55 protein-coding genes, 1 riboswitch and 1 other annotated feature (1 of these 57 running past the window's edge) are annotated in these 57,671 nt (G+C 37.4%); of the genes, 8 read left to right on the plus strand and 47 right to left on the minus strand.

Annotated features, from left to right (window positions below; all coding sequences use genetic code 11):
* The first annotated feature begins 71 nt into the window (after positions 1-71).
* A complete protein-coding gene (locus SFC32_RS02655) occupies positions 72-1,304 on the plus strand; it encodes a transporter (RefSeq protein WP_411049891.1) in 1,233 nt (410 codons plus the stop codon).
* Between the two features lie 56 nt (positions 1,305-1,360).
* On the opposite strand, the gene pcrA is transcribed toward SFC32_RS02655, so the two are convergent.
* From pcrA to pdxS, 3 genes are all read right to left on the minus strand, one after another.
* On the minus strand, positions 1,361-3,676 hold the full coding sequence (gene pcrA / locus SFC32_RS02660; protein ID WP_411049890.1) for a DNA helicase PcrA: 2,316 nt from the start codon (positions 3,674-3,676) through the stop codon (positions 1,361-1,363).
* A gap of 145 nt (positions 3,677-3,821) precedes the next feature.
* On the minus strand, positions 3,822-4,394 hold the full coding sequence (pdxT, locus tag SFC32_RS02665) for a pyridoxal 5'-phosphate synthase glutaminase subunit PdxT (protein ID WP_411049889.1): 573 nt from the start codon (positions 4,392-4,394) through the stop codon (positions 3,822-3,824).
* A 9-nt stretch (positions 4,395-4,403) separates the two neighbouring features.
* Positions 4,404-5,279, minus strand: coding sequence for a pyridoxal 5'-phosphate synthase lyase subunit PdxS (pdxS, locus tag SFC32_RS02670; protein WP_411049888.1), 876 nt, complete (start codon positions 5,277-5,279; stop codon positions 4,404-4,406).
* Between the two features lie 105 nt (positions 5,280-5,384).
* Between pdxS and SFC32_RS02675 the strand changes: the two genes are divergently transcribed.
* Positions 5,385-6,785, plus strand: coding sequence for a PLP-dependent aminotransferase family protein (locus tag SFC32_RS02675; protein WP_411049887.1), 1,401 nt, complete (start codon positions 5,385-5,387; stop codon positions 6,783-6,785).
* 180 nt (positions 6,786-6,965) lie between these two features.
* A riboswitch (glycine riboswitch) is annotated at positions 6,966-7,143 on the plus strand.
* Between the two features lie 134 nt (positions 7,144-7,277).
* Positions 7,278-8,609: an alanine/glycine:cation symporter family protein gene (locus tag SFC32_RS02680; protein ID WP_411049886.1), complete on the plus strand. Its 1,332-nt coding sequence runs from the start codon at positions 7,278-7,280 to the stop codon at positions 8,607-8,609.
* 34 nt (positions 8,610-8,643) lie between these two features.
* Here the strand turns inward: SFC32_RS02680 and SFC32_RS02685 are convergent, their stop codons facing one another.
* From SFC32_RS02685 to SFC32_RS02785, 21 genes are all read right to left on the minus strand, one after another.
* Positions 8,644-9,465, minus strand: coding sequence for a Cof-type HAD-IIB family hydrolase (locus SFC32_RS02685; protein WP_411216627.1), 822 nt, complete (start codon positions 9,463-9,465; stop codon positions 8,644-8,646).
* Between the two features lie 104 nt (positions 9,466-9,569).
* Positions 9,570-12,941 carry a GBS Bsp-like repeat-containing protein gene (locus SFC32_RS02690; protein WP_411049884.1) on the minus strand — a complete coding sequence of 1,124 codons (3,372 nt, stop codon included), beginning with the start codon at positions 12,939-12,941 and terminating at the stop codon, positions 9,570-9,572.
* A 126-nt stretch (positions 12,942-13,067) separates the two neighbouring features.
* Positions 13,068-14,570, minus strand: a complete 1,503-nt coding sequence (locus SFC32_RS02695; RefSeq protein WP_411049883.1) for a glycoside hydrolase family 1 protein — start codon at positions 14,568-14,570, stop codon at positions 13,068-13,070.
* A 95-nt stretch (positions 14,571-14,665) separates the two neighbouring features.
* Positions 14,666-15,319: an SGNH/GDSL hydrolase family protein gene (locus tag SFC32_RS02700; protein ID WP_039696820.1), complete on the minus strand. Its 654-nt coding sequence runs from the start codon at positions 15,317-15,319 to the stop codon at positions 14,666-14,668.
* A 24-nt stretch (positions 15,320-15,343) separates the two neighbouring features.
* Positions 15,344-16,162 carry a Cof-type HAD-IIB family hydrolase gene (locus SFC32_RS02705; protein WP_039696819.1) on the minus strand — a complete coding sequence of 273 codons (819 nt, stop codon included), beginning with the start codon at positions 16,160-16,162 and terminating at the stop codon, positions 15,344-15,346.
* 125 nt (positions 16,163-16,287) lie between these two features.
* Positions 16,288-17,124, minus strand: a complete 837-nt coding sequence (locus SFC32_RS02710) for an aldo/keto reductase (RefSeq protein ID WP_074563801.1) — start codon at positions 17,122-17,124, stop codon at positions 16,288-16,290.
* Between the two features lie 44 nt (positions 17,125-17,168).
* Positions 17,169-17,873 carry an SDR family oxidoreductase gene (locus SFC32_RS02715; RefSeq protein ID WP_074602066.1) on the minus strand — a complete coding sequence of 235 codons (705 nt, stop codon included), beginning with the start codon at positions 17,871-17,873 and terminating at the stop codon, positions 17,169-17,171.
* A gap of 1 nt (position 17,874) precedes the next feature.
* Positions 17,875-18,444 carry a sugar O-acetyltransferase gene (locus SFC32_RS02720; protein ID WP_074563804.1) on the minus strand — a complete coding sequence of 190 codons (570 nt, stop codon included), beginning with the start codon at positions 18,442-18,444 and terminating at the stop codon, positions 17,875-17,877.
* Complete coding sequence (locus tag SFC32_RS02725) at positions 18,431-19,204, minus strand: helix-turn-helix domain-containing protein (RefSeq protein ID WP_039696816.1); 774 nt, start codon at positions 19,202-19,204, stop codon at positions 18,431-18,433. The genes SFC32_RS02720 and SFC32_RS02725 overlap by 14 nt, the downstream gene beginning before the upstream one ends.
* A gap of 259 nt (positions 19,205-19,463) precedes the next feature.
* A complete protein-coding gene (celB, locus tag SFC32_RS02730; protein ID WP_411049882.1) occupies positions 19,464-20,789 on the minus strand; it encodes a PTS cellobiose transporter subunit IIC in 1,326 nt (441 codons plus the stop codon).
* A 40-nt stretch (positions 20,790-20,829) separates the two neighbouring features.
* On the minus strand, positions 20,830-21,342 hold the full coding sequence (locus tag SFC32_RS02735; protein WP_411049881.1) for a hypothetical protein: 513 nt from the start codon (positions 21,340-21,342) through the stop codon (positions 20,830-20,832).
* A 22-nt stretch (positions 21,343-21,364) separates the two neighbouring features.
* On the minus strand, positions 21,365-21,679 hold the full coding sequence (locus SFC32_RS02740) for a PTS cellobiose transporter subunit IIA (RefSeq protein WP_020916861.1): 315 nt from the start codon (positions 21,677-21,679) through the stop codon (positions 21,365-21,367).
* 18 nt (positions 21,680-21,697) lie between these two features.
* Complete coding sequence (locus SFC32_RS02745) at positions 21,698-23,671, minus strand: BglG family transcription antiterminator (RefSeq protein ID WP_074563808.1); 1,974 nt, start codon at positions 23,669-23,671, stop codon at positions 21,698-21,700.
* A gap of 50 nt (positions 23,672-23,721) precedes the next feature.
* Positions 23,722-24,039: a PTS cellobiose transporter subunit IIB gene (locus tag SFC32_RS02750; protein WP_020916863.1), complete on the minus strand. Its 318-nt coding sequence runs from the start codon at positions 24,037-24,039 to the stop codon at positions 23,722-23,724.
* Between the two features lie 251 nt (positions 24,040-24,290).
* The gene (locus SFC32_RS02755; RefSeq protein WP_234791855.1) at positions 24,291-24,629 is read right to left on the minus strand and encodes a hypothetical protein; all 339 of its coding nucleotides are present in this window, start codon (positions 24,627-24,629) and stop codon (positions 24,291-24,293) included.
* Positions 24,630-24,646: 17 nt separating this feature from the next.
* Positions 24,647-24,973: a hypothetical protein gene (locus SFC32_RS02760; RefSeq protein ID WP_039696811.1), complete on the minus strand. Its 327-nt coding sequence runs from the start codon at positions 24,971-24,973 to the stop codon at positions 24,647-24,649.
* A 180-nt stretch (positions 24,974-25,153) separates the two neighbouring features.
* Positions 25,154-25,456, minus strand: a complete 303-nt coding sequence (locus SFC32_RS02765; protein ID WP_278007791.1) for a hypothetical protein — start codon at positions 25,454-25,456, stop codon at positions 25,154-25,156.
* Between the two features lie 191 nt (positions 25,457-25,647).
* Positions 25,648-25,887 carry a SemiSWEET transporter gene (locus SFC32_RS02770; protein ID WP_014334819.1) on the minus strand — a complete coding sequence of 80 codons (240 nt, stop codon included), beginning with the start codon at positions 25,885-25,887 and terminating at the stop codon, positions 25,648-25,650.
* A 97-nt stretch (positions 25,888-25,984) separates the two neighbouring features.
* Positions 25,985-27,418 (minus strand): 6-phospho-beta-glucosidase, encoded by a 1,434-nt coding sequence (locus tag SFC32_RS02775; RefSeq protein ID WP_278007790.1) that lies wholly within the window; start codon positions 27,416-27,418, stop codon positions 25,985-25,987.
* A 109-nt stretch (positions 27,419-27,527) separates the two neighbouring features.
* Positions 27,528-29,096 (minus strand): ABC1 kinase family protein, encoded by a 1,569-nt coding sequence (locus SFC32_RS02780; RefSeq protein ID WP_074602078.1) that lies wholly within the window; start codon positions 29,094-29,096, stop codon positions 27,528-27,530.
* Between the two features lie 16 nt (positions 29,097-29,112).
* Positions 29,113-29,400 carry a phasin family protein gene (locus SFC32_RS02785; RefSeq protein WP_039696806.1) on the minus strand — a complete coding sequence of 96 codons (288 nt, stop codon included), beginning with the start codon at positions 29,398-29,400 and terminating at the stop codon, positions 29,113-29,115.
* Between the two features lie 449 nt (positions 29,401-29,849).
* Here SFC32_RS02785 and SFC32_RS02790 point away from each other — a divergent pair, with 449 nt between their 5' ends.
* On the plus strand, positions 29,850-30,776 hold the full coding sequence (locus tag SFC32_RS02790) for an AraC family transcriptional regulator (RefSeq protein WP_074563816.1): 927 nt from the start codon (positions 29,850-29,852) through the stop codon (positions 30,774-30,776).
* Positions 30,777-30,845: 69 nt separating this feature from the next.
* Here the strand turns inward: SFC32_RS02790 and SFC32_RS02795 are convergent, their stop codons facing one another.
* From SFC32_RS02795 to SFC32_RS02875, 17 genes are all read right to left on the minus strand, one after another.
* Positions 30,846-32,759: a beta-glucoside-specific PTS transporter subunit IIABC gene (locus tag SFC32_RS02795; protein WP_411049760.1), complete on the minus strand. Its 1,914-nt coding sequence runs from the start codon at positions 32,757-32,759 to the stop codon at positions 30,846-30,848.
* Between the two features lie 356 nt (positions 32,760-33,115).
* A complete protein-coding gene (gene licT / locus SFC32_RS02800) occupies positions 33,116-33,955 on the minus strand; it encodes a BglG family transcription antiterminator LicT (RefSeq protein WP_411049759.1) in 840 nt (279 codons plus the stop codon).
* Positions 33,956-34,155: 200 nt separating this feature from the next.
* A complete protein-coding gene (locus tag SFC32_RS02805) occupies positions 34,156-35,688 on the minus strand; it encodes a ClC family H(+)/Cl(-) exchange transporter (RefSeq protein ID WP_411049758.1) in 1,533 nt (510 codons plus the stop codon).
* A gap of 148 nt (positions 35,689-35,836) precedes the next feature.
* Positions 35,837-36,910: an ABC transporter substrate-binding protein gene (locus SFC32_RS02810; RefSeq protein ID WP_411049757.1), complete on the minus strand. Its 1,074-nt coding sequence runs from the start codon at positions 36,908-36,910 to the stop codon at positions 35,837-35,839.
* Positions 36,903-37,694, minus strand: coding sequence for an ABC transporter permease (locus SFC32_RS02815; RefSeq protein WP_411049756.1), 792 nt, complete (start codon positions 37,692-37,694; stop codon positions 36,903-36,905). Before SFC32_RS02815 ends, SFC32_RS02810 begins: the two co-directional genes overlap by 8 nt.
* Positions 37,691-38,482 (minus strand): ABC transporter permease, encoded by a 792-nt coding sequence (locus SFC32_RS02820; protein WP_006531059.1) that lies wholly within the window; start codon positions 38,480-38,482, stop codon positions 37,691-37,693. The genes SFC32_RS02815 and SFC32_RS02820 overlap by 4 nt, the downstream gene beginning before the upstream one ends.
* A complete protein-coding gene (locus SFC32_RS02825) occupies positions 38,469-39,620 on the minus strand; it encodes an ABC transporter ATP-binding protein (RefSeq protein WP_039696797.1) in 1,152 nt (383 codons plus the stop codon). Before SFC32_RS02825 ends, SFC32_RS02820 begins: the two co-directional genes overlap by 14 nt.
* A 27-nt stretch (positions 39,621-39,647) precedes the next feature.
* Positions 39,648-40,550: a UDP-N-acetylmuramate dehydrogenase gene (gene murB / locus SFC32_RS02830; protein WP_039696796.1), complete on the minus strand. Its 903-nt coding sequence runs from the start codon at positions 40,548-40,550 to the stop codon at positions 39,648-39,650.
* 173 nt (positions 40,551-40,723) lie between these two features.
* Positions 40,724-41,203, minus strand: coding sequence for a 2-amino-4-hydroxy-6-hydroxymethyldihydropteridine diphosphokinase (gene folK, locus SFC32_RS02835; protein ID WP_039696795.1), 480 nt, complete (start codon positions 41,201-41,203; stop codon positions 40,724-40,726).
* Positions 41,200-41,562 (minus strand): dihydroneopterin aldolase, encoded by a 363-nt coding sequence (gene folB, locus SFC32_RS02840; RefSeq protein ID WP_411049761.1) that lies wholly within the window; start codon positions 41,560-41,562, stop codon positions 41,200-41,202. Before folB ends, folK begins: the two co-directional genes overlap by 4 nt.
* 67 nt (positions 41,563-41,629) lie before the next feature.
* A complete protein-coding gene (gene folP, locus SFC32_RS02845) occupies positions 41,630-42,430 on the minus strand; it encodes a dihydropteroate synthase (protein ID WP_074602094.1) in 801 nt (266 codons plus the stop codon).
* A gap of 34 nt (positions 42,431-42,464) precedes the next feature.
* Entirely contained in the window at positions 42,465-43,028 is a 564-nt protein-coding gene (gene folE / locus SFC32_RS02850; protein ID WP_039696794.1) for a GTP cyclohydrolase I FolE, read from the minus strand.
* A gap of 36 nt (positions 43,029-43,064) precedes the next feature.
* On the minus strand, positions 43,065-44,318 hold the full coding sequence (locus SFC32_RS02855; protein ID WP_411049755.1) for a bifunctional folylpolyglutamate synthase/dihydrofolate synthase: 1,254 nt from the start codon (positions 44,316-44,318) through the stop codon (positions 43,065-43,067).
* Positions 44,319-44,498: 180 nt separating this feature from the next.
* On the minus strand, positions 44,499-46,217 hold the full coding sequence (pabB, locus tag SFC32_RS02860; RefSeq protein ID WP_411049754.1) for an aminodeoxychorismate synthase component I: 1,719 nt from the start codon (positions 46,215-46,217) through the stop codon (positions 44,499-44,501).
* 12 nt (positions 46,218-46,229) lie between these two features.
* A complete protein-coding gene (rarD, locus tag SFC32_RS02865; RefSeq protein ID WP_411049753.1) occupies positions 46,230-47,114 on the minus strand; it encodes an EamA family transporter RarD in 885 nt (294 codons plus the stop codon).
* Positions 47,101-47,967, minus strand: coding sequence for a homoserine kinase (gene thrB / locus SFC32_RS02870; RefSeq protein ID WP_133018213.1), 867 nt, complete (start codon positions 47,965-47,967; stop codon positions 47,101-47,103). The genes rarD and thrB overlap by 14 nt, the downstream gene beginning before the upstream one ends.
* A gap of 55 nt (positions 47,968-48,022) precedes the next feature.
* Positions 48,023-49,309: a homoserine dehydrogenase gene (locus tag SFC32_RS02875; protein WP_074563836.1), complete on the minus strand. Its 1,287-nt coding sequence runs from the start codon at positions 49,307-49,309 to the stop codon at positions 48,023-48,025.
* 220 nt (positions 49,310-49,529) lie between these two features.
* Here SFC32_RS02875 and SFC32_RS02880 point away from each other — a divergent pair, with 220 nt between their 5' ends.
* Positions 49,530-50,468, plus strand: coding sequence for a polysaccharide deacetylase family protein (locus SFC32_RS02880; protein ID WP_411049752.1), 939 nt, complete (start codon positions 49,530-49,532; stop codon positions 50,466-50,468).
* A 40-nt stretch (positions 50,469-50,508) separates the two neighbouring features.
* Here SFC32_RS02880 and SFC32_RS02885 read toward each other — a convergent pair whose 3' ends face one another.
* The gene (locus tag SFC32_RS02885; protein WP_006531287.1) at positions 50,509-50,694 is read right to left on the minus strand and encodes a hypothetical protein; all 186 of its coding nucleotides are present in this window, start codon (positions 50,692-50,694) and stop codon (positions 50,509-50,511) included.
* 318 nt (positions 50,695-51,012) lie between these two features.
* Between SFC32_RS02885 and SFC32_RS02890 the strand changes: the two genes are divergently transcribed.
* Entirely contained in the window at positions 51,013-51,558 is a 546-nt protein-coding gene (locus SFC32_RS02890) for a TetR/AcrR family transcriptional regulator (RefSeq protein WP_258250141.1), read from the plus strand.
* Between the two features lie 31 nt (positions 51,559-51,589).
* Here the strand turns inward: SFC32_RS02890 and SFC32_RS02895 are convergent, their stop codons facing one another.
* The 3 genes from SFC32_RS02895 to rplJ all read right to left on the minus strand — a co-directional run bounded on the left by SFC32_RS02895 (position 51,590) and on the right by rplJ (position 52,983).
* Positions 51,590-51,916, minus strand: coding sequence for a DUF1648 domain-containing protein (locus tag SFC32_RS02895; RefSeq protein ID WP_411049751.1), 327 nt, complete (start codon positions 51,914-51,916; stop codon positions 51,590-51,592).
* A gap of 126 nt (positions 51,917-52,042) precedes the next feature.
* Entirely contained in the window at positions 52,043-52,411 is a 369-nt protein-coding gene (gene rplL / locus SFC32_RS02900; protein WP_004232036.1) for a 50S ribosomal protein L7/L12, read from the minus strand.
* Positions 52,412-52,479: 68 nt separating this feature from the next.
* Complete coding sequence (gene rplJ / locus SFC32_RS02905; RefSeq protein ID WP_039696786.1) at positions 52,480-52,983, minus strand: 50S ribosomal protein L10; 504 nt, start codon at positions 52,981-52,983, stop codon at positions 52,480-52,482.
* Positions 52,984-53,011: 28 nt separating this feature from the next.
* Positions 53,012-53,147: a sequence feature (ribosomal protein L10 leader region), on the minus strand.
* Between the two features lie 400 nt (positions 53,148-53,547).
* Here rplJ and SFC32_RS02910 point away from each other — a divergent pair.
* Together SFC32_RS02910 and SFC32_RS02915 are read left to right on the plus strand one after the other, a co-directional pair.
* Positions 53,548-55,656, plus strand: a complete 2,109-nt coding sequence (locus SFC32_RS02910; RefSeq protein WP_411049750.1) for an ATP-dependent Clp protease ATP-binding subunit — start codon at positions 53,548-53,550, stop codon at positions 55,654-55,656.
* A gap of 203 nt (positions 55,657-55,859) precedes the next feature.
* Positions 55,860-56,528, plus strand: a complete 669-nt coding sequence (locus SFC32_RS02915; RefSeq protein WP_074561098.1) for a YoaK family protein — start codon at positions 55,860-55,862, stop codon at positions 56,526-56,528.
* A gap of 31 nt (positions 56,529-56,559) precedes the next feature.
* Here SFC32_RS02915 and mmuM read toward each other — a convergent pair whose 3' ends face one another.
* Together mmuM and SFC32_RS02925 are read right to left on the minus strand one after the other, a co-directional pair.
* The gene (mmuM, locus tag SFC32_RS02920; protein WP_411049749.1) at positions 56,560-57,504 is read right to left on the minus strand and encodes a homocysteine S-methyltransferase; all 945 of its coding nucleotides are present in this window, start codon (positions 57,502-57,504) and stop codon (positions 56,560-56,562) included.
* Between the two features lie 10 nt (positions 57,505-57,514).
* Positions 57,515-57,671, minus strand: partial view of an amino acid permease gene (locus SFC32_RS02925; RefSeq protein WP_411049748.1) — the final stretch only. It continues 1,220 nt past the right edge of the window; only the last 157 of its 1,377 coding nucleotides appear in the window; its start codon lies off the right edge, out of view; its stop codon occupies positions 57,515-57,517.

A 57,671-nucleotide genomic window follows, 5' to 3' on the forward strand; every position in this document is an offset into this window, starting at 1 on the left:
ATATTCAACGTTTTTACTCCTTGATTAAAAAAATACTATAATGATACAAAATCAGTTAAGGAGTCAAAAATATGAAATTGTTTTTTACAAATAAGGTATATCACTTCCTAACAGTTTCTCGATTTTTAAACACTATTGGTTCATCACTATATAATATTGTTTTCGTCATCTATGCTGCCACTGTTTTTCATTCAAAAATTATGGTAGGAGTAGCTAATGTAACAATGGTTATACCAACATTCTTTACTATTTTAGTTGGCATAAAGGCTGATCAAACTCAATTCAAAAAGAAATGGATTGTTATCACAGGTTTTACTCAAGCAGCTATTTTTACAAGCTTGGCTTTTATAATTTCCAAGCATTGTTTACTTGCCTTTTCTTTTATTTGCCTTTTTAATATCCTTAGCGATATGTTAAGCGATTTTTCAAATGGTCTTCGAATGCCTATTATTCAAAAGTACGTTAACAAGAAAGATTTAATCGAAGCCTATTCTTTCACGCAATTCATTTCTTATATTTGCAACTTTTCTGGACAAGCTTTAGGAATTTGGTTATTAACGATTTCTCAACACAACTTTGCGCTTGTCGCAATAATTAATGCACTCTCTTTTATGCTGTCAGCTCTGGTGATATTAATCATCAAAGACGACGCTGATTACGATGTTTTATCAAGCGATAATGAACTATCATTCAAAGAACAATTTTCAAACTTATACCATAATGTTATGTTGATTTTTAACGAAACTAATAGCGCTGATTTTATTCACTTACTCCTAGCAATTCTCTGCTTAAATATGCTCAGTGGCTCACTTAATGCTATTTATAATATTTGGCTACTGTCTGCAAAAATTGGTCACCTATCCTACAGCCAAGCACTACTTCTTATTGAGTTTATCTTAGTTGGCGGTATTTTGATTGGAAGCTTGACACCACACGATTATTTTTCTCAAAAATCAATTAGACAATTGCTAAAATTTAGTGCAGTAATTTTCTTTCTTGTCGGTCTTTCAAATCTTATCCACTTCCCCTTAATTATCGGTATTTTACTACTAGCATTTGCCAGTTATTTAGTCGGAAAAGTTAATCCTAAAATTAATTCTCAATTATTGAGCAATCTTCCAGCCAATACCTTAGCACAAACAAATAGTTTTCTAACTTTTTTGTTCACCTTGTCCCTCCCTGTCGGAACAGTATTATTTAGTAGTTTATCTTCGTGGAATATCACATCTACTTGGATTACATTTCTAACTTTAGCTGTTGCTGTCTTTAAATTGTCAGCTTCTACTAAAACTGTTGCTGATTGAGAATTTTAAAAAAAGAAATCCAAGTTTTCCTTGGATTTCTTTTGGTATTACTTCTCCTATTGTTTCTTCTCAATTGGTGCGACACTGGCTAGTAGTTTTTTAAGTCCAACTTCTGGGAAATTGATTTTTAGTTCTTGAGTTTTGCCTGAGCCTGTAACTGCAAGGACAGTTCCGTCACCCCATTTTCTGTGGTGAGCGATATCTCCAATTTGCCAGTCGACAGCTTCTTTTGAAGCACTAGCTGATTGACCAAAAGGTACTCCTTTGACGGCTTTTGAATATGGCTGCGCTCCACGTGATGTCGGTTGAACTTTCGCTTTGCGAGCTTGAAGAGCTTGTTGGAGGCTCATGCCTTTACCAAAGCTCATTGATTGATCGCTGCTATTGCTATAACGAACACCAAATGAAGAATTAGCAGGTCGAACCAAGCCTTGGTATTGCAATAACTCGTCATCAATTTCACGGATGAAGCGAGATGGACGGTTATAACTTGTCTTACCAAACAAGGTACGTGTATTGGCATTTGTCACAAAGAGCAACTGCTCAGCACGCGTAATACCAACATATGCCAAACGGCGTTCTTCTTCTAATTCATCTTGATCTTCAGCAGCACGTGAAAGTGGGAAGACCCCTTCTTCCATACCAATCAAGAAGACAATTGGAAATTCCAAACCTTTGGCAGCGTGCAAGGTCATCAAAGTCACTTCTGCTGTTTCAGCATCACCATCATCAGTATCTGCAATCAAAGCCAAATCATTCAAGAAACGACTTAGTTTGTCAATACCAGATTCATCTTCTGGGGCATCGTCTTGATTTTCATCAAAGTTTTTCGTAACAGTCAAGAATTCTTCGATATTTTCGATACGTGCTTGACTTTCAAGCGTATTTTGCACACGAAGGGCATCAAGGTAACCAGTCTTATCAAGAACAGCTTCTACCAATTCAGTAACACTGTATTTGTCCAAATCAGCACGAAGATTCATAAGAAGATTAGCCAAATCCCAAACGGCTTGTGCTGCTTTTCCTTTGACACCTGAAAGCATGATGTTAGCTGATGCATCAAGCAAACTCATATTTTGAAGATTAGCAAAGTCACGGATTTTCTCAAGCGTACCAGGACCAACACCGCGTTTTGGTTCGTTGACGATACGTTCATAACTAATGTTATCGGCAGTATTGGCAATAACATTCAAGTATGAAATGACATCACGAATTTCCTTACGGCTGTAGAATTTCGTTCCACCAACCATTGTATATGGAATATTTGATTTCAGCAAAGCTTCTTCAATAGTACGTGATTGGGCGTTAGTACGGTAAAGAACTGCAAAATCTTTAAAGTTTTTCCCTTGTTCACGGACAATATTGTCAATCGTTGAAGCAACGAAAACAGCCTCTTCACGTTCATCACGCGCACGATAGTAAACGATTTGTTCCCCGTCAGCATTTTGTGTCCAAAGTTTTTTCGGACGACGATTGCGGTTGTTATTGATAACGGCATTAGCTGCTTGCAAAATTTTCTTAGTGGAACGATAGTTTTCTTCCAACATAACAACCTTGGCTTCAGGATAATCTTTCTCAAAATCAAGGATATTTTGCATATCAGCACCACGCCAACCATAGATAGATTGGTCGGCATCACCGACGACACAGATATTTTTAAAACGAGATGCCAAGAGTTTAACCAACTGATACTGAGCATGGTTAGTATCTTGATACTCATCTACGTGAATATATTGGTAGCGTTGTTGGTAATAAGCCAAAACATCTGGATTTTGGTCAAACAAACGAAGGGTTAACATGATGAGGTCATCAAAGTCCATGGCTTCGCTTTGACGTAATTCTTCTTGATAAGCCTTATAACATTTAGCAACGATTTGTGTGTACATGTCACCAGCTTGGTTCTCATATGCAACCTCATCAAGCAAATCATTCTTGGCATTTGAAATGGTTCCAAGGATGGCACGTTCATTCCATTTTTTAGGATCAAGGTTGAGGTTCTTTAAAATACGTTTCATGAGCGTACGTTGTTCACCAGGATCCACGATAGTGAAATTGCGGTTATATCCGATGTGATCAGCGTCACGACGCAAAATGCGCACACACATGCTGTGGAAGGTAGCAATCAACGTATCAGCCGTTGCTGGATTCAAGGCCATAGCACGTTCACGCATTTCACGCGCAGCTTTATTGGTGAAGGTAATCGCTAAGATATTCCACGGGTTTACAAATTTTTCATCAATCAAATAGGCAATGCGGTGTGTTAACACGCGAGTCTTCCCAGAGCCCGCACCTGCCATAATCAAAAGCGGACCTTCTGTCGTTTTAACAGCTTCAGCCTGCTTATCATTCATACCATTTAATAAAGGATTCATCGTATAAAAGACCACGGAGGTTCTGCCATCAGCTCCTATCAGCCATGAAAACCATCCGAGATTTATTCCTCTCTATATTAATTATTTCATTAAAATCAATGCTTTTCTATTGTACCATTTTTTAAAGAAATAATGTTGGCTGGTTTCACTTTGTTTGACAAATCTTCAAGAAATAAGAATGAATGCTGTCACTCTCATCAACTTCAGGATGAAAAGAAAGTCCGATTTGATTGCGATAACGAGCAGCGACGATTTTGCCCTGATGTTTTGACAAAATCTCAACTTCATCTTCTACCTCACTAATGTATGGTGCTCTGATAAAAGTCGCTGGAACTTGACCTAAATCCGCAAAATTAAGCAAAGACGTAAAGCTTCCTAACTGTCTGCCGTAGGCATTGCGCTTAACGGTGACTGGCAAAGTTCCTAAATAACGCTTTGCTTGATTTTCTACATTTTCAGCTAGTAATATCAAGCCAGCGCAGGTCGCAAGAACTGGCAAACCCTGCTGAATCCTTTCTTGCAAAGGTTCTAAAAGCTCTAAATCAGCCAACAATTTTCCTTGAACCGTTGATTCACCACCTGGAAGCACCAAACCGTCTAGTGGATTTTCCAAATCTTTTAGCTGCCGAATCTCCATTGTCTGTGCACCTAATGAGGCTAACTTTGCTTTATGCTCTGCAAAATCCCCTTGCAGGGCAAGCACTCCAATTAAAACCATATCAACCTCCTAAATCCCACGTTCAGCCATAAGCAATTGAATTTCTTCTTCGTTAATGCCGACCATGGCTTCGCCGAGATTTTCTGATAACTTGGCAAGTAATTTCTTATCTTGATAATTTGTCACAGCTTGAACAATAGCACGCGCACGTTTTTCAGGGTCACCTGATTTGAAAATTCCAGAGCCAACAAAAACACCTTCTGCACCAAGTTGCATCATCAACGCAGCATCTGCTGGCGTAGCCACACCACCCGCCGCAAACAAAACAACTGGTAATTTTCCAGTCTCATGAACTTCTTTGACTAAATCATAAGGAACTTGCAATTCTTTTGCTGCTTGATAGAGTTCATCCTCGCGAAGAGAAGTTAAACGAGCAATTTCACGGTTCATTTGGCGTAAATGACGCACAGCTTGGATAACATCGCCTGTACCAGGTTCCCCTTTTGAACGAATCATGCTAGCTCCTTCAGCAATACGGCGTAGAGCTTCTCCAAGATTCTTAGCTCCACAGACAAAAGGAACATCAAAGCTTGTCTTATCAATATGATAAAGATCATCTGCAGGTGATAGCACTTCACTTTCATCGATGTAGTCAATTTCAATGGCTTCAAGAATTTGGGCTTCTACAAAATGACCAATACGAACTTTTGCCATAACTGGAATAGAAACAGCCTCTTGAATTTCTTGAATCATCTTAGGATCACTCATGCGCGAAACACCACCAGCTGCTCGAATATCTGCTGGAATTCTTTCAAGTGCCATGACGGCACAGGCACCTGCTGCCTCAGCGATTCTCGCTTGTTCTGGTGTTGTGACATCCATGATAACACCACCTTTAAGCATTTGGGCCAATTGTTTGTTGAGTTGATAACGTTGATTTGTCATTAGAAATACCTCATTTACTTTTTTGTTGCTTTTCATTATAATAAAAACTGACATGGTATCAAGCGTCACTTAAAAACTTTTTTATAGGGTCAGATTGGAGATGTTATGCTTACATATTCATTGGATAAAAAAGGTGCTATTCCCCTTTACGAACAACTTTATCGTGCAATCAAAAAAGATATTACCATTGGGATTTTAAAAGCTGGAGAAAAATTACCATCAAAACGTAACCTTGCCAAACACCTTGGTATATCTATCGTTACGGTTGAAACCAGCTATCAACAATTAAAAGCTGAAGGCTACATTTACAGTCAAGCTAAAAAAGGATTCTTCGTTTCAGAAATCAATCCACACCATCCGCCCGTTGAAAAAACCATAAGGTTACTTTCAAATCCAGAAAGCAGGCCAGATGAAGCCAAAACTTATCTACGACTTAGTAATAACCAGACCAATTCCGAAACCTTTCCATTTGCTACGTGGTCAAAAATTGTTCGTCAAGTTCTGAATAACTGCCAAGATGAACTTGTTCACCCCTCACCAAGTAAAGGTGTACTACTACTAAGACAAGCTATTGCTAAACACCTAAACGATTACCGTGGAATGGCTGTCGACCCTCGCCAAATTATCATCGGTGCAGGAACCGAGTATTTGTATACTATTCTCATTCAATTACTTGGGCTTGATAAGACAGTTGCTTTAGAAGAGCCAAGTTATTCAAAAATCCGTAAAATTTATCAGCAATTTCAGGTCAAACAAACCTTCATTGATATGGAAAATGACGGACTTAGTATGTCACAACTAAAAGAAACAGATGCCGATATTGTCCACCTTTCTCCTTCGCACCAATTTCCTACAGGAGCTATTTTATCTATCAGCAAACGTTATGAACTTTTAAGTTGGGCAAATCAAGGCAATCGTTATATCATTGAGGATGATTATGATAGTGAATTTCGTTTTCAAGGGCTACCGATTCCTAGCCTTCAAGAGATTGATAGCCTCGGAAAAGTCATTTATATCAATACTTTTAGCAAAAGCTTGGCTTCAACTTTACGTATTAGTTATATGATTTTGCCACCGCAATTATTGGAACGCTTTGAAAAGCAACTTAGCTTTTACAATAACACTGTCTCAAACTTACAACAATACACCCTTGCTTACTTTATCAACGACGGTTATTTTGAAAAGCATTTAAATCGTATGCGACTTTTTTATCAGAAAAAACGTGACAGTCTGATTCAAAGATTATTAGACAGTCCTCTCAAAAATCACATCAGCATTCACGATGAAGAATCTGGTTTGCATTTTATCATGACCATTAAAAGTGACCTAGCAGAAGATGACATTTGTAGGCAAGCTCTAGCAAATGGCTTACAAATGACAGCTATTTCTCACTATTATCAAGGGGAAAACAAGCACTTTGACAAGTCTTTCATCGTTAATTATGCTAATATTTCTAATCAAGATATCGAAAAGATCATTAATATTTTATCGCAAATCATTCTTTGATTTTTTTGTAATTTATATTTTTTCCAAACAATTCAAAAAATACTATTGACAAAGTTCGGTTTTTGCTTTAATATAGTATTCAAATCAAATAGCAAACCGAATGATGTCATTCAGGAGAAGAAAGCTTGCCTTTCGCCGAAGGAGTTACGCTCTCAGGTGTCATAGACAGGACTGGGTGATGGACGGACTTCTGGAGAGACCTAGTCATTTTTTAAATGACACTAGTGACCTTTCGTTAGTATGTTTTTAAGGACTGAGTATTGTAATACTAACATGAAAGAACTAGATAGGCGCCGAAGGGGCAAGGCTAGACACACATCTAGCTCAAACTCTCAGGCAAAAGGACAGAAGATAAGAATCGATTAACAGGTAAGGTGTATTATCTTTGTCAGTCTTCTTATCACTTTTCAGGAGTTATCACTACGATAACTCCTTTTTTCTATTCTAACTGGCATCATAGGACGCTATGTTTTATAGGAGACTTATTCGTATATGCTAAACTTTTTTACAATGCTAGATGATATTGTCTGGGGTGCCCCACTGCTTATTCTCTTGGTGGGAACAGGGATTTATTTAACTGTTCGTCTTGGCTTACTCCAGGTTTTAAAATTACCTAAAGCCTTTAAATTAATTTTCGCTGACGATAAAGGTCAAGGGGATATTTCTAGTTTTGCTGCTCTTGCTACTGCTCTTGCAGCAACAGTAGGTACTGGTAACATCGTTGGTGTGGCAACAGCTATCAAAGCTGGTGGTCCTGGAGCCCTCTTTTGGATGTGGATTGCTGCTTTCTTTGGAATGGCAACAAAATACTCTGAAGGACTTCTTGCCATCAAATACCGCACACGCGATGATAACAGCGAAGTTTCTGGTGGACCAATGTACTATATCCTAAATGGTATGGGCAAACGCTGGAAACCACTTGCAATCTTCTTTGCTGTCGCTGGTATCCTTGTTGCTTACTTTGGTATTGGTACTTTCTCACAAGTTAACTCAATTACTTCATCACTTGAAAATTCATTTGGCTTAGCGCCACAGATTGTAAGTATTGTTGTTGCTGTAATTGTTGCCATCATTATCTTCGGTGGAATCAAATCAATTTCAAAAGTTGCTGAGAAAGTTGTTCCTTTCATGGCGATTATCTACATCCTTGCAACTTTAGCTGTCATCTTTACAAACTTTGATCAAATTCTTCCAGCATTTGGTCAAATCTTCACTGGTGCATTTACTGGTACAGCTGCTGTCGGTGGTTTTGCTGGTGCCGTTGTTAAAGAAGCCATCCAAAAAGGTATCGCGCGTGGGGTCTTCTCAAATGAATCTGGTCTAGGTTCAGCTCCAATAGCTGCTGCCGCTGCAAAAACAGAAGAACCTGTTGAACAAGGGCTTATCTCAATGACTGGTACTTTCATTGATACGATTATCATTTGTACTTTGACTGGTCTTTCAATCATCGTTACTGAGAAATGGACTGTAGCTGGTCTAGAAGGTGCCCCTCTGACTCAAGCAGCATTCTCATCTCTCTTTGGAACTCCTGGTGCTCTTGCTCTGACTTTCTGTCTTGTTCTCTTTGCCTTTACGACAATTCTTGGTTGGTCATACTACGGTGAAAGATGTTTCGAATTCCTTTTCGGAACAAAACATATCAAACTTTACCGCGTTATTTTTGTCATCATGGTTGCTCTTGGTGGATTCTTAAAACTTGAGCTTATCTGGATTATTGCTGATATCGTTAATGGCCTCATGGCTCTACCAAACCTTATTGCTCTGCTTGCTCTGTCACCAGTTATTATCCGTGAAACAAAAAACTATTTTGCTCGCATGAAATAAAGCAAACACTCCTGAACGATTTCAGGAGTGTTTTTTAATGTGATTCTAGGTATTGTTCAATCACTTGAAAAACACCTGATTTAGCATTCGATGGTGCTATAAAGTTTGCAGCTGCTTTCACTGTCTTGCTAGCATTTTCCATGGCATAAGAATATTTCGCTAAGCGTAACATAGAGATATCGTTATCACCGTCTCCAAATGTCATGACCTGATCAGTTGAAATGCCTTTTAAGGCCATCAGCTCTTTTATCCCTAGTGCCTTATCAACACCAGGCAAAACCACATCAATAGCCCCAAATCCACTTGCCACTGGTACTAAATCAGGAAATTCTTTTCTAAAATCCTGACTAACACTTTCAAACAAAGCCATTGGGAGCTGCATGGTGATTTTATTAATCTTTTCATGTGGCAAGTCAAGCATATTATCAAGTAAAATCACATTTGGAAAGCTGGCATTGTAATACTTCAGACGTTCTGCATTACCAAGATTCTGGCAGGTGTAAGCTCCTTTGGTCATATAAGAATGCTCAGGTGAAGAAATCACGATATGATAGTCATCAAAATGATTCTCATAGTATTGTAAAAAGTGCTGCAATTGCTGCGCGCTTAGATTTTTCAGGTAAATCGTCTCGTCCTTAACAAGCAAATGACTACCATTACCAACAACATAGGCTAGCCGATTTGCCAAATTTCCAAAAACAATCTTCATTCGTGAGATTTGATTACCAGTCGCCACGACAAATAGAATTCCTCTTTTATCCAGCTCATCCAATAGCTGCTCAAAACGCTTGGCATCAAATTGACCTTTTTCATCTAAGAATGTTCCATCCATATCCACTGCTATGAGTTTTATCATCTTTTTCACCATTTTAATTTTTTCTAATACCATGATAGCAGTTTCAAAAAACTTTAGCAAAAGTACGACGTAAAAAAAGGAAGTATAAATACTTCCTTTTCATTTTAAATATCTGTCACTTTAACAAATGAATTGCCTAAACCATTGATATCACCTGATTGGGTACTTTGTTCTCTCCAAAGCCATTCGATAGGATACCAACCGTTGTTTGCTGCATTATATGGGTCATAAACGTAAGTATTTCCATTTGAATACCCTTTAAGAACAATTTCGTGACTTGTTCCAAAGCCCCAAGGTGAGAACTTATCTTGTTGAACAGCAGCCAGAACGTGGTGTCCTTCTTTTAATGTCTCTGACAATTGTGATGAGCTATGAATTACCGTTGCTGTCATTCCCCAATGTTGCGCTGCAATCACGACACCTCGTCCAGTTGTTCCAGCATCACCACGATTGAATTCGACTGTATTGTTGTAAAGATAAGCACAGACAGTTGTCGGCAAAATTTCCGTTCCTGTTAGTGAAGAAACAACCATAGCTACACTAGTTGGGGCACAAGCTGTTGAAGCCATTCTATAGCCTCCAAAAGTAATATTTGCCCAGCGTCCATCACGCTGATTGTAATAAGGTGTATTGAAGTTCGTACGTTTGACTGTAAATTCTGTTGATGTCAAGAAATACATTTGTCCGTTATCAGATTGGTAAACATGAATGTGATAAGTTCCTGTCCCAGAGTGATTAGCTACATTAATTAGTCCTGTGGCATTTGACCCTGATGTTGTCGCATCATACCATCTGATGTCATCTTGATCATTCACATCAGACCAAACGGCATATTTTACAGTACCATTTGAGTAAACACCAGAAATATTAACACCGTAAACACCAGTTCCTTTATAAGTCGTTGAAACACTAGTGGTTATTTCCTTGTTATTAAAAGCATATTGACCAAGGTTATAACCAACAGTTTCACCATCTTTGGTCTTAACATAAACATGGACCGTATAGTCTGCAGAAATGTTATGATGATATTTTTCGTCAACCGTAATAATGACTTTTCCGTTTGAAACGTTTGAACTTGTATACCAATGAAGATTTTTCTGTGCAGAATCAGACCAAGCAGCCACTGTAACACTAGAAATGTCTTTTGAAGACTCTGTTTCCGCAATCACAACTCCTAAGCTACCTTTTGAAGCATCGTAATTTTGAACAACTACTGTTGGTTTTGTTAGTGACTCATTAAAAATTAAATCAACACCGTCTGAGCCTGAAAGGCATGTAAAGGAATGAGTGACTTCATTTGTACCATAAACATGAACATTGTAATGTCCAGACTCAAACTTATGATTTTTAGCGTAGAAAGTGTAGACATAAGAGCCATCTTCTTGCTTAGTAGCATGATACCATTTCATATCATCTTGACCATTTTTACTTGTCCAAGTTGGTAATTGAATATCATGAACATAAACTGGAACATCTGTCACCGTTACTTTTGCAGAATAGTCTGTTAACTTTTCAATTTGAACCCTTACTTCTGGTTTTGTCACGTTAATACTTGTTGCACTGATACATACCATTTTTCCCTTAACAACAGCATAGGTGTGAATAAGATATGTCCCATAATCGCCAGTATACTTAGCCGTTAGTTGACCGTTGGTTGGAACTTTGTACCAAATTAAGTCATCTTGATCATTGTTGGCTGACCAAACGGCATGGTAAACGGTCAAATCTGAGCTAACATCGCTTGGCATGCTGATTTGAATACCGTTAGTCGTTAAAGTTGGCTGAACATGAACATCACTGAAATGGTAATCAGCTTCTATGCTTGTTCCTGTTAGACAAGTTAGAGAATTCGTAACTGCATTCGTTCCATAGACATGAACATTGTATTTACCACCTTCTAGATTGTGTTCAGCAATACTGAAGATTCTTGTAAAGGTGCCATCGGCGTTCTTAGTAGTGCTATACCACTGGATGTCATCCTGACCGCCTTTTTCTGTCCAAGTTGGTAGTTGAATACTAGTGATGTATATTGGGGTATCACTAACTGTCACTTTGTAACTTGTCTCATTAATTTTAGTGATTGTCACTTTAGCACTTGGTTTTGGAACATCAATACTTGTCGCACTGATACATACCATTTTTCCCTTAACAACAGCATAGGTGTGAATAAGATATGTCCCATAATCGCCAGTATACTTAGCTGTCAGTTGACCATTAGCCGGAACTTTGTACCAAATCAAATCGTCTTGATCATTTTTGGCTGACCAAACCGCATGGTAAACGGTCATATCTGAGCTAACATCACTTGGCATGCTAATTTGAATACCATTTGCTGTCAAAATTGGTTGAACATGAACATCACTGAAATGGTAATCAGATTGGAAACTTGTGCCTGTTAAACAAGTCAATGAATTCGTAACTGCATTCGTTCCATAGACATGAACATTGTATTTACCACCTTCTAGATTGTGTTCAGCAATACTGAAGATTCTTGTAAAGGTGCCATCGGCGTTCTTAGTAGTGCTATACCACTGAATATCATCTTGTCCACCTTTTTCTGTCCATGTTGGTAGTTGAATACTAGTGATGTAAGCTGGGATATCACTGATAGTCACTTTGTAAGTTGTGCCATCAACCTTTGTGATTGTGACCTTAGCACTTGGTTTTGGCACATCAATGGTACGACCATTTAAACCAATCATTTGACCATTGATATTTTGATAAGTATGGATATTGTATTTTCCGTATGAACCAGTGTATTTGGCTACGACGTGTCCATTATTATCAGCTGTGTACCAAATAAGGTCATCTTGACCATTGACCTCAGACCAAACCGCAAACATGATTTTAGCACCTGCTGGAATGGTCTGGTTGTACTGAATATCAAAACCTTTGTTCGTTAAGGTAGCACTGGTTACTTCGTCTGTAGCGTTTCCTGTTGCTCTGCGTTCAGCAACAAGTTTTTGATTGTCATTAGCAGTAATTTCAGGCTTAACGTTTTGTGATTCATCCGTAAGCTGACTGTTAGCATTAGCATCACTGTTAGCATTAGCATCAACGATTGACTCAGTTTGATTTTCAGAAAGATTGTCAACCTGCTCAGACTCAGCACCAGTGGAATTACTGTCATCAGTAACTGCTGCTTCTTTGTCGTCATTTACTTCAGTTTGCTCAGTAGTTGTCGTACTTTGTTCATCACTAATTGAACTAGATGCTGGCTCAGAATTAAGATTGTTAGCCCTATCATTTTCTGGCAAATCACTAGTTTCTTCAGACAAAACAGCATCAGCCTGATAATTTTCACTATTGACATCAGCTAACACGCTATTAACAGTGGCGCTCGTACTTGCTTGCACTTCATCAGCGCAAACACCACCAGCTCCAATAGCCGTCAGCAAGACACCTGATAACAAAAGTGTTCCAATAACACCGTAGGCTTTTGATTTTTTTATTGTTCCGTGACCTTTAACTCTCATAATAATCTCCAATAAACTTTTTAATCTTTAAGTTTATTCTATCACTTTTTATGAAAAAGCGCTTTCTTATTTTCCGTTTATTTCAAAAAATCCCCGCTAAAAGAGCGAGGAATTTATTTATCAGTTTTAATCTTCACTTGCTTCATCAATGGCTTTTTGGCCATTTGTTGAAAGAACTTCTTTATACCAGTAGAAACTGTCTTTTGGTGTGCGATTTAGGGTTCCATTGCCTTCATCATCCATATCAACGTAGATGAAACCATAACGTTTACGCATTTCACCTGTACCTGCTGAGACGATATCGATACAACCCCACGTAGTGTAACCAATAAGGTCGACACCGTTGTCAATAGCATTTGCCATGGCATTAATGTGCGCACGGTGGTAATCAATGCGATAATCATCGTGAATTGAGCCATCTTCTTCAACAGTATCAAAGGCTCCAAGACCATTTTCAACAACCATCAATGGGATTTCATAACGGTCATAGATTTTTTCAAGATAATATTGAAGTCCCATTGGATCATGCGCCCAACCCCAATCAGAATAAGTCAAGTATGGATTTTTAGCACCTGCTGAGAAGTTACCTGAAACTTGCTCACCACCAGTATGAGTAGTCACATTATTTGACATATAATATGAGAAAGTATGCATATCAACCGTACCACGTTTCAAATCTTCAAGATCTTCTTCAGTGATATCAAGTTCAACATTATGCTCTTTCCAAAGACGTTTGGCATAAGTACCGTATTTTCCTTTTGCTTGCACATCACCACAGTAGTAAATGCCTGATTGCCATTTGTGTTCATTAGCAAGGATATCTGCTGGATCACATGTGCCAGGATAAAATGTAATACCACAAATCATATTTCCAATCATGAAATCAGGATTGATAGCATGCCCAATTTGAACAGCTTTAGCTGATGCTACAAATTGATGGTGAAGAATTTGATAACCTTCTTGATAGTCAGCATCACTGGCTTTTGAGCCAAACATATCAAGGAACATGGTTGTATTATTGATTTCATTGAAAGTCAACCAGTATTTAACCAAGTCTTTGTATTCGTTAAAAATAACCTCACAATAACGGACATAAAAATCAATCAGCTTACGATTTTTCCAACCGCCATAATTTTCTTCAAGTGCTAATGGCGTATCAAAATGCCAAATTGAAACCAAAGGTTCAATATTGTATTTACGGCATTCTTCAAAGACTGAACGGTAGAAATCAAGCCCTGCTTGGTTAGGTTCTTTGTCATCACCATTTGGGAAAATACGAGCCCAAGAAATTGACAAACGAAAAACAGAGTAACCCATTTCAGCAAACAACTTGATGTCTTCTTTGTAACGGTGATAAAAATCAACAGCCACATGGTTTGGATAATGCTCTGTATCGAGCACGGCGTATTTAGCGCCTTCAGGAATCTTACCATTATGCCCCATAGCTGGCGCTTTACCAGGGTTACCATCTTTGTCGATATAAGTCATGTAACGTGGCGCATTTACTGACCCACCAGTTGTCACATCAGTTGCAACAAGTCCTCGACCATCTTCGTTATAAGCACCTTCGGCTTGGTTAGCAGCAATTGCTCCGCCCCAAAGGAAGTTTTTTGGAAATGCTTTTGTCATATATCTTTTCCCTCTTTCAATTAAGTACAATAATAGTATACCGTTATTTGAAAGCGCAATCTTGCATTATTATCTTGGAAAATGATACTATCCCACTACAAATACGCTGACAAAATCTCAGACACCACACGATAACCATCGACATTAAGGTGAAGGCCATCAACTGTACGATTTAGTGGCAACTCACCACTTTCATCGCACAAAGCACCATGAAGATTAAGGTATGTCACACCATCTCCTGACAAGTCAGACAACAAAGCATTTAATCGATTGATACTATCATTATTACGATGACTTGGTGTGCGAACGAATCTTGGTGACTCATTCATTGGAAAAACAGAAAGCAAAATAATCTGAGTTTCAGGCAACTTTTGTTGAATAGTAGCTATGATAGTCTCAATCGTTTCACGCACTTCTTCTGGCTGTCTGGTCTTTAAATCATTAACCCCAATCAAGAGAACAACTTTACTTGGTTTCAAATCTAAAACTTGTGTATTCAGATGTTCTAAAAGCTGCAAACTGTTGATGCCATGAACACCGCGGTTATAAAGCGGTAAATCCGACGTCAGCATTTCATGAATGGGAAAATACTCAGTGATAGAATCTCCAGCAAAGACAACATTTGGCTGTTTTACCAGTTGATTCAAAGCGTCGTATTTTTCCCACAACTGTGCTTGTTGGTCAGCTAAGATTTGCTTACGAAATTCTGTCACATCAGCTTTGTGATATAGTTCTTGAAAATCAGTCATTTTTTCTCCTTTTTGACTATTCTATCACAAATCTGACTCATTCAAGAAATGACGAGCAAGAACTTGCAAAACACCATTTTCTTGATTTGACGGAGCTTGATAGTTGGCTACGTTTTTAATTTCCTGCGGAGCATTTGCCATCGCAAAAGAATATTTAGCCAGTTTTAACATCTCAATATCATTGCCACCGTCACCAAAAACCATCAGATTTTCAGGACCATAACCCCAGTGATTGAGCAAGAAATCAAGGCCAGTTCCTTTATGCACATGCGATGGAATGACATCAATACAACCAAAACCACTAGAGGTTGCCGTTAGTTGATAATCCGCAAATAAAGTGTTAATTTCATCTCTCACTTGGAAGGTCAATTCATCACGAACCAGTAAAGTGACTTTAAAATAATCATCCTCAGGAATTGGATGTAGATTATCAACGTATTTTAAAACAGGCAAATAATAGCTAAGCAAATCCTTGATTTTTTTCGGTGTCGACATTGGCAAGTATGACGATGCCTTTCCTGCCAAGTTAATCACCGTATCTGGATAATGTTTTTCGATATAATTAACCAAAGCAGAGATGGCTTCTACTGTTTCAAATTCTTCCTGCAAAGTTCGACCATTTTCAATGATGTGACCGCCATTTTCAGCCACAAAAGACATTAAATGTTTGTGTTTAGGAAATTGTTGGATAATCTGACGATACTGGTTACCGCTTGCCACCACAAATTTGATGCCTTCTGCCATAAAACGATCAAACAAACGATCAAATAAAACCTTGTCATAAGTCTTTTTATCTGTTAAAAAGGTTCCGTCCATATCAGTTGCAATTACTTTTACTGTCATAACACCCTCCTTGTCCCCCATTATACGCTAGCTTTCTGAAAAAAGCTTTGAGTATATTCAGAAAAAATGATACTATGACACGAAAAAAGATGATTTAGTTTAAAAATCATCTTTCCATAAATATTTTAAAAATCCACTTGATCAGGATTAGGTGCACTAGACTCAACTTTTAAATTCGTTAATTTATCCATATCTTCATCTGAAATAGTCACACCAAAAGCATCAAAATTACTCTCAATTCTTTTAGGAGTTACCGATTTTGGTAATGGAAGAAATCCTTGTTGAAGACTCCAAGTTAAAACCAACTTAGCAACTGATGTCTGATATTTTTCAGCCAATTCTTTTAAGAATGGGTGATTAAAAACATCCCCTTGACCAAATGGACTCCAAGCTTCAATTAAAATGTCATTTTGATTGCAAAAATCAACTACTTCTTTTTGATAAATTCCCGGTGAAAGTCTAATTTGATTAACGCTTGGTTTAATCCTTGCTGTTTTCAAAAGGGCTTCTAAGTGATGTGGTAAGAAATTGCTGACACCTATGCTGCGAATTTTTCCTGCTGCTACTGCCTCTTCCATTGCTTTCCAAATCGAACGATTTCTTTCTTCCCAGTTTTCCCTGAAAGCAAGCGGATTTGGCCAATGAATTAAGTACAAATCAACAAAGTCAAGGCCTAACTTTTCTAATGAAGTATCAATAGCTTCCCTAGCTTCTTGATAGTTCCTAACATTATTCCAAAGTTTTGTGGTTACAAAAATCTCTTTTCTATCAATGCCACTATCTCTTATAGCCTGACCAACGCTTTCCTCGTTTCCGTAAATTGCTGCTGTATCAATATGACGGTAACCAACTTTCAACGCAGTCTTTACAGCTTGATAGGCCTCTTCTCCATTTTTAGATTGCCAAGTTCCAAAACCAAGTTTTGGAATAAGGTTTCCATCATTTAAAAGATAATTTTCCATTATGTACTCTCCCATATTCTTTTTCAATAGTTAAACTTTAATTATTACCTCATACGAATTTCCCAGACTGTATTCTCAGCCTTACAAGCATACAGAATTCCTTGAGCGACATCATCTGCTGTCTCCCAATGTGCTGCTTCTACACTTTCTTTCGTTCTTCCATAACCAACTTCAAATTCAGTCTTTGTAGCACTTGGACAAACAACACAAGTTTTAATTCCTTGTGAGCGTAATTCTTTATCAATCGCTTGTGATAATCCGCGCTGAGCAAATTTTGTCATCGTATAAATTGTTTCATCTTCATGACCAACATGACCAGTTACAGAAGATACGAAAATAATTTTACCTTGACGTTTTTTCAGCATTTCGATAGCTGCATATTTTGAAAAAATAAATGATGAAAAAACGTTAGTATCCATTATTTCGTAATAGTCATCACTAGTTGATTCAACCAAAGGAATTAATTTACCAATACCGGCATTGTTAACTAAAATATCAATCCTTCCAAAGGTTTCAATTGCTAATGAAACTGTTTGAATAGCTGTCTTTTCTTGGCAAACATCACCAACGTAATAGACAACCTTACTTCCCATTGCTTCACATTTTTCTTTCACTTCTTTTAGCCGTTCTTCACGTCTAGCTGTCAATACTAAGTGACAACCTTCAGATGCTAATGCGTAAGCTGTTGCGCGGCCAATTCCTGAACTTGCGCCAGTAATAATAGCAACTTGTCCTTTTAATTTAGTCATATCAATTCTCCACATCATTTTCAATTGTTTTTAAAAGCTTCGCTGGGACCCCTGCAACTACATAATTATCTGGAACATTTTTTGTAACCACAGCACCTGCTGCCACTACAACATTATTTCCAATAGTTACACCTGGCAAAATCGTAACATTTCCACCAATCCAAACATCATTACCAATAATTACTGGCTTGGCAATACCAAGATTGTCACGTCTACCTTGTGGGGTTAGTGGATGATTGACCGTAGTAATCATAGTATTTGGACCAATCATAACGTGATGACCAATACGAACTTCTGCCACATCTAAAATAATGCCATTATAATTCATCAAAAAATGCTCACCAACATGGATATTTTTTCCATTATCACAATTAAAATTTGGAAAAACCGAAACATCCTCACCAACTGATCCAAATAAATCTTTTATTGCAGCTGTTCTTTTTTCTACGTCTAAAATATCGATAGCATTTAAAACTTGACATTTTCGTAAAGCTTCTTTTTTGATTTTTTCAATATCTGGATCCGTAAAACAATAAGGTAAACCAGCCTCTAATTTTTCAAGTTCTGTCATCTATGACTCCTTTCGAATGAATAGCATCAGTGAGGTGATTTGCACGGTAATCAAGTGGTTTTTCACCAGTCACTTTTTTAAATATTTTTGTGAAATAGCTCTGCGAACTGAAAGCAAGTGTTTCTGATATTTCCAGTAATGAATAATCAGATTCTAACAACATGTTCTTTGCAACTGAAATTTTTTGAGTTTGAATATAAGACTTAACAGACTGATTCATTCGTTCTTTAAACAATTTTGAAATATAATTACTTGAATAACCAGTATGCTTAGCCAAATCAGATAAATGAATCACCTCATGTAAGTGCAACTCTATGTATTCTATGCAGCGTAAAATAGGTAAAGCTTTAGCTTGATCAAGCTTACTTTGCCTGACAAGTTTTGTGAAAGTCGTAAACATTTCAACTTGTAATTCAAAAATATCTGGCACATTATCAATCTTATCAACTTTTTGAATGTAAAGGTCACTGGTATTAAAAGCAACTTCTTCATCCAGTCCACCTTGGATAGCAAAGCGCGTGGCGAGCGTAACAGAAGCAACAAAAAGATATTGGTAATTTCTAACGGGATTTTCTGATAACTGACCTGTCAAATTTGACTGGAACATTTGTTTAGTAGCCGTTAAAGCATTTTCTAAATCACCATTTTTAAGATAAATATATTGTCTCAATTCTTCATCATAACGATGATGACGTTTCTGGCTCTCACGGTTTAAAAAAGCCTGATAATCTATCTCTTTTCGAGTAATCGCGTTTGACACTTCGTCACCTCCTCTTTATTCATTTCTCAATTGAATTGTACTAAAAAATTATTTTTTTTGTACACTAATCATGCTCTATTTCGTAGATTAGATTGAATTATTACCAAATTCTAGTGAAAACTACCAAAAAGAACCAGTAAGATTTCTTATAATATACACATAAAATCTAATTATTCTATCCAACCTAAATAGTATTAAAAAATCTTGATTATTTTACCCAAGACAAAAAAAGAACGGGTAAACCCGCTCTTAATTTTTATTAAGCTTCAACGCCTTCTTCTTTGAGAAGTTTCAAATCGTACATTTTAAGGAATGGGAACCAAACAAAGAATGCTGCTAGGGCACAGACAAGAGCTGTGATAACGGCACCGATGTTACCACCAGTTCCGATGTAAGCACCAAGACCGATTGGAGTTGGCCATGGAGTTTGGATGATTGATACTGCGGCAAAGCCAAGTTTGATTGACCAGTATGCGATTGAAGCACATACGATTGGTGCGATAATGAATGGAAGGGCAAGGATTGGGTTGTAAACAACAGGAAGACCAAAGATCAATGGTTCGTTGATGTTGAAGATTGCAGGACCCATAGCTGCACGACCAAGCATTTTAAGTTGTGATGATTTAGCTGCTACTGCAAGCCATACACAAGCAAGAAGCATTGCACCAGAACCACCCATGATAACGTATGAGTTAGAGAATTCACCGGCAAAGGCAATGTGAGCTCCGTCAACGTTTTCTGCCATGTTTGACAAAAGGATTGGGTTAACAAGACCCATGACGATGTTAGCACCGTGGATACCAACAATCCACAAAGCGTGAACAAGAAGGTAAATAACCACAATACCAAGCCAAGAGTTTGCGATGTGACGAACGAAACCAAATGGAATAGCAACGACGTTGTAGATATCAGTACCAAGTGCGATAAGCACACCATCGATAACAAGGACAACAAGAGCTACGAAAGCACATGGAATCAAAGCTGAGAATGAGCGAGAAACACCTGATGGTACAGCTTCTGGCATTTTAACAACCCAGTTGCGTTTGATACATACACGGTAAAGTTGAACAGCAAGGATAGACATTAAGATTGCTGTAAACATACCAGATGTTGACAAACGAGCCAAGCTGTTTCCACCAACAGTCCAACCATTGATTGTAGCACCTTTGACATTCAAGTAGTCAAATGCACCATTTTTAACAAGCAATTCTGGAATTGTCAAGAAGAATGCAAATACTGAAAGTAGAGCACCATATACTGGGTCAACGTTCAAATCTTCTTCGTCAGCAAAGATTTTTGTATACTCATAACCAATAACAATGGCAAAGTAGAGAGACAAGATACCCATTGTACAGTTGTAAGCTTGCAAGTAAAGAGGTGCAATTTTATCAACTGAGTTTGCCCAAATTGATGTTAAGGCAGGAATTGGAAAGGCTTGTGGGATAATGCTCAAGACAAGGAACATAGATCCGACGATAGTAAACGGAATACTTGCCATACCAGCGGCAACAATTGCACGAACAGGACGCCAAGCAGATACCTTAGCCATCGGCCCCATCAAGTACTTTTCTAAAAATTCAAACATTTTCTTCTCCTCCTAAAAACTGTTGAATGTTTGTTGTTAACTAATTGATTGATGCCAAATATTTTTGAATGCGATAGTATTGTTTATCTGAATTACGATTGATACGAGCGATTTTTACTAACATCCATGATGAAATCATAATCCCAAGTAAAAGCATCACGATGAGAAAAACTTGAGTCGTACCATTTTCAGATAAGAATGGATAAAAACTGTGATATTGTTTAAATACAGTGGCAATAATTAAAATGATATTTAAAGCAATAATCGTTTGGAAATAAAATTGCGTCTTAACCGCAGGTTTTTGTTCCCTTGAATACATTCGCGATTGTTCCCACATACAAATGGCACCAAAGGCAGCCATAAGAACTGGAATGATAACTAGACCGAAATTACTAGCAGATAAGAACATCAAAATCCAGTAGAGATTGATGAAAAAGAAGAAGGCAACAACATAGCGAATGAGGAAGTAACGTGTGTAATACATGTTTTTAATCCCATTTTCACGTCTTGTAGCATCTAATTCTCTTTTTTCCTTTTCTGTTAAAGCAGCCATAGCTATCTCCTTTCTTGCCTAACTAACCAATTTTTTTGTATAATTCTAACATTTCAAGTCCAACTTCACGAAGTGTCATTGTAGTCATCAAGTGGTCTTGAGCATGAACCATGATGATTTCAACATTAACTTCTTTACCACCTGCATATTCTTGGAGCAAGTGTGTTTGTGATTGATGGGCTTTTAATAATTCGTCATTTGATTCTTTTAACTTTTCTTCTGCTAACGCATAATTTCCTTCGCGCATCGCATCAAATGCTTCATGGACGATTGAACGTGCGTTACCAGAATTTAAGATAATCTCAAATGCTGCAACTTGCAATTCTTCTGAATTCATATAACTCCTACTTCCTCTTTAAATCGTTAAAAATATTTTTTTAAATTCATCAAATGATTGACAAGCTAACATTTGTTCTTGAAGTTTTGGATTATCAACCAAATCAACAATGGCAGATGTCAACTCTGGTAGTCCATCATTATCATGAATTGACATTGACATTAAAAAGATAATTTTGATTGATGGATATTGTTCATCCCATTTCACACCATTTTTAACAATCGCTACTGCAAAATGATGTTTGCTACCGACGGCTTTCAAAGGATGAGGTACGGCAATGTTTTTCCCGAATACGATGGAACTCATAGATTCCCGCTGTTTCATCATATTAAGAAGTCGTTCCTCAAATTGCTCATTTTCATTTTGTGAAATGCTCTGAGCTAGTTTTTGCAATACCTCTTCTTTTGAAGCGTCCGATAGTAGAAAGAAATAGTCTTCTGAGAAGTAATCATCAAACACATCGCTTACACTGAGTTCTGATTGACGATCTTCTACATTTGCTAAAGACCTATTCAAATGAGAGATTCCCTGTTTAATATCCTTTAACTCTTCATCATTTAAGAAAACTGAAACCGTAAAGACTGGAATATTGAAAATCAAGTTTGACAAGTCAATAGAAGAAACGATAAAATCAATTCCCTTTAACTTTTCATCGTTGATTTCATAATAACCAATCACATCCGTAATCGAAACCAAGTTCCCGAGCTCGTTTTCAATACGGCTCTTAAGCATTTGAGCACTGCCGTATCCCGTAGCACAGATGACAAGAACATTGTATTTACGTTGTTCTTTGTATCTTTCTTTGGCAGCCATAAAATGCAGAGCAATGTAGGCGATTTCATTTGGTGATAAAGTGTAAGCACTGAAAGTTGGCATATTAGCTACAACACGTTCAGCTAGTTGATACATATCGCGATAATTGGCTTGAATTTCCGCTGTTAAAGGGTTTTCCATAACAACCCTACTTTGCAAGCGAATGAACATTGTTGATAGATGGGCAAGTAACCCCTCAATCAATTGAAAGTCATTCTTAACAGTTGGATTAATTTGGTCAATACTGTCAATCAATTCCTGACGCATTTGCTCTTGCAAAACTTCAGAAATGTGACAAGCACTCCCGTGACCTTTTGAAACCAAGTGGAGAGTAATGTAATCAACTTCTTCTGCTGGAAAATCAATGTGCGTAGATACTGAAACACGTTTTAAGATATTTTCAGCAATTTGACGTTCTGCCAAACCTCTCAGTACCAGTTCATCTTCTGACACCTTGCTAATGCGAAACCCTTCGGTAATGCGACGGATTGCTAAAGCAATGTGGATGACTAGATTTTGAATCACAAAGTCTGATAATTTAAGGCCACCTTCCCGACATTCATCCAGAACAATGATGGTTAACTCCTCAAAAGAAATTTTTTGATTAAGCAACTCATTATCAACGTATGAATGCATGGTGTTAATAAAACCAGAATCAATAAAGTAATCCATGATGAAACGACGTTTATCACGTTCTTGTCCTAAGACGTAAACCCCTTTATTGGCTTTGCTTTCAATTTTCAAATGATAAGGTTTAAATTTTTGTCTTATCTTTTTAAAATCACTAGATAATGTTGATCGACTAACAAACAACTCATCTGCTAAATCATCAAAATAAATTTCATTTTGTTCAAACAAAAGTTTGTTTAACAGATAATTGTAACGATCATTGATATCAGTAATGTTTTGGTAATTATTATGATGGTCATTGATATGATTTTCCTCTAAGAAATCAGCATAAGCATCATCATCTACGATGTCTAACTTGTAGCCGTAACCTTGCTTGGAAATCAAATCAATGCCTGAGTAAAAATCTAATTTTTCAACAAGTGTTTTATAGTAAGTTCTAATTGTTCTATCCGAACATCCTAATTGCGCTGCTAGTTCTTTACTAGTAACGAATTTATCCTTATCTTTAATAAGATATTGAATAATCTGCTTTTCTTTTTTATTTAACACAGAAGAGGACACCTCCAAGTACCATTAGAACTATTATATCACAACGGGCATTAGATGTTTTCTTTTACCAAAGCTGCCATTTTTTCAATACCCATTGGGATTGGAATGTAAGCTTGTGGTGGAATTTGAACGATTGGTTTGTTTGTTTTAGCAGCTGCATCTGCCAATTGTTTAAAGTTCATTTTAGTTTGTGGGCTGACAAGGTACAAATCATATTTATCAGCTTCGATACGTTTTTGTCCTTCTGGAACCCCAACAGCATCCATTTCAATGTCTTCACCTTTTTCTTGAAGATATGTCATTGTTTTTTTAGCAATCATTGATGATGACATACCACCAGCACAGATAATTAAAGCTTGTTTAGCCATAACGTTTAATCTCCTTTGTTTTTTGTTTACACTGATATTATATGAAAACGCCATCATTATGTAAACGCATTCTTTTTCCTATGTGATGCGGAAAAAAATAAGACCACTACGGAAATTTTCCATTTAGATACAACTTTTTCCGTAATCAAACTGCAATCACTACGGAAATTTGCTGTAAATCTTCAGTTTTTTTAGAAAAAAAGAGCCAAACTAGTGAAAACTAGCTTAACTCCTTTTCATTTTTTATTTCCCTAGAAAAAAGCGGGAATAAATAATTTTGTATAATTCACAGAAACTTGATTTTCTTGTAAGCCTAACTCATCAGTAATTAGCTTTTTCAATTTTTCATCATTCATTATAGAATAAACACGATAACTTTTTGAATCTTTATGAAGCACTTGAATCATATCAGAAATCTTTTGATTAGCTAAAATATCAGGAAACTCATTAAGATTTGAAAAGGTGATAATATATGGACCACTCATCCGTTCACCTTGACTATCATAAACTTTTCGATATTTACTAGTCAAAAAGTAAACAAGAGCAATCAGAACTAAAAATGCGATAATAATAACCCATTTGATGCTCATATTCGTCATCTCCTAAACTACATCATACCAACGGCACCTGATAGTTGTGCTGGGCGGATATAAACTTGTTCGTCTGACAAGTGATAATCTGCCATCAAAATCTTTTTCAATTCCACATCGTTGAGATGTGATTGAACACTACAAGTATCATCTGAAGAACCTACAACTCTAACTTTTCCCTTAAGGTTAGCATTGCTTGCTAAATCAGGTAGTTTTGCACCATCTTTCATGACGACTACATAATCATAACCAAATGTCTTTGACACCCATAGTTGATTTCTAACATTGTAGATACCAGCCACAACAAAAGCAACAACTAAAACAATTAATAGCATTTTTAACATCATTAATCTCCTTTAACCTAATTGTCTGAAGTATTTTTAACACTTCACCGACATTATAAGACATTCATTCAAAAGAAAACATCATTTCTTAAAACAAAATGTCTAAATTATTGACAAAATAATTATTGTAGACGATTTGTGATTTCTAATGTCCTATTCCTAAAAACGACTCATTCATGCTTACTGAGTATTCTCGACAGACACTTGAGTTGAATCCAGTCCATAATCTTTCATCAAGGTTGTTTTCAGCTCAGTATCATTAATCTGTGATTGTACCTTGCAAGTGTTGTCTGTTGCCGAAATAATCTTAATCTTTCCTCTAAGATTATCATTTTTTATCAAATCTGGTAACTTCAGTCCATGATGCATGGTAATGGTGTAATGGTAACCAAAGCGTTTGGTCACGCCCATTTTGATTTGGACAACACGAACAATCGCAAAGATTAACAAAAACCCAAAAATAATTGCTAAAATCGTCACCATAATAACCTTCACCTCCTTGTTCCTAACGGAACACTCAAATTATACGATTACTATAATCCTTTTTGAAAGCCCTGTCAATTATTTTCTGTAAGGCTTCTTTTCAGAAATTAAATAGGAAGAATCCGCTGAAAATCTTTTGCAAAAAAGCCTTCAAAACATTGATATAACAACATTTCAAAGACTTTTAAAAATTATTTATAAATTATTTTACAAATAAGGATAATTCCTGCTAAGGCAACTGAGATGGTATTGGCAACAATTAAAGCTGGATCTGAAACAGAAATTCCATGCGCCAACCACAATGCCATCCCAGTGACTGACATGGTATACATGCCAAGTGAAATGGATTCAACGTCTTTGGTTTTTAAAACCTTGATCATTTGTGGCAAAAAACCAAACGTTGTCAAACAAGCCGCAATATACCCAATCATAAAGACCTACTCTCTTCTTATAACCATGTAAAAACCTTCGTAGGGTAAGAGATTACACCCCCACAAAGGTTTCAAAATAATAACTTAATGAATAACTTTAGACTTCTTCACCGTTTGAAGCAATGACTTTCTTATACCAGTCAAATGACAATTTTGGTGTACGTTTGTAAGTACCGTTACCTTCGTCATCTTTATCAACATAGATGAAGCCATAACGTTTGCGCATTTCACCTGTACTTGCTGAGACAAGGTCAATACAACCCCATGGAGTGTATCCCATCAAATCAACACCGTCTTCGTCGACAGCTTTAATCATTTCTTTGATGTGAGCACCAAGGTAATCAATGCGGTAATCATCGTGAACCATGCCGTCTTCTTCTACTTTGTCAATAGCACCGAAACCATTTTCCACGATGAAAAGTGGCAAGTGGTACATATCAGTAAACCAGTTCAAGCTGTAACGAAGACCTTCTGGGTCAATTTGCCAACCCCATTCAGACGCTTTGACGTATTTATTTTTAATCAAATCTTCTGTTTCAAGGTAGTCAAAGTGTGGGTTATTTTCACGGTGAGAATCGATTGCAAATGACATGTAGTAAGAGAATCCGATGTAATCAACAGTTCCCTCTTTCAAATCTGCCAAGTCTTCTTCTGTCACATCGACATTAATGCCTTTGCGTTCCCAGTATTTAAGAATATGATTTGGGTAGAAACCATGAACGTGTACATCAGTGAAGTAATAACGTTTTTCCATGGCTTTTTGTGCCATTAGGATATCTTTTGGATTACATGTTGCGGGGTAAATTGGACACATGGCAATCATACAACCAATTTGGAAATCAGGGTTGATTTCACGACCAATTTTAACCGCACGCGCAGATGCTACCAATTCATAGTGAGCGGCTTGATACATAATCGCTTCGCGATCATCGCCTTCTTTGTAGACAATACCAGAGTTTGTAAATGGTGCAAAATCTTCTTGATAGTTTGCTTGGTTATTGATTTCGTTAAATGTCATCCAATATTTTACTTTGTCTTTGTAACGACGGAAACATGTTTCTGCAAAACGAACAAAGAAATCAACCAATTTACGGTTTGTGAAACCACCATATTCTTTAACCAAATGATATGGCAATTCAAAGTGAGACAAAGTAACAACAGGTTCGATACCGTGTTTCAAGCATTCGTCAAACAAATCATCATAGAATTGCAAACCTGCTTCATTTGGTTCTAATTCATCCCCATTTGGGAAAATACGTGTCCAAGCAATTGATGTACGGAAACATTTGAAGCCCATTTCAGCAAACAAAGCAATATCTTCTTTATAGTGGTGATAGAAATCAATCGCTTCGTGGTTTGGATAATATTTACCTTCAACCACACCGTCAGTAATTTCACGAGGAACACCATGACGACCAGCTGTCATCACGTCAGCAACACTGAGTCCTTTTCCTCCTTCTTTCCATCCACCTTCAAGTTGGTGAGCAGCAACTGCACCACCCCACAAAAAATTATCTGGTAACTTAGCCATTACATATCCTCCTTGTTTAATACACTGTCATTATAGCAAGCGGTTACAAAAATAAAAATAGAAAAAATTTCCTAAGTCATTAGGAAATTCCTTCTATCTAGTTAGTTTTTCATTTTTTGAGAATGAGGACTAGATCCCACAAAAAGAGCAACAAAGCTAAGCCAAAAAGGCCATTTGATAGGATTTCTAAGTTTTGATTAAAACTCAAAATTACAGCACTTATCAATACGGCAAAAAAGAGCAAACTCAAAACAAAGCGGTTAACCACACGATTAAAAAACTTAATACGGTTGGTGTAATCGTATAAATCATGGTTAACTAAAATACGTCCATTTAAGACTTGTTCCAAGAGTTGATTGAGACGACGCGGGATATTCTTACCATTTTTAAGCTGATAAAAGAGCTCAATAAGCAAGGTTTCTTTGTTCAAAGCTTGCTTAAGCATGTCAGGTCCCATATTTTCTAGGAAATAATTCTTAGCAAGGGTCATGAGGTCAACTTCTGGAGCTAGCTCACGAAAAATGCCTTCAATTTGCAGAGCAGCTTTTTCTAAAATGGTAATCTGCGGTGACGCTTTGAGTCCATTTTTGACAAAGACATTTAACAAATCCTCAATCAAATCTGTGATAGATAAGACACCGATATCTAGGCTAGAATACTTAGCAAGCATGCGTTCCACGTCTTGTGCAAGCGCTGACTTGTTCATGGACGTGTCAAAGCTTGTGACAGACAAAATGCCTTTCATCATACCTTCGACGTCTTGTGCTGTAAAGCTATAAAGAATATCATTTAAGGCCACGCGCATGCCATTATCAAGTTTTCCCATAATCCCAAAATCAATAAAATAAATCTTACCGTCTGAGATAAAAAGATTACCTGGGTGAGGGTCGCCATGGAAAAAGCCATCTTTAAAGACTTGCTTAATGAAGCTAAGCATGAGTTTTCGACCGATATCTTCAAGGTCATAACCTGCCTTAATTAACTCATCATAGTGATTAATCGGAATACCTGAAACGTAGTCTTCAACGATTAAACGAGGCGTTGTAAACTCATCATAGACTTCTGGACTAGCAATACATTTACTTGATTGATTCAATTCAGCAAAAGTAATCATAGCTTGAGCTTCATTGCGAAAATCAATTTCACGCGTCAAGCTTTCTTTGATTTGCTGCAAAACCTCTGGTAAGTCCACCATTGGAAGAAATGCCTTTGGGATACGTCTTGAAAGACGAATCAAAAGTGTCAAGTCTTCCTCGATAATTTCTGGCAAATTTGGGCGTTGAATTTTGATGATAACGTCTTTACCATTTAGCAAACGAGCACGGTGTGTCTGAGCAACTGAGCCACTCGCTAGTGGCTCAGGTCTAATTTCAGAAAAATAAGCGGAAACAGGACCAGTAAGCTCAGCCTCAATGGCTTCCATGACTGATTCCGTTGGAAGAGGAAGTACATTACTCTGTAACTTGCTCAATTCTCTAACATAAACTTCTGGGAAAATATCACTTCTTGTCGAAAGGATCTGACCAATTTTAACAAAACTTGGTCCTAATTTTTCAAACGCTAAGCGAAGCTTGCGAGGCGTTGATTTATCTTCTGCTGCTTTTCCTTTTTCGATTAAAGAGGTTAACCCAACTGAACTAAAGGCACCAATGATTTCTCTTAAGCGTCTACCTGACATAACCCACCAATAATTTCTAATTTAAGATATTTGACTTCTTCAAAAGCGCGTCAATTTTGTCTTCAAGACGAGAAACATCTTCTTTGGTAGCATATTGAACAGGTTTTGTTTTAGCATTTAATTGATCTAAAAAAGCTTGTGCTTCGTCTTCACTTCGACGTTTTAGTTCAGAGTGCAATTCTTTTCCTTCGTCAACAGTGAGGCGTCCTTTTTCGACTAACTCTTTTACAAAAGCATCAGCTTTTTCCAAAGTCATAGACGTCAAACCAATACCGGCTAAGAGAACTTTTTTCAATTCTTCCATGATTAATTCCTCCTTGAATGACTAAATTAACATTATGTTTACCCTTTCATTCTACTACTTTTGAGATAAAATATCTAAAAGAAACAGTCGTTTCATGAAAGTTTCTTATACTAGAAAACTGATAAATTAAAAAGCTCCGCAGCTAACAAAGGAGATTAATTTGTCATGCGGAGCTCTTTCAAAAAATGTAAACAATTGTGTCTCATAGACTCTAAAACCACTTGCTAGCACGATCAAAAAAGAGGTCTCGCTAAGTGATTTTATATTCCTATTATAGTCAGCTAGCAAAAATGATTCTAACACTATCCTTCTCATTTATAATACTTTTATCTGATATGGTCTTGAAAATTTTTATGAAAACCTTTTCTAGAATACGCTTCCATTTTTCGGATTATTCTGCTATAATAAAAGAGTAGTTAATACTATGTTATGATTAGAAGGGGTATTATATGAAACAAGCAGATCCAGCTCACGAAATAAAAATAGATGAAAGCAAGCACCTTCTACCTTATGATTATTACAGTACAGTGGTTGAAAACGGCCGTCCTGACGTCCTTTTCCACTGGCATCCAGAAGTTGAAATCAATTATATTTATGAAGGTTCCGCTCGTTTTCACATTGATTACGATTACTTTAATAGTCAAGCGGGTGATATTATCCTCATACGACCAAATGGTATGCACTCTATTCACCCGTTAGAAAACCAGAAACATGTCACTGATACTTTTCGCTTTCACTTAGACATGATTGGATATTCCATCGTTGATCAAGTTAGTCTTCGCTACTTGCAACCTTTGCAAACTAGCCTTTATAAATTTGTTCCACGTATTCAACCAGGAATGGAAGGTTATGAAGAAATCAAAGAGTGCCTCTTCACGATTTTTGAGCTTTCAAAAAACGAAGGACGTCATTTTGAACTGCTACTCAAATCAAAACTCAATGAATTTCTCTATTTGCTCTTTTACTATCGTTACGTTCTTCGCAAGAACACCGATGATACTTATCGTAAAAATGAACAGATTCGTGAATTGATTGACTTCATCAATAACAACTATCAAAAGAATCTCTCTATTGATTACCTTTCTCAATTCATGGGATATAGTAAAACACACTTTATGGCGGTCTTTAAACAGCATACTGGAAGTTCTTGTACGGAATTCATCATTCAAGTTCGCCTGAACAAGGCTTGCGATATGTTGATTAACACCTCAAATCCTGTTCTTGAAATTGCTACGGCTGTTGGTTTTAATAACTTGTCAAATTTCAACCGACAATTTAAACGTTACTATGAATTAACACCAAGTCAATACCGCAAACAATTCAGTAAACGAAAAGAAAGTCGTGTCTTAATCAACCCTGCTAGAAAATCTCATTAAAAGCTGACTAACCTCAGCTTTTTCTTATGCTTGAACACAAAAAAAGAACGCTTAAAGCGTTCTTTTTTATTAAGCTAATGTTGTGAGAAGATAGTCACCAATGTTAACACGTGCATCTTGTGTTGTAAGGACATCTTCAAATTCTGTTGAATTAGTAACAATCACTGGTGAGATAACCGGAAGGTTAGCATCACGAATCGTTGCCAAATCAAACTCTAGTAATTTTTGACCAGCGTCAACTTTGTCACCAACTTGAACAAAGGTATTGAAGCCTTTACCAGCAAGTGACACGGTATCCATACCAACGTGAATCAAGATTTCAGCACCATTTTCAGTACGCATACCGATAGCATGTCCAGTTGGGAAGACAAGGGTAATTTCACCAGCTGCTGGGGCAACTACAGTACCGTCAGCAGGATCAATAGCAATCCCTTTTCCCATAGCACCAGACGCAAATACTTCGTCTGGAACATTTTCAAGTTTAACAACTTGACCAATCATTGGGCTTGCAATAATTTCTTGTTTTAATTCTTTAAGTTCAGTTACAGGTTGAGCTGCTGTGTCATCAGTTACAGGTTTAACATCTGGTCCACCGTAAAGGTAAGGAATTTTAGTCAATTGAGTCAATACAAATCCGAGTACAAATGACATCACAATTGAAATAAGGAAATACCAAACGTTGTTCAAATCTGAACTTGCTCCTGCTGGAACATGTTTTGGAGTGATGTATGAAGGAATTGCAAAGAGTCCCATACCACCCATTGTGTAGCTTGTTGTGTTAAAGAAACTTAGAAATGCCCCTTGAATTGCTCCAGCCACACATGTCATGATAAATGGTGTGCGCATTGGAAGTGTAATACCATAAATAGCTGGTTCAGTAACCCCAAAGAGAGCTGAAATAAAAGCTGGGATAGTCAATTGTTTTACTTTATCTTCTTTTGTACGAAGGAAGATGTTGAGAAGCGCACCTGCTTGAGCAAAACAGATAGCTGTTGAAGCAACAAGCAATGTACTCCAACCTTTTGTAGAGAAATCCAAGATTGCAATTGGAACAAGACCCCAGTGAAGACCAAACATAACAAGAACTTGCCACAAAGCACCAAGTAAAATACCAAAGACAATTGGGCTAAAGTTGTAAATATTTGTAAAGATAACACCGATAAGGTTAGATGCCCAGTTCATAACAGGACCGATTGCCAAGTAAGCAAGTGGAACAGTGATTAAGATAACAAAGAATGGAACGATGAAGACCTTAACCACATCAGGAATGATTTTCTTGAAGAATTTTTCAATTTTTGAACCAACCCAAACTGTCAAGATAATTGGAAGAACTGTTTGAAGGTAGCTTGATGATGGGAAGATAACTGGAAGTCCTAAAAAATCAACATTTCCATTTGCGAAACTTGCTGCAATATTTGGATAAACCAAAGCAAAGCTTAGTGCTAAAGCAGTGAATTGGTCCATTTTGAAACGTTTGGCTGCTGTTAATGCCAAGATAACAGGCAAGAATTGGAAGAAGCCATCACCAGCGGCATTTAAGATAACGTAAAGACCGCTCGTTTCCTTCACTCCTACTGCTGCTAAAATAGCTACCAAACCTTTAATCATACCTGCAGCAGAAAGAGCTCCTAGCATTGGTTGGAAAAGTCCAGAAACCAAAGCGATGAATTGGTCGAAGAGGTTTCCTTGAGGAACATCTCCTTCGTTAACATCAATACCACCTTCACCTTGGATACCGGCAACTTTCAAAACCGTATCGTAAACATCTGGGACATGGTTTCCGATAACCACTTGGTATTGTCCACCTGCTTTGACTACAGTCACAATACCATCTCGTTGTTTGAGATAATCGTCATCTGCTTTACTTTCATCTTTTAAGGTGAAACGTAAGCGAGTCACACAGTGAACTAATTTGATGATATTGTCTTTTCCACCGACGTGAGCAACAATATCTTGTGCCAATTCAGTATAATCTTTAGCCATAAGCTGGCTCCTTTCTTAATGTTCTTTCCTAACAACAGAAAAAACCTAAATAAATACTAAACAATTTTCTGCGCCCACATCAGCGGTAACGCCAAAACTATCTTGTATTTATTTAGGTTTTGCCTGCTTATCAGTAACAATCCTTTTAACAATTCATAGTATAGCATGCGCTTACATTTTTTGCAAGCGCTTTTATGGTATTTTATTACACTTTTTGACATTTTCATTTATCTCTGAAAACTGACCACCTTTAAAGACTTGAAATTATCACACCTTTCATAAGTTTTCAAAAAAATTTCACACAAGATTTTTATTAAAAAAATCCTCCCGACCTTAGTCGAGAAGATTCTTAATGATTAATTACTACTTGTTTCCAGTCGTTGAATGTGAATGGTGATATAGACTTGCTCATCACGACTCATCGGAAAATTGTGTGAGCTTTCGATATAATTCTTGATTTTTTCAGAGCAAGAAAAAGCTTCTGGGTAATTTAACTTCACTTGCTCATACAAAAAGCTGTCATTTTTCCCTTGCACCACACCATTGACGACACGTTGTGCAAAATACTGAATATGAGTCACAAAACGATTATAGCTGACAGAATCTTCATCAGAAACTTTTCCGTAAAATAAACGAACAATCCCTAAAATATCTGTCACAATCTTTGAAATTTGATAGCTTTGCTTAACCAAACCAGAGTCTTTCTGAGCATTGATAAAATGAAGCGCAATTGATGAAACCTCATCATCAGGCAGAATAACACCTAGCTTTTCAAAGACAATCTTAAGGGCATCACGACCAAGCTGATACTCCTTTGGAAAAAATTTACGAATCTCCCAAGACAAAGGATTTTGCACAATGATGTTTTCACGACTTCGCTGAAGTGTGTAATGCAAATGATCTGCAAGGGCAATATAAAAAGCTGTATCAAAATTAGTCTCCAAAACCTCTTGACCATACTTGATAATATCAAGAACAACCTCTGTCTCTATTGGTGACAAGTCAATATAAACACGCGTTAACTCATGTGTAGCAGAGCTATCTTGCATAACAAATGTTTTTTCAACTAAAGAAGTATCAATCTCGTCACCTGATTTCTTTTGAAAACCTAGTCCTCTCCCCATGACGATGATCTCTTCTCCCTCATCCCCCTTAGCCAAAACAACATTGTTATTATAGACTTTTTCTATCCTCATTATCTACTACTCCCTCAAAAAAATTCGGAAAGAAAAGGCAAAACTAGCGTACACAAAATGCACTGTGTTTTTACGCACAAATGCTTTCTATGCACACTAGGTTTTGCCTGCTTAACCAGTAACAATCCTCTTACTGGTATCCATTTTACCAAAAATCCCCTTAAAATGAAAGGGGATACAAAAATATTTTATTGACATATTTACATCAATAATTTGCGAATTTTTCCAATTTCTGGTTCATTAACCACCAAGAAAATTGTATCACCAGCATTTAAAACAGTGCTTCCGCAAACCACTTCTGATTTCTTGCGATGAATCTGTGTTGTAATCAAAACATTTTTAGGGAGAGTCAAATCGCGAACACGTTTGCCAGCAATTTTATCTGACACGGTTAACTCAATAAGCGTTGGTTCAATAACTTCGCGGTCTTTTGGAATAGATAAATTTGCCAACATCGCCTCATAGATTGGCTCACCTTTTAGAAGGTCCATGACAATGTAAGCTACCAAAGTAACGACTGCAATAGTCATTAATTGTCGGAAATCTCCTACCATTTCTGTTACCAAAATAATGGCAGTCAGCGGAGCTTTTGAAATGGCACCAAAATAACCAGCCATACCAAGAACGAGAAAATTAACAAGGACTGATGTGCCAATAAAGCCAATTTGGTGCATGCCTAGACCAAAACCAAAACCTAATAATGCCCCCAAAGTCAAAATCGGAAGGAAAATCCCACCCGGTAAACCACTGGCATAACTAAACGTACTCCAAACAAAGCGGATAAGAAAGTACAAGCAAACCACTGCAAAAGTCAAATGACTAGTTGACAATGATGTAATCAAGCCATTTCCGCCACCTAATAATTGTGGGTAGAAATAACCAATTGGCAGAATCAAGATAGCTGCAAAAATACCATAAAAATAATTTGGAATATGACAAATTTTGCCTAAGAAGTCATAAAATAGATTCGCATTCAAGGTTACTTTTTCGTAAAGATAACCCATCATGCCTAAAAATGCCCCTAAAAGCAAAAGCATCCAATAATGATGTAAAGGCAAAATAGCAAGATCACTTGGCATGGCAAGCACAGGCGTCAAACCAAAGATATTTAACGAAATAAAGTTAGCAACCAAGCTTGCAACCAGGGCTGAAATCCAAACCAAACGTGAAAATTGATGATAGATTTCTTCAACAACAAAAAGAAGACCTGCAATTGGAGCATTAAAGGCAGCTGACAAACCTGCTGCTGCACCACTAGCAATCAAGACACGTTGCTCCATGCGCTGTGCTTTCAATGATTTCGCTACACCTTTTCCAGCCATTGCCCCAAGTTGAATACTTGGACCTTCACGTCCTAGCATGAATCCCATTGAAATGGCTAGGACACCACCGATGAATTTTTTCCAAAGAACAGACCACCAATCAGGATGAAGTAAGCCTTTCAACTCTCCTTCGACGTGAGGAATCCCAGAGCCTTTAATATCTGGATCAGATTTAACCAAAAATCCGATAGCAATGACAACAATCACACTCACTAGTAAAATCAAACCTAGTAAAGCTGGATTTTCATGCGAGAGTTGATAACACTTGACCACTTGTGCGAAAATCTTGGCAATCAAGAGTCGAAAAAGACTGACCACGCTTCCGGAAACACATCCTACAATAACACCACGCCACACAAAGCTAAGGATTGAGGATAGCGAAAACTCGTACTCTCTACGATAACTTTCCATTAAAAACTCCTATCTAATCAAATTGAAAATATCATATTAGTTTCAACTATTTTTCAAAAAATAACTCATTACTATTTTATCAAATCTTAAAGCTGATTTCGAGCACATTTAAAAAAGAGCTTGGAAATTCTTCCAAACTCTCTTGGTATCATTTGCGATACATTTTAAATTGTAAATATAAGTCATTATAAATACCAAGCCATTTTTGGCCAAGGTTATCATAAACTTCCAAATGGTTAAAGGTCTCTTCAGATGGATAGAAAGCTTTATTTTCTTTAATGTCATTTGGCAAAAGTTTCTTGGCTTCTGTATTTGGTGTGGCATAGCCGATGTATTCTGCATTTTGCGCAGCATTTTCAGGTTCTAACATGAAGTTGATAAAGGCATAAGCTTCTTTAATGTGCTTAGCTGTTTTTGGAATCACTAAGTTGTCAAACCAAAGGTTAGACCCTTCGCTAGGCACCACATAGTGAAGGTGTTCATTTGAGTTAAGCATCTCACTAGCTTCACCTGAGAATGTGACTCCAATCGCAGCATCGTCATTAATCATGTAACCTTTCATCTCGTCACCGACAATAGCTTTGATATTTGGTGTTAGGTCATCAAGTTTCTTTGAAGCGGCATTTAGCTCAGTCATCGATTTAGTATTTAGGCTGTAGCCAAGAGTTCCAAGACCGATTCCCATTGCTTCACGAGCGCCATCAACTAACATGATGTCATTCTTGTATTCTGGATTCCATAAATCTGACCAATGCTCTGGCACTTTATCGACCATAGTATCATTATAGACGATACCAAGCGTTCCCCAGAAATATGGCACTGAATAATCATTATGCTTATCAAAACTCATGCCCATGAATTTTGAACCGATGTTATCTAAGCCTTTGATTTGAGATTTATCTAATTTGATGAGCAAATGTTCTTTTCTCATCTTATCAATCATGTAATCTGACGGCACGGTGATGTCGTAAGTTGTTCCACCTTGCTTAATCTTGGTATACATTGATTCATTAGAGTCAAAGGTTTCGTACTGAACCTCGATACCTGTTTCTTTAGTGAATTTTGTAATTAATTCTGGGTCAATATAATCACCCCAGTTGTAAATGACTAATTTATCAGATTGACTTGATGAACTTGATGTTTTTTGCATATAAACTGAAACACCAAATAGAATCAAGGTTACCGCAACAAGCCCTAGGAAAAATGTGTATAATTTACGCATTGTTTTCTCCCTTCTTATCTTGTGAAATAAAGTAATAACCAATTACAAGCAAGATACTAAAGATGAAGACAATGGTTGAAAGAGCATTAATCTCAAGTGAGATTCCTCGTCTTGCACGCGAGTAAATTTCAACAGAAAGAGTTGAGAAACCATTTCCTGTAACAAAGAAAGTTACCGCAAAGTCATCAAGGGAATAAGTGAATGCCATAAAGAATCCTGAAATGATACCAGGTGTCAAATATGGCAACATGACTTCTTTTAACATTTGCCAAGGTGTTGCACCCAAATCATAGGCAGCATTAATCATATCGTCATTCATTTCCTTAAGTCGTGGCAAAACCATAAGCACCACAATTGGAATTGAAAAGGCAATATGACTAAGCAAAACTGTCATAAATCCAAGATTAAAATGGAAAATATCTGCCAAGCGCGTAAAAAGAATCAAAAAGCTTGCACCAATCATAACATCAGGTGCCACCATCAAAATGTTATTCATCGATAAAATAGATTGTTGGTGTTTACGACGAGCTTGATAAATGAAAATAGCACCAAAAGTCCCAATCACTGTCGCCAGAATTGAACTTAAAAAGGCTAGGAAAAATGTCTGAATCAAGATAAGCATCAAGCGACTATCCGCAAACATTTCTGAATAGTGTCCTAGGGTAAATCCAGTGAAACCATTCATATCGCCACCTTGATTAAAGGAATAGAAAATCAGATAAGCGATTGGAATGTAAAGAATAACAAAGACTAAAGCTAGATATAAATTCGCAAATTTTTTCATTTTCGTCTCTCCTTAGTCATCCACATAATCACAAGCATTGCCATGATTAAAATCACACCAATGGTTGAACCCATTCCCCAGTTTTGTGTTGTCAAGAAGTGCTGCTCAATTGCTGTCCCCAGTGTAATCACACGGTTACCGCCAATCAAACGAGTCAACATGAACAAGCTAAGGCTTGGGATAAAGACTGATTGTACCCCACTTCTCACACCATTTAGTGATAAAGGAAAGACAACCTTTGTAAAGGTTTGGAAGCCATTTCCACCTAAATCGTGACTCGCATTGATGAGATTGGTATCAATATCATCAAGCGCATTAAAAATCGGTAGAATCATAAATGGAATTTCAATGTAAGAAGCAACAAAGATAAATGAAAAATCTGTGAATAAAATTTGTTTTGGACCAATACCGACAAATGATAAGAAGGCGTTAACGCCACCATGTTGTCCAAAAATCCCCATGAAAGCGTAAGCTTTTAACAAGAGATTAATCCAAGTTGGTAAAACCACAAGCATCAACCACAACTGCTTATGCTTAAGCTGTGTCAAAAAATATGCTGTTGGGTAAGAAATCAACAAGGTCACAAGGGTAATGATGGCAGCATATAAAATCGAATTAAAACTCATTCGAAGATAAGTCCAAGAACTAAAGAAAGTCTTGTAATTATCCAAGGTAAAATGTCCTTGGATATCAAAGAATGACTGCCATAAAATCAAAATGACGGGAGCAATGACAAACAGTATCAACCATAAAATATATGGAATCGAGAAGAAATTATTTTTCTTCATTGCGCTCCTCCTCGATGGCATGAATCAAACCATCTTCATGCTCTTCCATTTCAACATATTCTTCAAGACGCGCATCGAACTCTTCTTCTGTTTCATTCAAGCGCATGATATGAATATCTTCTGGTGTGAAATCAAGTCCGATGACTTCCCCTTCGATGGCTTTACGCGTTGAGTGAATCAGCCATTCATTGCCAAGCTCATCGTGAGCAATGATTTCATAGTGTACCCCACGGAAAAGTTGGGTATCGACTTTCACACGTAGTTTACCTTCTTCAGGCATTGTGATTTGCAAATCTTCTGGACGGATAACCACTTCAACGGCTTCATTTGGTCGCATACCACCGTCAACCGCTTCAAAACGTTTGCCATTAAATTCAACCAAATAGTCTTCAATCATTTTACCAGGAATGATATTAGACTCACCGATGAAGGTAGCCACAAAGTGGTTAATTGGCTCGTCATAAATATCTACTGGTGTACCTGATTGGACGATTTCGCCATCATTCATAACGAAAATCCAGTCTGACATTGCCAAAGCTTCTTCTTGGTCGTGAGTGACGAAAACAAAGGTAATGCCAAGACGTTGTTGTAATTCACGAAGTTCGTATTGCATTTCTGTACGCAACTTCAAATCCAAGGCTGATAAAGGTTCGTCAAGCAAAACCACACGCGGTTCATTGATGATAGCACGCGCAATCGCGACACGCTGACGCTGCCCACCAGATAATTTTTGAATCTGGCGATTCTCAAAACCAGCCAAACGTACCATTTTAAGAGCTTCTTCCACTCGTCGTTCAATTTCTTTTTTGTCGACTTTTTTTAATTTTAGAGGAAAAGCGACATTTTCAAAGACATTCATATGAGGGAAAAGGGCATAATTTTGAAAAACGGTATGAACATCACGTTTATTGATTGGAATATCATTGATACGCTCTCCATCAAGGAAAACATCACCCGTGGTCGGCTGTAACAGACCAGCAATGATATTTAAAATCGTTGATTTTCCGGAACCTGAAGCACCAAGAAGGGTATAAAATTTTCCTTCTTCTAACTCAAAGTTAATATCCTTTAAAACAACTGTACCGTTATCTTCAAATACTTTTGATACGTTTTTAAATGCAATAATTGGATTAGTCAATTCTCATAAAACCTCCATGGAGCTTCTTTAATCTTTTTTCTCGCCGATAATGCGAACTTCGCGCTCTAAACGAACGCCTGAATTTTTCTCAACTGTGTCAATAACATAAGCAATCAAATCTTCATAATCTTGAGCTGTACCGTCAGCGACATTTACCATAAAGCCTGCGTGTTTTTTACTAACTTCAACGCCACCAATACGGTGTCCTTTAAGGTTGGCTTCTGTGATTAATTGTCCAGCAAAGTGTCCAACTGGACGTTTGAAGACTGACCCACATGATGGGTATTCAAGGGGTTGTTTTAATTCACGTAAGTGAGTTAAACGTGCCATTTCTTGCTCAATCAAGACATAATCACCTGGTTTAAGGGCGAATTTTGCCGAAATAACAATATCACCGCTATCTTGAACTGCTGAATGACGGTAACCAAACTTCATGTCACGAGCTTCAATTGTCTTAACTTTACCTTCTTTGGTAAGGACTTGAGCTGATACCAAGACATGTGAAATTTCTCCGCCATAAGCACCAGCGTTCATAAAGACAGCACCACCAACACTACCTGGAATACCACAAGCAAATTCAAAACCAGTTAAACTGTGGTATTTGGCGATACGTGTTGTTTCAACCAAGTTAGCTCCAGCTTCTGCTTCAATGACATAGCCATTGACTGTAACGGTATTTAATTTATCAAACATGATAACAAAACCACGGATACCACCATCACGAACAATGATGTTACTAGCATTTCCAAGCACCATCCATGGAATATCATTTTTATTAGCAAATTCAACAATACGAATCAATTCATATCGATTACGTGGAAAAGCGAGATAGTCCGCTGGACCTCCCACTTTCGTGTAAGTATATTTTTTTAAGGGTTCATTAACTCGAATATCAATCCCTTTTAGTTCATCATTTAAAAATTCTAACATTTTCTTCCAACTCTAAAACTATTAATCAAAATTGTAGTTATCATTTGATTAAAATCAACCAATACCCTTATCAATACTATTAGCTCATTTATGATCAAATGATCAATTATCTACTAAAAAATCGGCATAAAGCCGACCTTAATTATAACAAAAAAATCAGCTTTTGACGATATTTAAGACTGAAGTTTTCGCACTTCTTCAAGATTTAATGTTTTTAAATAAGATGTAATAGACTTACCATAAATTTCAAGTGACGGAGCAATTTCAAAAAGCGGTACAAGAACAAAAGCACGCTCTGTCATGTAAGGATGCGGCACCTTAAGGGTTTCAGTTGCGATATGCTCGCTACCATACAAAAGGATATCAATATCAATGGTACGAGGTCCCCAATGTTCATGGCGAACACGGTGCAAATCCTTCTCAATTTCTTGGCACTCTGTCAATAATAGCTGAGCATCCAATTCTGTCTCTAATTGACAACAAATGTTCAAAAAATCATCTTGGTCCGTCTTACCCCATGCGGCTGTCTCGTAAAATGATGAAACAGCTGTAACAGTTGTTTGTGGCAGTTGATTTAGACGTTCAAGAGCCGCTTCAAGATAGGCTTTCTTGTCACCAATATTACTGCCTAAACTTAAATAAACGCTAATCATACTCTCTCCCGTTCTAGCTCAATGCCAACAGAATCATAGTGCCCATTAATTGGCGGATTTTCTTTGGAAATTTTTAAAGTAATTGCTTGAACTGGTGGAAATTCTTCAAAAATGTCCTGGCAAATTGCCCCAGCCAAACGTTCAATCAAAATGTATTTATTTTCTTCAACTTGCTTTTTGATAGTTTCAAAGACTAATCCATAATGAACAGTGTCTTCTAAACGATCAGACTGCGATGCTTTTGCCAAATCAACAGACAAGGTACAATCAACAACAAAAATTTGCCCTAATGTTTGTTCTTCTGCAAAAGCACCATGGTAACCGTAAAAACGGCATCCTTTTAAATGAATTTTATCCATATTATTGGTAACAAAGAAGAAAGTCTGAGATACTTTTCTCAAACTCTTTCTTCTCCTCTTACTCCTTTCAAACGAGTTGACTAATCACTTTAACAATATCGCGATTGAGATCAACATTATGCACGCGGACGATTTGACAACCTTTAGCAATTGCCCAAGCTGACAGTGCCGCTGTTCCCATATCGCGCTCAAGAGCTGCTGTCCCGCCTCCTAGCAGATAATCTACTGTGCGTTTACGGGAAATACCAAAAAGAACTGGGTATCCAAGCTGACAAACAGCATCCAAGCCTTGCAAAAGTTCAATGTTTTGTGCTTCATTTTTAGCAAAACCAAATCCTGGATCAATCCAGATATTTTCTTTAGCAATGCCAGCGTCCAATGCAGCTTGCGCACGTTCTGCTAAAAAGTCACAAACTTCTTTGGTAATATTGTCATACTTTTCTTCTTTTTGATTGTGCATCAAAATAATTGGCACGTTTTTTTCAGCAGCAAGCGCAAGCATTTCCCCATCGTAAAGTCCTGCCCAAACGTCATTTAAAATATCTGCACCTGCTTCTAAGGCAGCACGCGCAGTTTCTGTTTTGTAGGTATCAATACTGACTAGGACATCAAATTTTTCCTTGAGAGCCTTAATAACTGGTACAACACGATTAATCTCATCAGCTGCTTCCACAAAAGTGTAACCTGGTCGTGTTGACTCGCCACCAACATCGATAATTTTTGCCCCTTCAGCAATCATTTTCTCTGCTTGCTCAAGCGCTTTCTCAATCGATGTGTAAGAACCTCCATCAGAAAAAGAATCTGGAGTGACATTTAGAACTCCCATGATACAAGCTTTGCCATCAATGTCATGTTTACCGATTTTCATTATGATCTCCTTAGCAATACAATACCTTAAGCGATTATTTTCCTAAAATCAAAGATAGGATTTCCTTACGTTCTTCGCGGTCTTCTTTAAAAATCCCTTTAGCGACAGTTGTCACCGTTTTACTTCCAGGTTTTTTAATGCCACGCATTGTCATACACATGTGCTCTGCTTCAATCATGACAAAAATGCCTTTTGGATGAAGAGCTTCTTCCAATGCTGTAGCCACTTGGTCAGTCAAACGTTCTTGCAACTGCGGACGTTTACTTGCTACTTCAACAGCACGCGCTAATTTACTAAGACCTGTTACGCGACCATCGCTTGGCAAATAAGCAACATGAGCTTTTCCATAAAAAGGAACCAAGTGGTGCTCACACATTGAGTAAAACGGAATATCTTTAACGAGAACAACCTCATCATGATTTTCGGTAAACACAGCTGTAAATTGATCTTTGGGATCTTCATTCAAGCCTGAAAACATCTCTTGATACATTTTTGCAACACGTTTAGGCGTATCTAGTAATCCTTCACGCTTTGGATCTTCTCCTAGAGCTTCTAAGAGTTGGTAAACTGCTGCTTCGAGTTTTTCTTGATTTGCCATTTTATTTTCCAATCTTTTTATTTTTTCTATTATAGCTTAATTTTGCTGTCTTGACAAAAGTACAGGACGCACTTGTGAAATGAAGTAAAGTGAGCCAGTAATAAGATAAAAATCATCCTGACTATCCAAATCAATCTGCTTGAGCCAATCTTGCCAATTGGCTACTTTATGGTATTGACTTGGGTATTTTTCCAAAGGCAGTGCATTATGATAAACAAAAGTTGTCACATCCACGTCAGCTAGTTGACTAAGCAAGTCAAGCATTGAATCAATTGGCTTAGTGTCAATGGCCGCAAATAAAATATGCAAGTGTTTATCTTTGTATTTTTGCATGACGTTAACAAGCGCCTGAACACTTTCGTTGTTATGAGCACCGTCAATCATGACATTTGGAAAGACCAATTCTGTACGACCTACCCAGTGAGTTTGGGCTAAGCCAGCTTTAATGATTTCCTTAGTCACTTTTGGATAACGCTCGCGTAACTGAAGGGCTGCTGTAATAGCTAGACTAGCGTTGCTGACCTGGTGTTTTCCAGGCATAGCTAAGCAAACTTGTTCAAGTCTTTCTTTGCCATGATAATCAAAACCGTTTTCATTTTCTGAAGCAGAAAAATCCTTCCCAAATTCATAAAGTCTGCTATGACATGCTTTTGCCTTCTCAGTAAAAACTTGACGAACATCATCACGCTCAGTCGCAAAGATGAATGGAACTCCTTCTTTTAAAACACCCGCTTTTTGCGCAGCTATTTCCGCATAAGTCTGTCCTAAAATATTCTGATGATCTAAGCCAATTGACGGGCAAAGAACTGCCAATGCTTTGAAAACATTGGTTGAGTCGTAAAGACCACCCATTCCAGCTTCGATAATCGCGATGTCAACTGGGTGCATGTGACCAAAATACTCAAACATTAAAACAGTAATAACTTCAAATTCTGTAGCTGGTTCTAAGTCAGTTTCAACGGATAAACGTTCAACAACAGGGCGAACGCGTTCCACCAATTTAAGAAAATCAGCCTCAGAAATCATTTGCCCATTTAAGCTAATACGTTCACGAAAATCAACAATATATGGTGACGTAAATGTCCCAACTTCATAACCAGCTAGTGAGAAAATATGTTGTAAATAGCTGGTAACTGATCCTTTACCATTTGTCCCAACAACGTGGACAGCGGCAAGCTTTTCCTGAGGATTGCCAAGTTCTTCAAGCATCCAAGCCATTCGTTTTAAACCAGGCTTGATTCCAAATTTTAACTTGCCATGAATCCAATCTAAAGCTTCTTGATATTCCATTTGATGAATGTCCTACTATGACCAAAAGTTGCTGACATTAAAAATAAGATTGAGACATTTACCTCGAAATCTTTCAATGATAAGCTTTTAGCGCATATACCTTTCTCTTATAAAATTACAATAACACTTCTATTATAGCACAAGGAAAGTCGATAGAAACGATTTCTAAAAGAAGCTTTGCTATTTATTCAAAGTGATTTCATAAACGCCACGAACACTGTTACATACGTAGATGTGACTGGCTTTCTTTAAATCATCTTTTGTCAAATATGCTTCAAACACGCGACCTTCCTTAATTAATTTTTGCCTGCAAATGCCATCTAAAATCCCCACATCAACCGAGGGCGTATACCATTTCCCATCAATTTCTAAAATGAGATTACCAATAGTCGTTTCCTGCAGATAACCCTTATTAGAAATAAAGATAGACTCACCAGATAAACTTTGTAAATGCAGACGATAGGTCGTCTTAAAATAAGTAAACGGACTATCAATTGACTCACTGCGATGAACCAGCTCAGCTTTCAGATAATTTTCTGGCAGGTCTCTAAGTTCTGCTAGCTGGAACTGAATAGCACCAGTTTGCTTCACTAAAATTCGCAAACGATAATCAGCATCATCTAACTCCTCAAGCTGCTTAGACAGTTTTGCTAAAAACTCTTCTTTTGAGAACGGGTAAGCAAAATACCTTGCTGACTCTTTTAAACGCTTGATGTGTTCGTCTAAATCCACCACTTGCTTATGAGATACCCTAGCGGTTGTGAGTATGTCAAAGTCAGGTTGATTGCGATATAAAACCGCAGCTTTATCACAAGCCTCTTTATACTCATCATCACAGGCACTCCCCCAAGTAATGCCGCCACCAGCACCATAAATAGCTTGATTACCTAGTTTTTGAATGGTACGGATACCGACATTAAAGATAGCATCTCCATTCGGCAGACAAATCCCAATCGTCCCACAATAAACGCCTCGAGGTTGCTTTTCTAGCTGATTGATAATCGCCATTGTCGCAATCTTTGGAGCTCCGGTAATTGACCCACAGGGAAAAAGGGCAGAAAAAATATCTAAAAGACTTTTATCTGATTGCAACTGACTTTCAATGGTTGAGGTCATTTGCCAAACCGTCGAGTATTGTTCAACCTCACAAAGTTTTGTTACCTTAACGCTACCGATTTCTGAAATGCGTCCCATATCATTACGTAACAAATCGACAATCATCATGTTTTCAGCACGATTTTTACTATCATTTGCCAGCCAGATTTTATTTTCCAAATCTTCTTTAGTGCTGTAACCGCGAGTAATCGTTCCCTTCATCGGACGCGTTATCAAACGATTTCCTTTTTTCTTAAAAAACAGCTCTGGACTAACAGACAAAATAGCAAAATCATCGTGCTCTATATAGCAGTTGTAGGCTGCTTCTTGAGCAATGACTAAGTGATTATATAAAGTAAAAGCATCTTCCTCAAGCAAACTAGATAACTGCAAAGTGTAGTTAACTTGGTAGGTATTTCCTTGCCTGATTTCCTCTTTAATCCTAGCGATAGCTTTCTCATACTCACCTTTAGTCGTACTTGATTGCCATGATTTTGGCAATTGAATATTTTTTTGAGATTGACACGGGAAAGGCTCTTTTTTAACTTCTTGATGAACCGTAAAATAAGCCAAATACTCACCTGAGAGCGGACGAGTCTTAACTGAAAATTTCTCATCAAAGGCTTGGGCAGCTTCATAACTCACATAACCAATGACATAATATCCTTGCATTTGGTAATTCTCTACCTCTTGCAAAATGCGTTTAACATCCTTTGCTGACTTAGCAGAAAGCTCAATCAAGGGATTTTCAAAAATCAAACGTTGCCCTAATTCCTTAAAATCAACAACAGTTTTTTTGTGCATGTTAGCTCCAAACTACTTATTTTTACGCATCACAATAACTTGTCCTAAAATAAAGACAGCAATGGCAATCCAGATAAAGATAAATCCTTTTAATTGTCCTACAGCTATTGTTTCTTTAAAAATAAGAACCGCAATAATCAACTGAATCGTCGGGTTAATGTATTGGATAAACCCAATAATATTTAAAGGTGCTCGCTTAACTGCCTCTGCAAATAAAAGCAAAGGAATTGCCGTCACCACACCAGAAATTACCAACAAAACATTTTCCAGTAAAGTATAATCAAGCATACTTTCCTTACTAAAAGCTACCAAATAAATGATGACAAAAGGCAAAACCAGACTACTTTCAACCAGCATAGCAACATCACTGGAGAGTCGAACATTTTTCTTAACCAAGCCATATAAGCCAAAAGATAAGGCTAAAACAATCGAAACTAGTGGCACTTGACCTGTGTCAAAAGCAAGCATTCCAACTCCAAATCCTGCAATAGCAATTGCTGAAAGCATCCAAGAACTTAAACTTTCGTGCAAGAAAATCACAGCAAGTAAAATGGAAACAAGCGGCATAATATAATAACCAAAACTCGCCTGAGTTGCTTGACCATGTGCCACTGCAAAGATGTAAGTCAGCCAGTTAATAGCAATCAAAAAGCTCGCCAAAATCATCATAAATAACTTCTTCTTATCAGCTATCAAACTACCAATCTCACTCTGATACCGCTTGTGATTTCTGGATACCAGCATGTAAAGCAACATGGTAATAACTGTGAAAATGATACGATAAGAAAAGGTGTTATATGAACTAACACCTGAAAGTAATTTCCAATAAAGGGACAAAAAGCCCCACAAAATGTATGTTACTAAACCAAGTAGAAAACCTAAATTAGTCTTTTTCAACAAAAACTCCTTTAGTATCTACATGTAGAGCAACTACTTCACCGTCCAAGCCAAGTGATTGAACAGCCTCTAGAACTTTGCTTTCTTGCTCTTTTGGCGCCAAAACCATCACTGTTGGACCAGCACCAGAAAGATAAGTCGCATAAGCACCAGCTTGATGCGCTTTTTCTTTAATCTGAGCAAATTCTTTTACTAATTTTTGACGGAAACGTTCATGGAAAAGGTCTGCTTCAATCGCTTTTCCAGCTTTTTCCAAATCTCCTGTCAAAAGAGCTGCAATAGCAACATTGGCAATTGATGAGGCTGCAACAGCTTCTTTGTAAGAAAATTGAACTGGAAGTACATTACGACTATCACTTGTCTTTAATTCATAATTTGGAATAAAAGCTACAAATGATGCTTCTGGGAAAGTCGCAACAGCACTGTTAACTTTTCCATCAACATATGATGACACCACAAGATTTCCAAAAATAGCTGGCGCTACATTATCTGGGTGCCCTTCAATTTTAGTTGCTAGCGTAAGCTTTTCATCATCTGACAAGTTCAAGTCAGCCAATTGATTGGCTAACTCAATACCTGCCACAATAACTGAAGATGAAGACCCTAAACCACGTGCCAAAGGAATATTTGAAATCATCTTAATGCGATGTGGTTTTAAATCTGATTTGACTTGCAAAGCTGTCGTAATCAAAAGATTCGTTTCATCACTTGGAACATCACCCAAATCATGCAAAACTTCCCATTTATCAGCAGCATCTAAAACCTCGATTGTCAAATACTTAGAAACCGCAACACCAACAGAATCAAATCCAGGTCCAACATTAGCAGAGGTTGCTGGTACTGTAATTTTCATATCACTATAATCGCTCAAAAATGAGCCTTCCTTTCACCTTTAAACTTATCGTTTCTTATTCACCCAATACTTTAAGGGTATTTAAAACTTTAAAATCTTCTTCAGCTTCCAATTTTTCAGTAACCGCAGCCAATTGTGTCTTACTCATTGAGTGAGTAATGATAACCACACGCGCACGAGTACCATTTGCTTTTTGTTGAAGTACTTGTTCAAATGAAATATTTTCAGAATTGAAGATTTCAGCTAAACGAAGCAATTGACCTTTTTTGTCAGGTGTATTAATTGCAAAATAGTAATGGCTTGTCACATCTGAAGGATTTGCCATTTTTGTTTCACGAGCAAATTCGTTGAATGATTTACCAACATTACCATCTTTAATACGACGGCAAATGCGGATAATATCAGCTGTTACAGAAGTTGCTGTTGGTTTTTGACCAGCACCTGGTCCATAATACATTGACTCACCGATACCGATAGATTCAACAAAGACAGCATTCATAACGTCATTTACACTAGCAAGTGGGTGAGCTTTTGGCAAGAATGTTGGTGACACTTCTGCTGAAATACCTGATTCAACTTCACGGACGTCGCCGACAAGTTTAATCACATAACCAAGTTTTTGAGCGACAGCCACATCATCAGGTGTGATTGTTGTGATACCCTTGTGAGCCACATCGTCAAAATCAATTGTCATACCAAATCCAAATTGACTCAAGATAACAGCTTTATAAGCAGCATCGATACCTTCAACGTCATTTGTTGGATCACTTTCAGCATAACCAAGTTCTTGAGCTGTCTTAAGAGCATCATCGTAAGTCCAACCTTCATCAACCATCTTAGTCATCATGAAGTTTGATGTACCGTTAAGAACACCCAAAATACGAGTCACTTTATCAGAAGTAAGTGAATTTGCTAGTGTACGAAGGATTGGAATACCACCAGCTACTGCCGCTTCATAATAGAAAGCAACGCCTTTGTCCTTAGCAAGCGCAATCAATTCTTTACCATGAGTAGCAATCAAATCTTTATTGGCTGAAACAACATTTTTACCTGCTTCAAGAGCTTTTGTGATGAAAGTACGAGCTGGTTCGATACGTCCCATCAATTCGACAACAATGTCAATGCTATCATCACTTAAAATCTCATCAACGTTTGTAACAAAATTATAATCATTTCCGGCAGCCAACAAACGATTTTTTTCTTCATCGTCTTTGACAAGAACCTTAGCGATTTCAATGGTGTCATGAGCTGCTTCCGTAATTTTTGAATCATTTTCTTTCAAAAGGAAAGGAACACCACTAGCAACTGTACCAAAACCGAGCAAAGCAATTTTTATTGACATTTTTTTCTCCTTAGTAAGTAATTTTCGAACGGAAAAGTGATTTTTTCAACCAGCACTTCCTAAAATAAAAACATTTTCTACATTATACCATAAAATTATTCAGAATTTACAGAAAAATAAAGAAGTCTAAAAATCTTTCCCTAATTTAAGGTAAATTCTTTATTCTGTACTAAAAAAGTAGTACAATAAAAGCAGATTTTTATCTACAGGGGAGATTTCCATGAAAACACGACACAAGCACGAGAAAAAAAGCAAAAAATCACTAATACTCGTCAATATTATTCTATTTTTAGCCTGTATCATAGCTGGCGCCATGCTCTTTTTCACACTAAAAGAGAGTCACTCGATTCTATCAGCAGAAAAAACAGAGCAAGTCTCATCAAAATCAAGCAAGCAATCATCGGCTGCTCCTTCCACTCAAGAAAGTTCAACAAGTCAAACTACTGATAGTAATGACGTTAACTGGGTTCAGCAAGATTCTGATGTTTCTCTTCCAATTCTAATGTATCATGCCATTCACGTCATGGCTCCAGAAGAAGCATCAAATGCCAACCTTATCGTAGATCCGACAACATTCGAAAGTCACATCAAGCGACTTTCTGATGAAGGATACTATTTCTTAACTCCTGAAGAAGCTTATAAAGTTCTAACAGAAAATGTTTTACCAAATGGAAATTCAAAAATCATTTGGTTAACTTTTGACGATAGTTTATGGGATTTTTACGATAATGCCTACCCTATTTTGAAAAAATACGGTGCCAAAGCAACTAACAATGTCATTACAAGTACTGTCGGAAATTCAGCTAACTTAAGTCTCGACCAGATGCTTGAAATGAAAGAACAAGGGATGTCTTTCCAAAGTCATACTTCAACCCACCCAGACTTATCTGCTAGTGATGACAATACTCAAAAAACAGAAATGTCCGATGCCAAAAGCTACCTTGATAGCAATTTATCACAAGATACCATGACAATTGCCTATCCAGCTGGTCGTTATTCAGACACTACACTTCAACTTGCTGGTGAGCTCAACTACAAACTCGGCATCACAACTAATGAAGGTATAGCTGATAAAAATGACGGTTTATTATCATTAGATAGAATTCGAATTTTACCAGAGACAACAGCAGATAGCCTGATGGCAAGTATTAATCAATAAAAAAAGCCTTGCTTAAGGCTTTTATACTCAATTATCATCATTAGTTAGCTTTTCGAAACATTTTGATCAAACTATAAATGATATAAGCTAAATTTCCCAAAAACAAGGCTGACCACAGATAAACAAAAACTTTTTGATGGTGCTCAATATTGTAAAAAACGGCAACTAGATAAATCACCAAATAAACCAATGACATGATTGGAAATGTTTTCTTCTTTTGCTGCATAACTCACTCTCCCTTTAACCGTCATATCATAACACAATTTGAATACGCTGTCCATATCGCCAATGATTTTTTAATAAGTATTTACATTATAATTGAAAGGGCTATCTCATAAATTTGATACGTTTACATTTTTGGAAAACGTTTTAGGATAAACTTCTTTTCCCCGACATCGCAAAGAGAGTGCTATAATAACTTTAACTAATACTCAGATCCAATTCCCCATTTTGCTCAAAAAGAAAGGATTTAATTATGGTATGTGGTAAAGTTAAGCAAATAAAGGATACAAAAGACAGGCTATTTTGTTCCCTCATCTGCCTGATGAAAGACAAAAACTACGAAGACATCAAGATTAAAGATATTCTCGAAATCTCCCAAGTCTCAAGAAGAACCTTTTATCGTCACTTCGCTAATAAACAAGAACTCTTAAATTACTATTTTGAAAAGGTAATCGATGAGTATCTAAGAGAACGCCAAAACTTCGCTCAATCTGAAAGTTTCGAAGAAATGGTGGCTGGTTCATTAGAATTTTGGTATCATAAGCGAAACGTTTTATCAATCTTAATCAAGCACCAACATTTTGATCTTTTCTTTCACCAATTCAACCGACGTGCCAAAGAAGTCTATGACAGCATTACCCTCCCTTGGTTTGCTTACAGCGGTGATGTGACAAAAATTAATTTTGCCATGGATTTTATCATCGGTGGATACTACAATGTTTTGCGTCATTGGTTAAGCAAAGAAAATCCTGAAGGACCTGAAGTTATCGCTGGCGAAGTCAAAAAAATGATTGTAAAACTAACAGAATTTTTCAATCTTGACACTTATCAAGAAACTGATATAACTACAGAAAAACAAGAGCTCTGAGAATTCCAGAGCTCTTATCTTTTTAGTAAAATTAAAACACTTGATGTAACATGACTAAAATGAAAATCAATACGATCAATGATAAGATTTGAATGAATTTGATTTCACTGGCTAAGAGAATCGGGTAACTTCTCAAATTAGTCTTTTTACGATACCATTTTGACCAAAGTATCCCTGCCTCTCCAAGGATAAAAGTAAGAAATGGATAAATAAAAAGATTAATTCTACTTCCTTTACCATCCACTAAGCCATTATTAAAATGAAGTGCAATTTCTTCTGGTGAGAGTAGAACAAAGGCGATAGTTACTAGAAATATAACACCATATAGCAACCTAACATACAACGAGAATCTCTTCATCTGACTTCTCCTAGCAAGTACTGTTACTCAAATTTTAGTCTTCCACTTCACAATTGTCAACAAAAAAAACCACTAGTCAATTGACTAGTGGTTCTGTTTTATTAAGCTACTTGAGTAGTTACTCTATTATTTAAGAGTGATTGAAGCTCCAGCTTCTTCAAGTTTAGCTTTGATTTCTTCAGCTTCTGCAGTAGCAACGCCTTCTTTAACGTTAGCAGGTGCACCATCAACAAGAGCTTTAGCTTCTTTAAGACCAAGACCTGTAACTTCACGTACAGCTTTGATAACAGCAACTTTTTTGTCACCAGCTGAAGTCAATTCAACGTCAAATGAGTCTTTAGCAGCACCAGCGTCTGCAGCACCAGCAGCAGCTACAGCTACAGGAGCAGCTGCAGTTACACCAAATTCTTCTTCGATAGCTTTTACAAGATCGTTCAATTCAAGGATTGAAGCTTCTTTAATTTCAGCAATAATGTTTTCAATGTTCAATGCCATTGTAGATTCCTCCAAAAATATTAATGTTTTATTAGATAATTGTTTGTAGCCCTAGGCTACCATACGCATTAAGCAGCGTCGTCTTCTTTGTTGTCTGCAACTGCTTTGACAGCAAGTGCAACGTTGCGAACTGGCGCTTGAAGTACAGAAAGGAGCATAGAAAGAAGTCCTTCGCGGTTTGGCAATGATGCAAGAGCAGCGATTTCTTCTTTTGAAGATACAGCGCCTTCGATTGCCCCACCTTTGATTTCAAGTGCTTCAGCATCTTTAGCAAAGTCACTAAGAACTTTTGCTGGTGCAACAACATCTTCGTTAGAAAATGCTACTGCAGATGGTCCTACGAAAAGATCTTTCATTCCGTCAAGACCTGCTTTTTCAGCTGCACGAGTCAAAATTGAATTTTTGATAACTTTAAATTCAACACCGTTTTCGCGAAGATTACGACGAAGAACTGTATCTTGTTCAACTGTAAGACCACGTGAATCAACAACAACGATAGATGCAGCAGCTTTCATTTTTTCAGCAACAGCATCAACTTGTTCAGCTTTTTTAGCAATAATTGCTTCACTCATTAGTTTTACCTCCGTTATTATTTTTGGGCTAGGTACAAAAAAATTCGCACCTAAACCTAGACACGAAAGTACAAATACGTTATTTCATCATTACGTTTTGTGCCTCGGCAGGAATATTACGAGCACGGCTCCCCTGCTGTCTTAGGTCAGTTTCATTACAAAACCTTAATCATTATAACTTAGATTTTTGTAGCTGTCAACACTTTTTTACTTTTTTTGCTTAATTTTTTTATTTTTACTCTTTTCTACTATTAAATAGCACGCTAATTGACTTTTGAATTTTTCTAACAAAAGCCTAAAATCATATTATAGTATTAGTTTTAAAAATATCAAACGCTTACTAGATAAAAAAATCATATTTTCTGCGCATAAATCTTTGACTTTTACTGACCAAAGGTGTATTATATCCTCAGAAGGTGATTGATAGGAACAATTGATAAATCTCTTTAAATACGACCTCTCTACTCCGATATGTAAAGACTAAAGGGATTTGACCTTCAATCTTCCAAATCATAGAATAATATCATTTGGAATTATTTTAAGAATGAAAAGAGGTAATTATACATGGCAAACAATCAATTTTACGGAAGAGATCCTTTTGGAAATATGGATGATATCTTCAACCAATTAATGGGAAACATGGGAGGCTATAATTCAGAAAATAAACGCTACCTAATCAACGGTCGCGAAGTAACCCCTGAAGAATTTGCGCAATACCGTCAAACTGGTAAACTCCCAGGAAATGCTGATTATCAAGAAGGTACTCCTACTTCTGCACCTAAAGAAGATGGTATCTTGGCTAAACTTGGAACAAACTTGACTGAACGTGCACGTAACAACGAACTCGATCCTGTTATCGGACGTAACAAGGAAATTCAAGAAACAGCTGAAATCTTGTCTCGTCGTACAAAGAACAACCCAGTTCTTGTCGGGGATGCTGGTGTTGGTAAAACAGCTGTCGTTGAAGGATTAGCTCAAGCCATTGTTAACGGTGATGTGCCTGCTGCTATCAAGAACAAAGAAATTATCTCAATTGATATTTCAGGCCTTGAAGCTGGTACACAATACCGTGGTGCTTTCGAAGAAAACATCCAAAACATGATTAAAGAAGTCAAAGACGCTGGTAATATCATCCTCTTCTTTGATGAAATTCATCAAATTCTTGGAGCTGGTTCAACTGGTGGTGACTCTGGTTCTAAAGGTCTAGCAGATATTCTTAAACCTGCTCTCTCTCGTGGTGAATTGACTGTTATTGGTGCAACTACTCAAGACGAATACCGCAATACCATTTTGAAAAATGCTGCGCTCGCTCGTCGTTTCAACGAAGTTAAAGTTAACGCTCCTTCTGCTCAAGACAGCTTTAATATCTTGATGGGTATTCGTGATTTGTATGAAAAACACCACAATGTTATCCTTCCAGATAATGTTTTGAAAGCTGCCGTTGACTTTTCAATCCAATACATTCCACAACGTAGTTTACCAGATAAAGCAATTGACTTAATCGATATGACTGCTGCTCACCTAGCTGCACAACATCCTGTAACTGATGTTAAATCTTTGGAAAAAGAAATTGCAGAACAAAAAGAAAAACAAGAAGCCGCTGCCGCTAAAGAAGATTACGAAGCAGCTCTTAATGCCAAAGTACGTATCGAAGAATTGCAAAAACAAATCGATAATCACACTGAAGACAAGAAAGTTACTGCTACCGTTAATGACGTTGCTGAATCCGTTGAACGTCTAACTGGTGTGCCTGTTTCAAACATGGGCGCAAGCGACATCGAACGTTTGAAAGAATTGGCTAGTCGTTTGAAAGGTAAAGTCATTGGTCAAGACGAAGCTGTAGATGCTGTTGCTCGTGCTATTCGCCGTAACCGTGCTGGTTTTGATGAAGGAAACCGACCAATTGGTAGCTTCCTCTTCGTAGGTCCTACTGGTGTTGGTAAGACAGAACTTGCTAAACAATTGGCTCTTGATATGTTTGGTTCAAAAGATGCAATCATCCGTCTAGACATGTCTGAGTACTCTGACCGCACAGCCGTTTCTAAGTTGATTGGTACAACTGCTGGTTATGTTGGTTACGATGACAACAATAACACACTTACTGAACGTGTTCGTCGTAATCCTTACTCAATCGTTCTTCTTGATGAAATTGAAAAAGCCGACCCACAAGTTATTACACTTCTTCTTCAAGTTTTGGACGATGGTCGTTTGACTGATGGTCAAGGTAATACAATTAACTTCAAGAACACTGTTATCATTGCTACTTCTAACGCTGGCTTTGGTAATGAAGCTTTGACTGGTCAAGAAGACAAAGACATGAAGATTATGGATCGTATCGCTCCATACTTCCGTCCGGAATTCCTTAACCGTTTCAACGGTATCATCGAATTCTCTCACTTGACTAAGGATGACTTGAACGAAATCGTTGACTTGATGCTAGCTGAAGTTAGCAAGACTATCGCTAAGAAAGGTATTGATCTAGTCGTTAGCGATGAAGCTAAACAATACCTTATCGAAGAAGGTTACGATGAAGCTATGGGTGTTCGACCACTCCGCCGTGTTATCGAACAAGAAATTCGCGATAAAATCACTGATTTCTACCTTGATCACACAGATGTTAAACACCTTAAAGCTGATATGGTTGACGGAGAACTTGTTATCAGCGAAAAATAAGCCTATCAAGGCACTCCAATTTCTAAGCACTCCTAATCTCTTAAAAGCTCAACCCAACTTGTTATGGGTTGGGCTTTTTCTACCATAATATAGGACAAGTATGATTTTTCTAAAAACCCCCTAGTACCTTATCATATAAAATGTTACAATATGACTGTTGACTCTATTAGAAAGAAGGACATGGTGTGAATGATTTAGAATACATGCCTCAGAACAGTCGTTTTGAAGCTGTTTTACTCGGATTTTTAGGTGGTGCCCTAGACGTCTATTGCCAAATTCAATTTGACACACTTGTTGCCACCCAAACCGGAAATATTCTTTTTCTTATCGCTGATATTAGTCATAGTTCACTTCATCAGACACTTATCCGTTTGTACTCAGTTTTATTCTTTTCACTCGGATTTATGTTTGGATTGCGTGTACGTGCCAAAGCTAAAACAGCCTTTTGGCGTGCCTATGCTATTTTACCTTTATTAGTTGTAACGATTGCTTTGCCACTATTACCTGAGAATCGTTTACTTTGGGTTATTCTTTTAGCGCTCGGTACTGGTTTACTAACTTTGACATTCTCTGGTAGCCAGATTGAATCGCACGCTTATTCTATTTTAATGACTTCAGGAAATTACCGTAAAATGATTACAGCATGGCACAACTACTTAACTGTTGAAGAAAAAACAGCAAAAATGAAACGACAAGCTGTGAACTATTCTTTGGTCGTTGTTAGCTTTATCATCGGTGCTATCTTTGTCGCGATTGTCCACCATTTCATTCAAGTAAGAACCATCTGGGTAGTATCGCTCACCCTGGCTGCTATCGTTTATCATTACACAAGTGTGGTTATCCGCTACCGCCTTCAAGAAACAAATCTATAATCAAAAAACGTTTGGAAAACTCCAAACGTTTTTATTTTAATTTATCAGCCAATAATTTAATGTCTTCTGGGCGAGTTCGGCAACAGCCACCGACAATCTTTGCGCCGAGTTTGTGCCAAACTTGACTATTTTCACACAAGGTATGTGAATTGTCTGGTAATGATTTCCAAGTCTGTGTTGCCCCGTCATAGATTTCTCCAGAATTTGGATAAGTTACCAAAGGTTTTTGAGAAATTGTACGACTAGCTTTCAACAAATCTGAAATAATCGCTGGACGGCTACAGTTAATCCCAAAAGCAAGGATTTGTTTGCTGCTGTCGCAGAGTTTTGCGACCTCAGTCATTAGCGTTCCATCAGAAATGCTCTGACTATCTTGTGCCGTAAAGGACATGTAAGCTTCTGTATCAGGAAATTCATCAGCCAGCAATTCAACCAAGGCCGTAGCTTCAATCATATTTGGGATAGTTTCAATGGCTAGAAAATCACTTCCCGCCGCCAGCAAAGTCTGAATACGTGAACGATGAAAATCTTTGAAACTTTCTTTTGATAACTGATAATCTCCAGTATACTCAGAACCATCTGCCAAGTAAGCTGCATAAGGTCCAACATCACCAGCAATCAATGGATAGACACGCTTTTTCTTCTCATCGTCTGACAAAGATTGCCAAAAATTTTGGCGAGCTTTTTTAGCCAATTTAACTGTCAAGGCAATAATATCAAGCGCTTCTTTTTCTGACAAACCATAATCTTCTAACCCTTGAACCGTTGCTTGATAACTTGATGTTGTCACAATATCAGCACCCGAACGAAGATAATCTTCATGAAGTTCTTGAATAATTTTCGGATTTTCCAGCAAATATTTTGCTGACCACAACTTTCCTGACACATCATGACCACGATTTTCTAACTCAGTTCCAAGAGCCCCGTCCAAGATAAGATAATCAGTTGATTCTAGTAATTCTTTAAGTTTACCCATAACTTCCCTTCTACCATTTTTTATAACGTAAATAGTGATACACATAACACAAAGCAATAAACGGAAGTCCAAAATACAGACCTGCTCTTTGCGATGCATCCCAAGCAATTCCGACAATAGAAATTAACAACAGCACAATTGTAAAGTAAGGCAAGACTGGCGTCATT

The sequence above is a fragment of the Streptococcus sp. TATVAM-FAB8 genome (genome assembly GCF_046592795.1).
Lineage (GTDB): Bacteria > Bacillota > Bacilli > Lactobacillales > Streptococcaceae > Streptococcus > Streptococcus ruminicola.

What these genes read in the sequence shown, in the direction of transcription:
- celB (WP_411049882.1), bottom strand. Translation starts at nt 20,789, where the DNA reads ATGTTTGAATTTTTAGAAAAGTACTTGATGGGGCCGATGGCTAAGGTA.
- SFC32_RS02715 (WP_074602066.1), bottom strand. Translation starts at nt 17,873, where the DNA reads ATGACTAAATTAAAAGGACAAGTTGCTATTATTACTGGCGCAAGTTCA.
- rplJ (WP_039696786.1), bottom strand. Translation starts at nt 52,983, where the DNA reads ATGAGTGAAGCAATTATTGCTAAAAAAGCTGAACAAGTTGATGCTGTT.
- rplL (WP_004232036.1), bottom strand. Translation starts at nt 52,411, where the DNA reads ATGGCATTGAACATTGAAAACATTATTGCTGAAATTAAAGAAGCTTCA.
- SFC32_RS02785 (WP_039696806.1), bottom strand. Translation starts at nt 29,400, where the DNA reads ATGGAAGAATTGAAAAAAGTTCTCTTAGCCGGTATTGGTTTGACGTCT.
- SFC32_RS02675 (WP_411049887.1), top strand. Translation starts at nt 5,385, where the DNA reads ATGCTTACATATTCATTGGATAAAAAAGGTGCTATTCCCCTTTACGAA.
- SFC32_RS02795 (WP_411049760.1), bottom strand. Translation starts at nt 32,759, where the DNA reads ATGGCTAAAGATTATACTGAATTGGCACAAGATATTGTTGCTCACGTC.
- SFC32_RS02810 (WP_411049757.1), bottom strand. Translation starts at nt 36,910, where the DNA reads ATGCGTAAATTATACACATTTTTCCTAGGGCTTGTTGCGGTAACCTTG.
- SFC32_RS02690 (WP_411049884.1), bottom strand. Translation starts at nt 12,941, where the DNA reads ATGAGAGTTAAAGGTCACGGAACAATAAAAAAATCAAAAGCCTACGGT.
- SFC32_RS02755 (WP_234791855.1), bottom strand. Translation starts at nt 24,629, where the DNA reads ATGAGCATCAAATGGGTTATTATTATCGCATTTTTAGTTCTGATTGCT.
- thrB (WP_133018213.1), bottom strand. Translation starts at nt 47,967, where the DNA reads ATGAAAATTACAGTACCAGCAACCTCTGCTAATGTTGGACCTGGATTT.
- SFC32_RS02735 (WP_411049881.1), bottom strand. Translation starts at nt 21,342, where the DNA reads ATGGCTGCTTTAACAGAAAAGGAAAAAAGAGAATTAGATGCTACAAGA.
- SFC32_RS02740 (WP_020916861.1), bottom strand. Translation starts at nt 21,679, where the DNA reads ATGAATTCAGAAGAATTGCAAGTTGCAGCATTTGAGATTATCTTAAAT.
- SFC32_RS02720 (WP_074563804.1), bottom strand. Translation starts at nt 18,444, where the DNA reads ATGACAGAACTTGAAAAATTAGAGGCTGGTTTACCTTATTGTTTTACG.
- SFC32_RS02750 (WP_020916863.1), bottom strand. Translation starts at nt 24,039, where the DNA reads ATGGCTAAACAAGCTTTAATTATCTGTGCTGGTGGTATGTCATCATCA.
- SFC32_RS02820 (WP_006531059.1), bottom strand. Translation starts at nt 38,482, where the DNA reads ATGAAGAAAAATAATTTCTTCTCGATTCCATATATTTTATGGTTGATA.
- folE (WP_039696794.1), bottom strand. Translation starts at nt 43,028, where the DNA reads ATGGCAAATCAAGAAAAACTCGAAGCAGCAGTTTACCAACTCTTAGAA.
- SFC32_RS02790 (WP_074563816.1), top strand. Translation starts at nt 29,850, where the DNA reads ATGAAACAAGCAGATCCAGCTCACGAAATAAAAATAGATGAAAGCAAG.
- SFC32_RS02775 (WP_278007790.1), bottom strand. Translation starts at nt 27,418, where the DNA reads ATGGCTAAGTTACCAGATAATTTTTTGTGGGGTGGTGCAGTTGCTGCT.
- SFC32_RS02815 (WP_411049756.1), bottom strand. Translation starts at nt 37,694, where the DNA reads ATGAAAAAATTTGCGAATTTATATCTAGCTTTAGTCTTTGTTATTCTT.
- SFC32_RS02760 (WP_039696811.1), bottom strand. Translation starts at nt 24,973, where the DNA reads ATGTTAAAAATGCTATTAATTGTTTTAGTTGTTGCTTTTGTTGTGGCT.
- pcrA (WP_411049890.1), bottom strand. Translation starts at nt 3,676, where the DNA reads ATGAATCCTTTATTAAATGGTATGAATGATAAGCAGGCTGAAGCTGTT.
- SFC32_RS02805 (WP_411049758.1), bottom strand. Translation starts at nt 35,688, where the DNA reads ATGGAAAGTTATCGTAGAGAGTACGAGTTTTCGCTATCCTCAATCCTT.
- SFC32_RS02895 (WP_411049751.1), bottom strand. Translation starts at nt 51,916, where the DNA reads ATGAAGAGATTCTCGTTGTATGTTAGGTTGCTATATGGTGTTATATTT.
- SFC32_RS02915 (WP_074561098.1), top strand. Translation starts at nt 55,860, where the DNA reads ATGCCTCAGAACAGTCGTTTTGAAGCTGTTTTACTCGGATTTTTAGGT.
- SFC32_RS02700 (WP_039696820.1), bottom strand. Translation starts at nt 15,319, where the DNA reads ATGACTGATTTTCAAGAACTATATCACAAAGCTGATGTGACAGAATTT.
- SFC32_RS02710 (WP_074563801.1), bottom strand. Translation starts at nt 17,124, where the DNA reads ATGGAAAATTATCTTTTAAATGATGGAAACCTTATTCCAAAACTTGGT.
- pdxS (WP_411049888.1), bottom strand. Translation starts at nt 5,279, where the DNA reads ATGACAAATCAACGTTATCAACTCAACAAACAATTGGCCCAAATGCTT.
- pabB (WP_411049754.1), bottom strand. Translation starts at nt 46,217, where the DNA reads ATGCACAAAAAAACTGTTGTTGATTTTAAGGAATTAGGGCAACGTTTG.
- folP (WP_074602094.1), bottom strand. Translation starts at nt 42,430, where the DNA reads ATGAAAATCGGTAAACATGACATTGATGGCAAAGCTTGTATCATGGGA.
- SFC32_RS02765 (WP_278007791.1), bottom strand. Translation starts at nt 25,456, where the DNA reads ATGGTGACGATTTTAGCAATTATTTTTGGGTTTTTGTTAATCTTTGCG.
- SFC32_RS02705 (WP_039696819.1), bottom strand. Translation starts at nt 16,162, where the DNA reads ATGACAGTAAAAGTAATTGCAACTGATATGGACGGAACCTTTTTAACA.
- SFC32_RS02680 (WP_411049886.1), top strand. Translation starts at nt 7,278, where the DNA reads ATGCTAAACTTTTTTACAATGCTAGATGATATTGTCTGGGGTGCCCCA.
- SFC32_RS02655 (WP_411049891.1), top strand. Translation starts at nt 72, where the DNA reads ATGAAATTGTTTTTTACAAATAAGGTATATCACTTCCTAACAGTTTCT.
- SFC32_RS02770 (WP_014334819.1), bottom strand. Translation starts at nt 25,887, where the DNA reads ATGATTGGGTATATTGCGGCTTGTTTGACAACGTTTGGTTTTTTGCCA.
- SFC32_RS02880 (WP_411049752.1), top strand. Translation starts at nt 49,530, where the DNA reads ATGAAAACACGACACAAGCACGAGAAAAAAAGCAAAAAATCACTAATA.
- SFC32_RS02780 (WP_074602078.1), bottom strand. Translation starts at nt 29,096, where the DNA reads ATGTCAGGTAGACGCTTAAGAGAAATCATTGGTGCCTTTAGTTCAGTT.
- pdxT (WP_411049889.1), bottom strand. Translation starts at nt 4,394, where the DNA reads ATGGTTTTAATTGGAGTGCTTGCCCTGCAAGGGGATTTTGCAGAGCAT.
- folB (WP_411049761.1), bottom strand. Translation starts at nt 41,562, where the DNA reads ATGGATAAAATTCATTTAAAAGGATGCCGTTTTTACGGTTACCATGGT.
- SFC32_RS02695 (WP_411049883.1), bottom strand. Translation starts at nt 14,570, where the DNA reads ATGACAAAAGCATTTCCAAAAAACTTCCTTTGGGGCGGAGCAATTGCT.
- SFC32_RS02875 (WP_074563836.1), bottom strand. Translation starts at nt 49,309, where the DNA reads ATGTCAATAAAAATTGCTTTGCTCGGTTTTGGTACAGTTGCTAGTGGT.
- licT (WP_411049759.1), bottom strand. Translation starts at nt 33,955, where the DNA reads ATGAGGATAGAAAAAGTCTATAATAACAATGTTGTTTTGGCTAAGGGG.
- folK (WP_039696795.1), bottom strand. Translation starts at nt 41,203, where the DNA reads ATGATTAGCGTTTATTTAAGTTTAGGCAGTAATATTGGTGACAAGAAA.
- SFC32_RS02910 (WP_411049750.1), top strand. Translation starts at nt 53,548, where the DNA reads ATGGCAAACAATCAATTTTACGGAAGAGATCCTTTTGGAAATATGGAT.
- SFC32_RS02685 (WP_411216627.1), bottom strand. Translation starts at nt 9,465, where the DNA reads ATGATAAAACTCATAGCAGTGGATATGGATGGAACATTCTTAGATGAA.
- SFC32_RS02855 (WP_411049755.1), bottom strand. Translation starts at nt 44,318, where the DNA reads ATGGAATATCAAGAAGCTTTAGATTGGATTCATGGCAAGTTAAAATTT.
- mmuM (WP_411049749.1), bottom strand. Translation starts at nt 57,504, where the DNA reads ATGGGTAAACTTAAAGAATTACTAGAATCAACTGATTATCTTATCTTG.
- murB (WP_039696796.1), bottom strand. Translation starts at nt 40,550, where the DNA reads ATGTTAGAATTTTTAAATGATGAACTAAAAGGGATTGATATTCGAGTT.
- SFC32_RS02890 (WP_258250141.1), top strand. Translation starts at nt 51,013, where the DNA reads ATGAAAGACAAAAACTACGAAGACATCAAGATTAAAGATATTCTCGAA.
- SFC32_RS02885 (WP_006531287.1), bottom strand. Translation starts at nt 50,694, where the DNA reads ATGCAGCAAAAGAAGAAAACATTTCCAATCATGTCATTGGTTTATTTG.